This window comes from Vibrio sp. 2134-1 (assembly GCF_033339495.1).
On sequence record NZ_JAWOUS010000007.1, the window covers coordinates 57,672 to 115,342 of the forward strand.

53 protein-coding genes (2 of these 53 cut by a window edge) are annotated in these 57,671 nt (G+C 45.2%); 35 read left to right on the plus strand and 18 right to left on the minus strand.

Going from position 1 to position 57,671, the window contains the following annotated elements; genetic code table 11:
• The 3 genes from ftnA to R7R78_RS10285 all read left to right on the plus strand — a co-directional run.
• Window positions 1–335, plus strand: the 3' portion of a protein-coding gene (gene ftnA, locus R7R78_RS10275; RefSeq protein ID WP_005379167.1) for a non-heme ferritin. It extends 193 nt beyond the left edge of the window; 335 of the gene's 528 nt are visible here — the last part of the coding sequence; its start codon lies off the left edge, out of view; the stop codon is at window positions 333–335.
• Window positions 336–426: 91 nt separating this feature from the next.
• On the plus strand, window positions 427–750 hold the full coding sequence (gene uspB / locus R7R78_RS10280; protein ID WP_005379169.1) for a universal stress protein UspB: 324 nt from the start codon (window positions 427–429) through the stop codon (window positions 748–750).
• Window positions 751–930: 180 nt separating this feature from the next.
• Window positions 931–2,124 (plus strand): NAD(P)/FAD-dependent oxidoreductase, encoded by a 1,194-nt coding sequence (locus R7R78_RS10285; RefSeq protein WP_222712374.1) that lies wholly within the window; start codon window positions 931–933, stop codon window positions 2,122–2,124.
• A gap of 93 nt (window positions 2,125–2,217) precedes the next feature.
• Here R7R78_RS10285 and R7R78_RS10290 read toward each other — a convergent pair whose 3' ends face one another.
• A complete protein-coding gene (locus R7R78_RS10290) occupies window positions 2,218–3,561 on the minus strand; it encodes a sigma-54 interaction domain-containing protein (RefSeq protein WP_005382945.1) in 1,344 nt (447 codons plus the stop codon).
• Between the two features lie 436 nt (window positions 3,562–3,997).
• Here R7R78_RS10290 and R7R78_RS10295 point away from each other — a divergent pair, with 436 nt between their 5' ends.
• From R7R78_RS10295 to R7R78_RS10315, 5 genes are all read left to right on the plus strand, one after another.
• A complete protein-coding gene (locus R7R78_RS10295; RefSeq protein WP_005379174.1) occupies window positions 3,998–4,549 on the plus strand; it encodes a BON domain-containing protein in 552 nt (183 codons plus the stop codon).
• 45 nt (window positions 4,550–4,594) lie between these two features.
• The gene (locus R7R78_RS10300; RefSeq protein WP_005379177.1) at window positions 4,595–4,771 is read left to right on the plus strand and encodes a DUF1328 family protein; all 177 of its coding nucleotides are present in this window, start codon (window positions 4,595–4,597) and stop codon (window positions 4,769–4,771) included.
• Between the two features lie 8 nt (window positions 4,772–4,779).
• Window positions 4,780–4,977, plus strand: coding sequence for a hypothetical protein (locus tag R7R78_RS10305; RefSeq protein ID WP_017821108.1), 198 nt, complete (start codon window positions 4,780–4,782; stop codon window positions 4,975–4,977).
• A 104-nt stretch (window positions 4,978–5,081) separates the two neighbouring features.
• Entirely contained in the window at window positions 5,082–5,513 is a 432-nt protein-coding gene (locus R7R78_RS10310) for a hemerythrin domain-containing protein (protein WP_017821107.1), read from the plus strand.
• Window positions 5,514–5,657: 144 nt separating this feature from the next.
• Entirely contained in the window at window positions 5,658–7,322 is a 1,665-nt protein-coding gene (locus R7R78_RS10315; protein WP_213867098.1) for a diacylglycerol kinase family protein, read from the plus strand.
• Between the two features lie 201 nt (window positions 7,323–7,523).
• On the opposite strand, the gene R7R78_RS10320 is transcribed toward R7R78_RS10315, so the two are convergent.
• A complete protein-coding gene (locus R7R78_RS10320; protein WP_005379193.1) occupies window positions 7,524–7,922 on the minus strand; it encodes a hypothetical protein in 399 nt (132 codons plus the stop codon).
• A gap of 148 nt (window positions 7,923–8,070) precedes the next feature.
• A complete protein-coding gene (locus R7R78_RS10325; RefSeq protein WP_005379194.1) occupies window positions 8,071–8,508 on the minus strand; it encodes a DUF2383 domain-containing protein in 438 nt (145 codons plus the stop codon).
• A gap of 361 nt (window positions 8,509–8,869) precedes the next feature.
• Between R7R78_RS10325 and R7R78_RS10330 the strand changes: the two genes are divergently transcribed.
• The 4 genes from R7R78_RS10330 to R7R78_RS10345 are packed head-to-tail and all read left to right on the plus strand — an operon-like array spanning window position 8,870 to window position 11,111.
• Window positions 8,870–9,118, plus strand: coding sequence for a hypothetical protein (locus tag R7R78_RS10330; RefSeq protein WP_005379196.1), 249 nt, complete (start codon window positions 8,870–8,872; stop codon window positions 9,116–9,118).
• 48 nt (window positions 9,119–9,166) lie between these two features.
• A complete protein-coding gene (locus R7R78_RS10335; protein ID WP_167415589.1) occupies window positions 9,167–9,679 on the plus strand; it encodes a hypothetical protein in 513 nt (170 codons plus the stop codon).
• On the plus strand, window positions 9,669–9,995 hold the full coding sequence (locus R7R78_RS10340; RefSeq protein ID WP_086046426.1) for a hypothetical protein: 327 nt from the start codon (window positions 9,669–9,671) through the stop codon (window positions 9,993–9,995). The genes R7R78_RS10335 and R7R78_RS10340 overlap by 11 nt, the downstream gene beginning before the upstream one ends.
• A 45-nt stretch (window positions 9,996–10,040) precedes the next feature.
• Window positions 10,041–11,111 (plus strand): AI-2E family transporter, encoded by a 1,071-nt coding sequence (locus R7R78_RS10345; protein ID WP_064368889.1) that lies wholly within the window; start codon window positions 10,041–10,043, stop codon window positions 11,109–11,111.
• An 18-nt stretch (window positions 11,112–11,129) separates the two neighbouring features.
• On the opposite strand, the gene R7R78_RS10350 is transcribed toward R7R78_RS10345, so the two are convergent.
• Together R7R78_RS10350 and R7R78_RS10355 are read right to left on the minus strand one after the other, a co-directional pair.
• Window positions 11,130–13,577, minus strand: a complete 2,448-nt coding sequence (locus R7R78_RS10350; RefSeq protein ID WP_225473500.1) for an EAL domain-containing protein — start codon at window positions 13,575–13,577, stop codon at window positions 11,130–11,132.
• A gap of 194 nt (window positions 13,578–13,771) precedes the next feature.
• Complete coding sequence (locus R7R78_RS10355; RefSeq protein WP_225473502.1) at window positions 13,772–14,677, minus strand: DMT family transporter; 906 nt, start codon at window positions 14,675–14,677, stop codon at window positions 13,772–13,774.
• Between the two features lie 168 nt (window positions 14,678–14,845).
• Here R7R78_RS10355 and rmuC point away from each other — a divergent pair, with 168 nt between their 5' ends.
• From rmuC to tatC, 7 genes are all read left to right on the plus strand, one after another.
• Window positions 14,846–16,378 (plus strand): DNA recombination protein RmuC, encoded by a 1,533-nt coding sequence (rmuC, locus tag R7R78_RS10360; RefSeq protein ID WP_033905890.1) that lies wholly within the window; start codon window positions 14,846–14,848, stop codon window positions 16,376–16,378.
• A 77-nt stretch (window positions 16,379–16,455) separates the two neighbouring features.
• The gene (gene ubiE, locus R7R78_RS10365; protein ID WP_005379210.1) at window positions 16,456–17,235 is read left to right on the plus strand and encodes a bifunctional demethylmenaquinone methyltransferase/2-methoxy-6-polyprenyl-1,4-benzoquinol methylase UbiE; all 780 of its coding nucleotides are present in this window, start codon (window positions 16,456–16,458) and stop codon (window positions 17,233–17,235) included.
• An 11-nt stretch (window positions 17,236–17,246) separates the two neighbouring features.
• On the plus strand, window positions 17,247–17,882 hold the full coding sequence (locus R7R78_RS10370) for an SCP2 domain-containing protein (RefSeq protein ID WP_054702493.1): 636 nt from the start codon (window positions 17,247–17,249) through the stop codon (window positions 17,880–17,882).
• Window positions 17,879–19,513, plus strand: coding sequence for a ubiquinone biosynthesis regulatory protein kinase UbiB (ubiB, locus tag R7R78_RS10375; RefSeq protein WP_005379226.1), 1,635 nt, complete (start codon window positions 17,879–17,881; stop codon window positions 19,511–19,513). The genes R7R78_RS10370 and ubiB overlap by 4 nt, the downstream gene beginning before the upstream one ends.
• Window positions 19,514–19,565: 52 nt before the next feature.
• The gene (gene tatA / locus R7R78_RS10380) at window positions 19,566–19,811 is read left to right on the plus strand and encodes a Sec-independent protein translocase subunit TatA (protein WP_005382958.1); all 246 of its coding nucleotides are present in this window, start codon (window positions 19,566–19,568) and stop codon (window positions 19,809–19,811) included.
• Window positions 19,812–19,814: 3 nt separating this feature from the next.
• Window positions 19,815–20,213, plus strand: coding sequence for a Sec-independent protein translocase protein TatB (tatB, locus tag R7R78_RS10385; RefSeq protein WP_033905892.1), 399 nt, complete (start codon window positions 19,815–19,817; stop codon window positions 20,211–20,213).
• A 68-nt stretch (window positions 20,214–20,281) separates the two neighbouring features.
• A complete protein-coding gene (tatC, locus tag R7R78_RS10390) occupies window positions 20,282–21,034 on the plus strand; it encodes a twin-arginine translocase subunit TatC (RefSeq protein ID WP_005379234.1) in 753 nt (250 codons plus the stop codon).
• Window positions 21,035–21,496: 462 nt separating this feature from the next.
• Here tatC and R7R78_RS10395 read toward each other — a convergent pair whose 3' ends face one another.
• Window positions 21,497–22,258 (minus strand): TatD family hydrolase, encoded by a 762-nt coding sequence (locus R7R78_RS10395; protein WP_154204922.1) that lies wholly within the window; start codon window positions 22,256–22,258, stop codon window positions 21,497–21,499.
• A gap of 184 nt (window positions 22,259–22,442) precedes the next feature.
• On the opposite strand from R7R78_RS10395, the gene hemB reads away from it, so the two are divergent.
• From hemB to polA, 3 genes are all read left to right on the plus strand, one after another.
• Complete coding sequence (hemB, locus tag R7R78_RS10400; RefSeq protein WP_225473548.1) at window positions 22,443–23,504, plus strand: porphobilinogen synthase; 1,062 nt, start codon at window positions 22,443–22,445, stop codon at window positions 23,502–23,504.
• Window positions 23,505–23,631: 127 nt separating this feature from the next.
• Window positions 23,632–24,066: a GNAT family N-acetyltransferase gene (locus tag R7R78_RS10405; RefSeq protein ID WP_005379245.1), complete on the plus strand. Its 435-nt coding sequence runs from the start codon at window positions 23,632–23,634 to the stop codon at window positions 24,064–24,066.
• 619 nt (window positions 24,067–24,685) lie between these two features.
• A complete protein-coding gene (gene polA, locus R7R78_RS10410) occupies window positions 24,686–27,472 on the plus strand; it encodes a DNA polymerase I (protein ID WP_213964346.1) in 2,787 nt (928 codons plus the stop codon).
• A 747-nt stretch (window positions 27,473–28,219) separates the two neighbouring features.
• On the opposite strand, the gene yihA is transcribed toward polA, so the two are convergent.
• On the minus strand, window positions 28,220–28,879 hold the full coding sequence (yihA, locus tag R7R78_RS10415; protein WP_064353516.1) for a ribosome biogenesis GTP-binding protein YihA/YsxC: 660 nt from the start codon (window positions 28,877–28,879) through the stop codon (window positions 28,220–28,222).
• Window positions 28,880–29,038: 159 nt separating this feature from the next.
• On the opposite strand from yihA, the gene R7R78_RS10420 reads away from it, so the two are divergent.
• From R7R78_RS10420 to hemN, 5 genes are all read left to right on the plus strand, one after another.
• Entirely contained in the window at window positions 29,039–29,656 is a 618-nt protein-coding gene (locus R7R78_RS10420; protein WP_005379248.1) for a c-type cytochrome, read from the plus strand.
• Between the two features lie 838 nt (window positions 29,657–30,494).
• Window positions 30,495–31,133 carry a class I SAM-dependent methyltransferase gene (locus R7R78_RS10425; protein WP_225473505.1) on the plus strand — a complete coding sequence of 213 codons (639 nt, stop codon included), beginning with the start codon at window positions 30,495–30,497 and terminating at the stop codon, window positions 31,131–31,133.
• Window positions 31,133–31,675: a Der GTPase-activating protein YihI gene (gene yihI, locus R7R78_RS10430; RefSeq protein WP_005379252.1), complete on the plus strand. Its 543-nt coding sequence runs from the start codon at window positions 31,133–31,135 to the stop codon at window positions 31,673–31,675. The genes R7R78_RS10425 and yihI overlap by 1 nt, the downstream gene beginning before the upstream one ends.
• A 7-nt stretch (window positions 31,676–31,682) precedes the next feature.
• Window positions 31,683–32,171, plus strand: a complete 489-nt coding sequence (locus R7R78_RS10435; protein WP_005379254.1) for a DUF2489 domain-containing protein — start codon at window positions 31,683–31,685, stop codon at window positions 32,169–32,171.
• A 184-nt stretch (window positions 32,172–32,355) separates the two neighbouring features.
• Window positions 32,356–33,747, plus strand: a complete 1,392-nt coding sequence (gene hemN / locus R7R78_RS10440; protein WP_225473507.1) for an oxygen-independent coproporphyrinogen III oxidase — start codon at window positions 32,356–32,358, stop codon at window positions 33,745–33,747.
• A gap of 69 nt (window positions 33,748–33,816) precedes the next feature.
• Here the strand turns inward: hemN and add are convergent, their stop codons facing one another.
• The 6 genes from add to glnA form a co-directional block, all read right to left on the minus strand.
• Window positions 33,817–34,821: an adenosine deaminase gene (gene add / locus R7R78_RS10445; RefSeq protein WP_225473510.1), complete on the minus strand. Its 1,005-nt coding sequence runs from the start codon at window positions 34,819–34,821 to the stop codon at window positions 33,817–33,819.
• Window positions 34,822–34,968: 147 nt separating this feature from the next.
• Window positions 34,969–37,515, minus strand: a complete 2,547-nt coding sequence (locus tag R7R78_RS10450) for an EAL domain-containing protein (protein WP_145473365.1) — start codon at window positions 37,513–37,515, stop codon at window positions 34,969–34,971.
• A 102-nt stretch (window positions 37,516–37,617) separates the two neighbouring features.
• Window positions 37,618–39,021 (minus strand): nitrogen regulation protein NR(I), encoded by a 1,404-nt coding sequence (glnG, locus tag R7R78_RS10455; protein ID WP_005382967.1) that lies wholly within the window; start codon window positions 39,019–39,021, stop codon window positions 37,618–37,620.
• Between the two features lie 57 nt (window positions 39,022–39,078).
• The gene (glnL, locus tag R7R78_RS10460) at window positions 39,079–40,125 is read right to left on the minus strand and encodes a nitrogen regulation protein NR(II) (RefSeq protein ID WP_213960914.1); all 1,047 of its coding nucleotides are present in this window, start codon (window positions 40,123–40,125) and stop codon (window positions 39,079–39,081) included.
• Between the two features lie 132 nt (window positions 40,126–40,257).
• Window positions 40,258–40,839: a DUF4124 domain-containing protein gene (locus R7R78_RS10465; RefSeq protein WP_047103732.1), complete on the minus strand. Its 582-nt coding sequence runs from the start codon at window positions 40,837–40,839 to the stop codon at window positions 40,258–40,260.
• A 195-nt stretch (window positions 40,840–41,034) separates the two neighbouring features.
• Window positions 41,035–42,444 (minus strand): glutamate--ammonia ligase, encoded by a 1,410-nt coding sequence (gene glnA / locus R7R78_RS10470; RefSeq protein ID WP_225473511.1) that lies wholly within the window; start codon window positions 42,442–42,444, stop codon window positions 41,035–41,037.
• Between the two features lie 530 nt (window positions 42,445–42,974).
• Between glnA and typA the strand changes: the two genes are divergently transcribed.
• Together typA and R7R78_RS10480 are read left to right on the plus strand one after the other, a co-directional pair.
• A complete protein-coding gene (gene typA / locus R7R78_RS10475; RefSeq protein ID WP_005379276.1) occupies window positions 42,975–44,804 on the plus strand; it encodes a translational GTPase TypA in 1,830 nt (609 codons plus the stop codon).
• 72 nt (window positions 44,805–44,876) lie between these two features.
• Complete coding sequence (locus R7R78_RS10480) at window positions 44,877–45,419, plus strand: AAA family ATPase (protein WP_065275007.1); 543 nt, start codon at window positions 44,877–44,879, stop codon at window positions 45,417–45,419.
• Between the two features lie 31 nt (window positions 45,420–45,450).
• Here the strand turns inward: R7R78_RS10480 and R7R78_RS10485 are convergent, their stop codons facing one another.
• Window positions 45,451–46,092: a DUF2959 domain-containing protein gene (locus R7R78_RS10485; RefSeq protein WP_005382972.1), complete on the minus strand. Its 642-nt coding sequence runs from the start codon at window positions 46,090–46,092 to the stop codon at window positions 45,451–45,453.
• A 34-nt stretch (window positions 46,093–46,126) separates the two neighbouring features.
• Between R7R78_RS10485 and R7R78_RS10490 the strand changes: the two genes are divergently transcribed.
• The 3 genes from R7R78_RS10490 to R7R78_RS10500 all read left to right on the plus strand — a co-directional run bounded on the left by R7R78_RS10490 (window position 46,127) and on the right by R7R78_RS10500 (window position 48,501).
• A complete protein-coding gene (locus tag R7R78_RS10490) occupies window positions 46,127–47,071 on the plus strand; it encodes a virulence factor BrkB family protein (RefSeq protein WP_033905908.1) in 945 nt (314 codons plus the stop codon).
• Complete coding sequence (gene dtd / locus R7R78_RS10495; protein WP_005379282.1) at window positions 47,043–47,477, plus strand: D-aminoacyl-tRNA deacylase; 435 nt, start codon at window positions 47,043–47,045, stop codon at window positions 47,475–47,477. Before R7R78_RS10490 ends, dtd begins: the two co-directional genes overlap by 29 nt.
• A 106-nt stretch (window positions 47,478–47,583) precedes the next feature.
• Window positions 47,584–48,501, plus strand: coding sequence for a bifunctional GNAT family N-acetyltransferase/hotdog fold thioesterase (locus tag R7R78_RS10500; protein ID WP_005379283.1), 918 nt, complete (start codon window positions 47,584–47,586; stop codon window positions 48,499–48,501).
• On the opposite strand, the gene R7R78_RS10505 is transcribed toward R7R78_RS10500, so the two are convergent.
• The 4 genes from R7R78_RS10505 to hslR all read right to left on the minus strand — a co-directional run bounded on the left by R7R78_RS10505 (window position 48,487) and on the right by hslR (window position 54,053).
• The gene (locus tag R7R78_RS10505) at window positions 48,487–50,604 is read right to left on the minus strand and encodes an AsmA family protein (RefSeq protein WP_225473512.1); all 2,118 of its coding nucleotides are present in this window, start codon (window positions 50,602–50,604) and stop codon (window positions 48,487–48,489) included. The two genes, R7R78_RS10500 and R7R78_RS10505, sit on opposite strands and share 15 nt — an antisense overlap.
• Before the next feature lie 190 nt (window positions 50,605–50,794).
• Window positions 50,795–52,423, minus strand: a complete 1,629-nt coding sequence (gene pckA, locus R7R78_RS10510) for a phosphoenolpyruvate carboxykinase (ATP) (RefSeq protein WP_054576821.1) — start codon at window positions 52,421–52,423, stop codon at window positions 50,795–50,797.
• 336 nt (window positions 52,424–52,759) lie between these two features.
• Entirely contained in the window at window positions 52,760–53,635 is an 876-nt protein-coding gene (gene hslO / locus R7R78_RS10515; RefSeq protein WP_031780788.1) for an Hsp33 family molecular chaperone HslO, read from the minus strand.
• A gap of 31 nt (window positions 53,636–53,666) precedes the next feature.
• Window positions 53,667–54,053, minus strand: coding sequence for a ribosome-associated heat shock protein Hsp15 (gene hslR / locus R7R78_RS10520; protein ID WP_005379292.1), 387 nt, complete (start codon window positions 54,051–54,053; stop codon window positions 53,667–53,669).
• 253 nt (window positions 54,054–54,306) lie between these two features.
• Here hslR and gspC point away from each other — a divergent pair, with 253 nt between their 5' ends.
• The 3 genes in view from gspC to gspE are tightly spaced (at most 36 nt apart) and all read left to right on the plus strand, a layout consistent with a single transcriptional unit that may run on beyond the window.
• Entirely contained in the window at window positions 54,307–55,233 is a 927-nt protein-coding gene (gene gspC / locus R7R78_RS10525) for a type II secretion system protein GspC (RefSeq protein WP_115385654.1), read from the plus strand.
• Between the two features lie 36 nt (window positions 55,234–55,269).
• Entirely contained in the window at window positions 55,270–57,288 is a 2,019-nt protein-coding gene (gene gspD, locus R7R78_RS10530) for a type II secretion system secretin GspD (RefSeq protein ID WP_005379295.1), read from the plus strand.
• A protein-coding gene (gene gspE / locus R7R78_RS10535; protein WP_005379296.1) for a type II secretion system ATPase GspE crosses the window boundary here: on the plus strand, window positions 57,288–57,671 show its beginning. The gene runs 1,119 nt beyond the window's last position; only the first 384 of its 1,503 coding nucleotides appear in the window; the start codon lies at window positions 57,288–57,290; its stop codon lies beyond the right edge, outside the window. Before gspD ends, gspE begins: the two co-directional genes overlap by 1 nt.

Consider the following 57,671-nt stretch of genomic DNA (forward strand, 5'->3'; position numbering starts at 1 on the left):
GCTCAATGCCAATCTTAGGCGCTATTGATGCGCCTAAGCATGACTTTGCGAGCCTAGGTGACGTTTTCCGCGAGACATTTGAACATGAGCAAATGATCACGGAAAAAATCAACAAACTGGCGCACGTTGCATTTACTAGCCAAGACTACTCAACGTTTAACTTCCTACAGTGGTACGTGTCAGAACAGCACGAAGAAGAGAAGTTGTTTAAAGGGATTTTAGATAAGATCGAACTGGTAGGTGAAGACGGTAAAGCGTTGTTCTTCATCGACAAAGATCTAGCACAAATGGCGAAAGAAGGTTCATCTTCAATCATGGATGCTCCAGCTGCGTAAACGCGTTTTGGGACGTTGTAAGTAGCGGGTAAAGACGAAGTCTTGGTCGTCTTTTTCTCTTGAGCATTGTTGAAGATGTAGGGAGGAAAAGATGATCAGTGGAGACACAATCTTATTTGCGCTAATGGTGGTAACTGGAGTTAATATGGTCCGGTATCTCACCGCTCTTCGTTCTCTAATTTATATCATGCGTGAAGCGCACCCGCTGTTATATCAGCAAGTTGATGGTAATGGTTTTTTTACCACTCATGGAAATGTCACCAAGCAGGTGCGGTTGTATCACTACATTAAAAGTAAAGAATATCATCATCACCACGATGAAATTTTTACTGGTAAGTGTGAAAGAGTGCGTGAACTGTTTGTTCTATCGACCGCGTTGCTCGGCGTGACGCTACTTGCAGCCTTCATTCTCTAAGAGTCAATAATCTAGATAGTTGTTCTGTCTGAGATTTTACGGACATACAGAGCGCTTAGAGTTTAAGCGCTTTTCCCTTTCGGTATTTGTCGGTAGAATGTCGCGCCTAGAAAGCAAGGATGTGCAATGTGCACATCCTTTTTTATTTTGATTCGATACCAATCAGTCTAAGAGCTACCGATGAGTAAGAAATTTGATGTTGTTGTAATTGGCGCAGGCGCAGCAGGTTTAATGTGTGCTGCAGAAGCAGGCAAGCGAGGCCGCCGTGTTTTGGTGCTCGACCATGCTAAAAAGCCAGGACGTAAAATCCTTATCTCGGGCGGTGGTCGTTGTAACTTCACTAACTACGACGTTTCAGCTAATCACTATTTGTGTCAAAACCCGCACTTTGTTAAGTCGGCGCTCTCCCAATACACTAACTGGGATTTCATCTCGATGGTGTGTAAACATGGCATTGAGTTCGAAGAGCGTGATCACGGCCAGTTGTTTTGTGTCGATGCATTTACGGCCAAAGATATCGTGAAGATGTTGTTAGCTGAGTGTGACATGCCGAACATCGAGCAGCGTTACCAATGCGATGTTCATTCGATTGAAAAAATTGATGAAGGCTTTCGTTTGCATGCTGGCACTGAGATTGTCGAATGTGAGTCTTTAGTTATCGCAACAGGTGGCTTGTCGATGCCAAAACTGGGAGCGACACCATTTGGTTATAAAGTCGCGGAACAATTTGGTCTTCGAGTTATCCCAACCACGGCAGGGCTTGTACCATTTACTCTGCATAAAGAAGACAAAGAAGACTTTGCTGAGTTATCTGGTATCGCGGTACCTGCGGAAATTGCGGCTGAAGATGGCACCATGTTCAAAGAAGCCCTGTTGTTCACACATCGTGGGTTATCTGGTCCAGCAGTGTTACAGATTTCTTCATTCTGGCGGGCCGGACAAAAGGTGTTGATCAATCTTGTGCCAAACGATGATGTTGCTGAGTTATTAGAACGCAGTCGTGAGAAGCATCCAAATCAGTCACTCAAGAATACGCTTGCCAAAGTGCTGCCTAAGCGTCTGGTTGAAGTCTTAATTGAACGTAAAGAGCTAGTCGATAAACCGCTAAAACAGTTCAATCAAAAGGAGCTTGCGGCGATTGTGGAGCGCCTAGAGCATTGGGATATCGCCCCGAATGGCACTGAAGGCTACCGAACTGCGGAAGTGACACTCGGCGGTGTCGATACTGATCACTTATCCTCGAAAACCATGGAATGCAAAGACATTAAAGGGCTTTATTTTATTGGTGAGGTGATGGATGTGACTGGTTGGCTAGGGGGCTACAATTTTCAGTGGTGCTGGTCGAGCGGTTTTGTTGCGGGGCAGTGGGTTTAATCAAACACCAAACGCAGCCTAACTGCATAAAAGATAAGATACAAAAAGAGCACTGAGTTTTATTCAGTACTCTTTTTGTATTCCCATAGCGAGTTACTCGTCTTGATACTTTTCGAGTTTGTTATAGAGCGTTTTCACGCTAATGCCTAACTCCTGCGCTGATTCCGTTTTATTGCCTTGATTCTCTTCAAGGGTATTGAGAATGGCGGCTTTTTCTAGCTCTTCTAGTGAAACGCCCGCCGGAACAAGGTCTTCGATGCTGGTGCCTGTTTCCAATGGTGGTGTGTCGAAGATCAGGTGTTCATCTCGGATGGTGTCATCAGCCAAAATAAATGCACGCTCGATCGTGTGTTTGAGCTCACGGACATTACCTGGCCAGTCGTGTGCAGCGATTTTTTGGATCGCAGAGTCAAGAATCGTTTTGGTTTTTGCCTCATTGGCGTTGCGGTGTGCAATAAAGTGCTTGGCCAGACCGACGATATCACCGCCTCGTTCTCGCAGTGGCGGTATCGTTAATGGGAAATGCGATAACCGGAAAAACAGATCTTCACGCAGGAACTGCTCCTCAATGGCGATTTTAGGATCACGGTTTGTAGCAGCAATGATGCGAGTATTAGCGATATGAACCGTATTACTGCCAACTGGGCGATACTCTCCGGTTTCTAGCACCCGTAATAGCTTCACTTGATGCTCGATAGGCATCTCGGTGATTTCATCTAAAAATAGGGTGCCGCCCTCTGCCTGCTTAAATACACCTTGGTGAGTTTTATTTGCTCCGGTAAAAGCGCCTTTCTCATGGCCAAACAGTTCACTATCAACCAATTCAGGGCTAATGGCACCACAGTTAATCGCTATAAAGGGCTGTTGTTTACGCTCACTCGCTAAGTGGATGGTCTGCGCCACCAGTTCTTTGCCTGATCCACTTTCACCGACAATAAGGACGTTGGCTTCTGTTTTAGCAACGCGCCTGATCATACGATAGAGCTGATGCATCGGAGAGGAAGAGCCGACCAAAAGACCAAATTGGTCAAGATCGCTGGTGGACACTTTACGCCCTTGATCTTGTTTGTGTTGATAGTACTGGCTGACTTCGCTCAGGGTGTCCGTCAGAATGGCAATATCAACGGGCTTTCTGTAGTGAAAAATAGCACCCAAGTTCATCAGCTTATCCAAGTTCTCGTTTGGAGCGCCTGAGCTAATGATGATCAAGTCCATATCGTAGATGTCTTCGATATTAGAAAGACGTTGATAATCTGCACTAGTAAAGTGGGCGACTTCAACAATCGCAACTTCCGGTTTGAGTTGTAGGAAATCTTCAATCCATTGGTCTGCGGCATCGATGTCATGCAGACGAAATTTGTTCAGTTCCTGGCAAGAAGCGATGGCATTTTTAAGTGATGGATCTTGTATTCTTAGAAACAGGCTTGGCATCGACATAGAAATGTCCTCTTTACTATGACAGAAACAATGTACGTGGATTATTCTCACTTCACAAGACAAAATATTGTCAGCATAGATTTAAGGATTTGTTCGGTATTTTTATGTTGTTAGCCCCTTTTTGATATATATCGGTGAGAGCCATCAGTAGATATTTCCTTTTGTTCAGATTTTTATTTTTTAAATAATAATTTTGCTATTAATTGATTCTGGAGAAATAGCCTTTCTGTTTTATCAGGTTATTTAGGCACAAGTGACGGAGGCTTTATCACCGATTAAAAATTACATTTTTTACGTGTAAATAATTCATGCTTATACTTTATTGCTCATCTCATTTTTACCTCTTTCCTTTATTAGTCAATTAAAAACAATGAGTTATAAAGTTGGCACATGGTTTGCTCCTAGGGAAGTGCAACGTCAATAAAGGAGAATTACCATGAATAACATCGCAGCTAAAATTGTACTTACGTCAGTTCTTGCTACTTCATCTACAGCAGTCTTAGCGAGTGATAAATGGGAAAAAGAATCCATGGACGCTTGGCTAGATGGTAAAGCTGAAACCACACTACTGCTAAACAGCAATCTCAACTCTTTTGATATCAATACCGATGTAGAGAATCAGGTCGTTACCCTTTCTGGTTCGGTAAACAATGATCTTGAAAAATCACTTGCCGAAGAGCTTGTTACTGGTCTTGATGGTGTGAAAAAAGTAAACAACGAATTGTCAGTAGTGAATGAAGGCAAGAAAGAAACTGATTCAGAAGCTTTAGCTACACTGACCGATTCTAAAATCACGACTATAGTTAAAACGCGCCTACTAATGGATACCAATGTGAGTGGTACGGATATTGATGTAACGACAGAACGCAAAACGGTAACGTTGGCAGGTAAAGTTAATTCAGATGCGGAGCATGATCTTGCAATTTCAATTGCAAATAACACCAATGACGTAAATAAGGTGATTGATAAGCTAGAAGTGGTTCAATAATAGCGAGCCGAGTGATTTAACCCACTTTTATTAGGAGGTAACACTATGGTTCGTTGGATGTTTATTTTTCTGGCACTGGCACTAATTTCTGCACTATTAGGCTTTACCGGTATTGCAGGAGCTGCTGCCTCTATCGCGCAAGTGATATTTTACCTATTCCTATTGTCATTAATTGTATCAATAGTGATTGTTCTGCTGGGAAGAAAAAACGTAAATAGATAGGAGATTCCATGCGACTTACGTCATTTGTTTACCGTATCGCCGCAGTATTCGGTTTGGTGTTTGCGTTGGCAGCTTGTAGTGAAGAAGGGCCAATGGAACAGGCCGGCAAAAAGATAGATGAAGCCGCCGAAGAAACCCAAAATGCGATTGAAGATGAATGTGAAAACATTAAAGAAAATCTAAACGCTGAAGACCAAGACTGTTAGCCGAATCAGGTTAGGTTTTTTACGCATAGCTATGTAAGAGAGGGGCGGTCAATAACCGCCCTTCCTTTTGTCCCAATTGTTTACAATCAGATAAGGAGTCAAAGATGAAAAACATATTTGATGTACTGAAAGAGAGTCATGAAAAGCAACGCCTTTTACTCGATGCTCTGATGGAAACGTCTGGAGATTCCCCCGCTCGTGAAGAGTTTTATCACAACCTTAAAGAGGAACTCGAACAGCACGCAGCGGCAGAAGAGCGGTTTTTCTACGCGCCTTTAATAGATAGTGATAAGACCATTGATCTCACTCGCCATGGCATCGCAGAGCATCATGAAATTGATAAAGTGATTGCACAGCTTGATGCAACCGATATGAGCTCGCCAGCGTGGCTCAACCTAATGAAAACCTTGCGTCACAAAGTGTTGCACCATCTTGAGGAAGAAGAGCAGCGTTTCTTCCAGTTAGCCGGTAAGGTAATGACCGATAAGCAGAAAATGAAACTAGCGGATGGTTATGTTGAAGAGATGGTAAGCTAGGTAGAGTGTTGGACCTTTTCGTGCCATTTCGGCACGGGAAGGCACTCAATCAAGGCGTTTACTAAAGTTCATGTATCCAAGCTCAATCCCCCGCGTATTCTAACTTCCACTAAAAAGTGCACTCGCTGAAGGCAAGGAGAGCGAATGTTTATCATCAAATATTATATTCTTGGCGCTCTGATCAGTTTATTGGCCGCTATCTATACGCCTCAAATTATCGTTAGTTTGCTGTTCTTATGGATATCGCTTTCTTTAGCGTTGGTCAGCGTAGCCTACGTATTCGACATTCCCTCTATTTTTAGAAAAAACCAAGATGGCAAGATTGTCAGGTGGATTCGCTGGGCATTCATCCCATTTCTATTGGGGGCTAGAGCGTATAACGCCTGGGAAAGACGGCGTGATACAGTGCCTCCAATCCAAAAAGTCAGCGACAATTTATACCTATCTCGCCGTTTGTTTCAGAGTGACTTAGATTTTCTCGAATCCAATGAAATCTCTTGTATTGTCGATGTCACCGCAGAATTTGCAGGCCTTGAAAGTGCGATGACCGACAAGCAGTTTCATTACCTTTCGATTCCGGTACTCGACCACAAAGCCCCAACGCTAGAGCGCCTTCGCCATGCGATTAACTGGATTGATACTCAAATCTCGTGCTCGCGGGCAGTGGTTGTGCATTGTGCGTTAGGGCGTGGTCGTTCAGTGTTTGTTGTGGCGGCGTATTTACTGAGCAAAGACCCGTCACTGACGGTTGAATCCGTGATGAAAAAAATCAATGACGTACGCAGTACCGCGAGATTGAATAAATTACAGATTAGAACGTTACGAGCGATCAGTGAAAAAGGCGTACTAGGGCTGGATCAATCCACTTGGATGGTGGTTAACCCTGTTGCAGGTGGCGGAAAATGGGAGGAAAACGAACAGCACCTGATTCGTGAACTAACCAAAAAATATCGCTTGAGTATTCATCAAACCACCACAAACCTCAGCGCCGAGCAGCTAACACAACAGGCAAAAGAAAGTGGAGCTAAGCAAATCATCGTAGCTGGTGGCGATGGCACAGTAACAGAGGTGGCGAGCCAATTGGTGGATAACGACCTAAAACTCGGTATTGTTCCGCTCGGAACTGCCAATGCGTTATGTCATGTGCTCTATGGCGTTGGCGCAAAATTCTCACCGGTCGAAAAAGCGTGTGAAGCGTTGCTTGGCGGACACTGCCAACGTATTGATACTGCGGAATGTAATCAGCGGCTTATTTTATTGGTCTTAGGCATTGGGCTAGAACAGAAAATGATCGAGCACGCTCAGCGAGAAGAGAAAAATGTTTTTGGACAACTCGCTTACCTCACCGGCTTTTTTAATGCTGTAGTGGCGGAAGAAACGCAAGCTTTAACCGTATCGTTAGACGCTCCAACTGAAGATGGAAACCACGACAATAATACACAAACGCTTGAAGTCCATAGTTTTGTCGTTGCGAATATCGCTCCATTTAGTACGTTGCTTGCCCAAGGTGGTGATGCGCCGCAGCCTGATGATGGCAAGCTGCATATCACATATTTAGATAACACCGAGTCTTTAGGCGGACGTCTTATCGCCTTGTCGGATCTGACATTAACGAGCGTAGGTGCACAGGAAGAATCGACACATTTTCAATACGCGACGGCTCAGAGCGTCACTATTTCTGCGAATAAACCGATTGAGTATGTGATTGATGGTGAACTGTATTCTGATGAGCAACTAGCAATCAAGCTGCGTCCAAAGTCATTGAACGTATTTGTTCCAAGCCAGAGACGTAAATCAGCTTCGCTTTAACACTGTAATCCGCGGATAACGCGCCATTTGCTTCGTATTCTACATGGCGCTTTTTCTGTGTTGTTTGATGATTTGGTGTGCGTCGTAAAAAGGCTATTAAGGTCGCTGCGTAGATGCAGCGGCTTTTGTCTATCTGCACCTTTTTATTAGGTTGATTGGGGATGAGGGTTAAACAAAGTGAAGAAAGAAGGGCGAGTATAATTACTCACCCTGAGGTAAGTGCTTTTCAATTTCATCGTTTTCAACTTGTAAAGCAGCTAACCAATAAGAAACAAGTGCGGTTAAGTTGGTGTCGTCAATGGCTCTAAGCAGGGCTTTTAAATCATCTAACAGTAATTTATTCATAAAATGCATTTCTTTGTAATTACCTAGCTCGGCAACGCCGTATTCGGTGGCATTTTCTGCAATGAACTGTTCACCATCTTGGTCGAAAAACAGCTTCGCCATCTTTTTGATCATCACTTTTTCTATTTTCACGAATCGATATGCCGCTCTTGCGAGTGTCATATGTGATTGCGGGTTAACGAGAGGCAAACACGTTTGGCGATGGTGTGTCATTTTTACGAGTAGCTCCCTTACTCGATTGTTATCCAATGTCATAGTGACCTCTTTATTTATGACTATTGTCGTGGGACATTTCTCGTGATGGTTATGTTAATGCGCCTGTGGGCTTGTCAGAAATGGCCAAAGCAAGTTGGCCATTTCTTTGATCAATACCGAGCTTTATTGCAAAGGCGACCACCAAGTTTTAGCTAATAAGGCTGATGCTGCTGAGTTTTTCTTTGCAGCTTTTTATATCGCTACGAACTTTCAGCAGAACCGAGTTATCCGCCTGCTCTGGGTGGGAAGTAATCAAATTCTCAATCTCTTTGAGTACCTTGCTTTCGACACCTTCAAGCTGTTCTAAATACATTGACTCTTTGTCAGAGGACACTTCCTTCATCACGTCGCTGTAAACCTCACGCGCCTTGATGGTGTAGGAAACCGGAGTGTCGTCGGCAGATTCTTCATTGTTACTTGCTAGAGAGTAGGGAGTGAGCTCAATGACTGCACGCTCACGTACTCTGAGCAGTTCTACCAACACATTATTCAAAGAAGTGTTGTCGATGTTCTCGATGGCCTTGTTGTAAATTTCATTTCCGCTTTCGATAAGCTCAATGATTGAGGCGATGTTTTCATTTTTCATATGCCACTCCTTATTTACTGGTGATAGGGGTGTTTGAGCGTATGGAATACAAACACGATGTTTCGTCTTCAGTTGCAGGTTGTATGCCAATGAACTTTAAGTCTTATTAATCAGTGGCTTAATGTCTTGTTTTGCAATAACTTGCTAACAGTCGGTAAGGCGCTAAGAAAAAATTACAAGAATGGCGGGGAAAGCCTGGAAAGAATTACACGTACAGATACGGCTTTTTATCGAAACAAAAATAAAACCAATAAAAAACAATACCTTAAAATTCTGGCATGGATATGGCTTTGTAGGCAGTAAGTGAGGTCAAACATTGTTTCACTTGATTCACTACTCAACTCATTAATGGAGGCTAGTTATGGCTACTACAAAAGAAAGCACAGTAAAACCTCAAGAGCAGTTAGAAGAAGCATATCACTTAGCGGAGCAAGCCACGACGGAAGCTGTTGGCGCGATGAAAGACCAAGCCAAAGAGAAGCTGGATGTCGGTGCACAGCAAGTTCAGCAGGCGACCAAGTCGGCAGAAAATGTAATCAAGGAGCGCCCATTGCTGAGCATAGGCTGTGCCTTCCTTGCTGGTTGGGCGGTTTCGAAGCTGATCAAATAATAGTGGTCACCAAGGATTAAGCCACACAACAGAAAGGCGAGGCTTCACATGAATAACTCAGGGCAAGTTACCAATCAGCAACCAGGCTCGGCGGCTTCAGACAGCGGCCGAGCCCCTGATGGGGCAGAAGAACAGGATATCCAACAAACCATTAATGGTTTGAGCAGCATTCTTGCGCAATTGGACCAACTGACGAAATCGCTAAAAGTATGGTCAGGTTCAACGTTGGATTTGTTCCTCTTGGAGATGAAAGTTAACGTGTCCGCAGTGCGTCAGATTTTGCTGTGTACCGTTGTTTTTACTCTATTGTCGGTATTGTTCGTATTCAGTTTGTGCCTTGCCTCTGGGGTGGTGGCTTATCAGTTAACTGCCAACGTGTATGTTGCCGTGGGTGTATTTATCACATCATTAGGCTTGGCATTATTTGCTTTAGCCTGGTGGCAGAAGCGTTTAGTTGGATTTCTTGGATTCAAAAATACGACAGAACAATTACAGGAGGGGTGGGATGCGCTCGCTACAAAAGCTCAATCGAGCCATGCGGATCAAGCGGATGGAAGGTAAAGCGTCTCTAGAGCAATGCTGTTTGTCGATGGAAATGTTCACGTTTACCACCAAGAAGTTTGTGAGAGAAAACCCTTGGACGACATTAGGCATTAGTGCTGTCGTTGCCGTTACCGCAGCAAAAGCAGGTCGATTGTCTCGACTGACTTCTTCTATTTCGTCAATGGGGCTATTGGTTAGCAGCGTGTCTGATATTACCGATTCGCTCACAAAGCCGGTCGCGGCAGCTTCTCTGGATGAGTCAGGTGCGGAGCAAAATGGAAATGCAGCAACACAAGTAAGCAACGCTGCGACGACAGAGGGCGAACCACTCTAATAGCGGATTTCACCGCAAAATTTTCTTACCGATTCTGAGCTTATTATGACAGCGAAATTGAACATTCCTGCCAACACTGCGATTGGTGCAACGCTTCTCGTCCTGTTACTCGTCCCAGGGCTGTATTTTGCCAAGCCAATATTGTTACCTATTGTGCTTAGCACCTTTATTTCTCTGCTGTGCAGCCCTTTCATTAATTATCTTGAAGACAAAGGTTTACCACGTGCTATTACCGTCGTGTTGACGCTGTCATTCCTCGTTGGCGCCTCAATTATTGGTCTTGCCGCCATGTCGGAGCCCGCCAAGCAATGGTGGTCTGAGCTGCCCAGTATCGTGAAAAATGTGTCGCAAGAAGTGAGTGAAGTGACTAAAGCTTCGGCTGATCACCTTAATACTCCATTGAATATCGCCAACGATATGAGCATGGATGAGGTCGGGAACAACACCGTATTTTCTTTGGTAAAAACGCTCGCGACCACTACGCCGACGATTTTGACACAAGCGATGATCGTGCTGTTTATGGTTTACTTTATGCTCAATCATGGACGAAGCTTATTTCGAAAGTCAGTGTCTTACTTACATGGGTTCGCCAAACAGCGCCAAGCGATTGAGTTGGTCAAAGCGCTACAGAAAGACCTATCTCGATACATTGGCACCATCACTTTAGTGAATGCGGGGTTGGGGTTGAGTGTCGGGGCCGTGTTTTTTGTTCTAGGCCTTGAAGATCCATTTCTATGGGGCGCATTTGCAGGCGTGATGAATTTTGCGCCGTACCTCGGCCCTGTCATATCCATGGTGAGCTTTGGCTTTGTTGCTTATCTTCAGTTGGAGTCGGTCAGTTTTATGCTGACGGTGGTGTCTATCTATTTACTGCTCAATTTGATTGAAAGTCAGTTTGTTACACCAACACTATTGGGGAAAAGGTTTAACTTAAACCCGTTAGTGATTTTTGTTTGGCTTGTTTTTTGGGGCTGGCTTTGGGGCGGAATGGGACTATTGATCGGTGTGCCGTTGCTGGTTTGTATCAATATTTTGGTTGATCGCCTAGAGCTGTGCCAATCAGCCCAAAATCAAGCAAAGCAAATCACCTCCGCGGACGTGGCACCGCGAGAGTGACTTGAGGAGCAAGCTGGTTCAATGAAACAGTTTTTCAGCGCTCACTGGCTGACTAAATAAATATCCCTGACCATAAATACAGCCTTTTTCGAATAAATAATCGGCTTGTTCCCGAGTTTCTATCCCTTCCGCGACGACTTTCAACGACAGCGTTTTTCCCATGGCAATAATGGCATTCACAATCGCGTTGCTGTCGCTATTACTTGGGACATCACTGACAAATGAGCGGTCAATTTTCAGTTTGTTGATTGGCAAACCTTTCAAGTAAGACAAAGACGAATAGCCAGTTCCAAAGTCATCCAGAGAAATCTCAATACCCAGTTCTCGTAATTGATTTAACGATGCAATGGCTTGTTGAGGGTCGATCAGTAAAAAGCTCTCTGTGATCTCCAAATCTAACCGTTGGGCAGGGTATCCGGTGTTATCGAGGATAGTACTTAATCGCTGAATGAAATTTGACTGCTGAAGCTGCAACGCAGAAACATTGACGGCGATTTTGCCAAACTCGATGCCTTGGTCCAGCCAAGCATTACCTTGCAAACAAGCTTGTTGTAACACCCACTCACCAATACTTTGAATCAGCCCTGTTTTTTCTGCAATTGGAATAAAGTCTGCTGGTGGTACAAGGCCAAACTCTGGATGCTGCCAGCGTAATAAAGCTTCCACGCCGACAATCGAATTTTGTTCCAAGTTGTATTGCGGTTGGAATTCTAACCGGAGTTGTTGTTTTTCTATTGCTTGATGCAAAGCGGATTGAATGCGTACATGGGATACGGATTTATCGGTCAAATCCGGTGAGTAAAACGCGTAGCCGTTGCGTCCATTTTTCTTCGCTAAGTACATCGCGGTGTCTGCGTTTTTCAGTAAGGTTTCACTGTCTTGACCGTCTCTTGGGTACAAGGCAATACCAATACTGGTCGAGACACGAAGTGAGTCGTGGTTTGCCAAGTCGAATGGTTGCTGGAATACGCTTAGAATATCGCCGACGGTTTCCAGTAAGGCAACATCACTATGGATGTCTGGCAAAATAATCACAAATTCATCGCCGCCAATGCGAGCCACATGCGCATTGAGGTGAAGCACATCTTGCAGACGAATCGCTAACTTAGACAGCAATTGGTCACCACAGAAGTGGCCCATACTATCGTTGATGTGTTTGAAATGGTCGATATCTAAGAATAGGGTGGCAAACGTCTGCTGGTTTTTGTGTCCGGTTTCGATGTGTTGCTCGAGTAAGCTGAGTAAATGGGTGCGATTAGGTAGATTGGTTAATGGATCGTAAAAAGCCATGCGCTGCAGCTTTTCTTCGTGTGCCTTACGCACAGAGATATCTTCAAACACACAAATGTAGTTAATAAGGTGGTTTTTATCGTCCATTACGGCGCTAATGGTCGCTAATTGCGGATAAATGCTGCCATCTTTCTTTCTGTTGATGAATTCGCCTTTCCATTGGCCTTTGTTTTCGAGTTGATGCCACAACTGTTGATAGAAACCTTGATCATGATGACCTGAGCGCAGAATTCGTGGGTTTTTTCCTATCACCTCTTCAGAGCGGTAACCTGTAATTTGGGTAAAAGCCGTGTTTACATCAATGATGTTGGCATTGCGGTCTGTAATGACCATGCCTTCTTGCGAATTGTTGAAAATTTGGGACGCTAAGGAGAGCTGCGTTTCTACCATTTTTCGGCGGGTGATGTTACGTGTCATCCCCAGAATGCCGATTAAGTTTCCCGCATGATCACGGACAGGAGACTTAATGGTTTCTAGCCAAGTGGGGTTATTGTTTTCATCAATTTGACGGCATTCTTCAACAATATTTTGCGTGCCCGTGGCTACCACCAATTTATCGGCATCAATGAATTTTTCCGCACGTTCATGGCTAAACAGAGCAAAATCGTCTTTTCCAATGATTTCACTGTTGGTTTTTTGCCACGCATTTTCTACGCTTCGGTTGGTCATCGAATAAAGACCATCCATGCCTTTTATCCATACGTGGTCTTCAAGGCAGTCGATAAACTCTTGTAGTGTTGGTGTTGGCTTTATTTCCGCGCTTTGATGTCGCGTTTGTTCTTGCGGACAGTGCAAGTTGATATCAAAGCTGATCCGCCCCGCCATTGCGCTTAGCCATGCCGAAACAACTGTTGATTGATCATTAGGGTGAGTCAGTGTCAGTACGGCAAGCAATTCGCCATTTGGTAGCCAAATCGGTCCTATGCTCAAGGTTTGCTCTTCAAAGGGGGTATGGCTAACTGTAAAATCTGTCGGCGTAAAGTGATCGACAACTTGCGTTATCACATCGACGATAGCACGATGATTTTGGGTTGAGGTGGACACCTCAGTCGATAGCCACTGCTGAGTATCGCTCAGAGTATAAAGCTGTCCCTGAGCTTGAGTTACATCACAGCATTGTCGCAGAACGTGTTGCCAGTCTGCCATCAAAGGCGAAGGAATAGCGAAGCGAAACATAATTAATAACGAGTCCTAAATCGCCCAAAGGTAATTATATTAGAATCTAGCGTAAGCTATTGGGCTTTGTGAGTATCGTATCCAACGCGTAGCTAAATCCTAGCAGCGTAAAGTGCTTTCTATCATTAAAATGTTATCTATATCTCTTTTTTATCCAACTTATTGCATCGTTTTTTAGGGCTTTTGATAGGTGATTAAGAAGCGTTTACCGCTTTGGTTTTCTTGCCCCATGAGACTTGCTGAATGACTAAGCCACTGATGATCAATACCAGGCCAATCAAGGTTGAAGGATGAATTTCTTCGCCGATGATGGTAGCTAACAACATGAGTGAGATAAATGGAGAAGCAAAGATCAGATTACTGATACGCGCGGTGTTTTGCGTTGATTTGAGTGCGCTCAGCCACAAAACGAAAGTGATCCCCATTTCAAACAATCCGACATACGTCACCGCTGCCCAGCCTTTAATTGAGATTGCCTGCAAGCTCGCACCTTCATAAAGACTTAAACCAATGGCGAATGGAATAGCGACCAAAAAGCCGAGCAGAACGCCAACCACAGGGTCGGCCTTATTTTTGGTATTTAAAATCCAGTAACCGGCCCACAGCAGCGTTGATAGCAGCGCAAGACCAACACCCAACGGGCTCTCAAATTCCATGCCTAAAAGATTGCCTTGTGTGGCAATCACTATCACGCCGACATAACTAAAACCACAAGCTAGCCAGTCCTTACCACGGATCTTTTGTCCTAAGAAAACAGCAGCCATTAGCGTTAAGGTGATGGCCCAGCTGTAGTTGATCGCTTGAGCCTGAGATGCGGGCAGCAAGTCATATGCTTTGAACAGAATAACGTAATACGCCAAAGGGTTAATCAACCCAAGCAGTAGGTAATACCAAGGGTTTGAGAAAAATGTAGCGCTTAGCTGGCCCAGTTTACCTTGCACACCACAGATTACTGTTAGCGCAATCGCAGAGATGATGCTGGCAATACATAGCATTTGAATCGGCGTAAATTCTGCCAACGTGAGTTTAAATGCGGTTGCAACGGTAGACCAAAGTAATACTGCTGAGAGCCCAAATCCTAGGGCGCGACGCTCGTTCATGATGCCTCTGCGTGATGATGTGCCGCTCGGTTTGGATAATTTGAGCGGAAGAAAGAATATTATAGGAAGGCCTAGTGTATGCGAGGATTTTTCATCCAACAAACTGGACATTTATCCAGTGTCTAAATACCATTGTTATAGATACAAAACACAGGCTAACTCGCTATTATGCAATGGATTCTTGAGTACCAATCTCTCATTCTCTCTTCTCTTTGTGCTGCCACGCTTAGTGGTGTCGCTGCCGGTTGGTGGGTGAAACAGCGTTTTATCACCCAAACTCAGCTTCTCGAGCAACAACTTTTTTCAGAAAAACAGCTTCATCAACAGCAACTTGAACAGGTCAAGCAAAGCCTTGCCGATGCCCAGCAAGAGTTGGATGAATTAGATGATGAGCGCGATAAAGCCGCGTTTGAAGTACGCCAAACACATGGAAAGCTGATGGCAGCAATGGAAAAACTGCGTTACTTCGAGGCTGTAAAGCAAGAGCGCCAGCAATACTTTGATGAGCTTGGTCAGATGCGTGAACACAAATCACGTCTAGAAACGCAGCTGCGTGAACAGCAAGCTCGCCATGAGCAAATTAACCAAGCTAATGCCGAAAAACTGCAAATTTTAGAACAAGCGGAAGCACGCTTGAAACAACAATTTGAGCACTTGGCCAACCAATTGTTTGAAGAAAAAACCGCGAAGGTCGATTTGCAAAACCGTCAGAGTTTAGAAGGCTTGTTGTCACCGCTTAGAGAACAGTTAGAAGGGTTCAAAAAGCACGTTAATGACAGCTTTAGCCAAGAAGCTAAAGAGCGCCATACCCTAGTGCATGAGCTGAAAAACCTGCAACGTTTGAACGAGCAAATGACGCGCGAAGCGGTTAATTTGACCCAAGCGTTGAAAGGGGACAACAAACAGCAAGGTAACTGGGGCGAAGTGGTGCTCGCTAGGGTACTTGCCGAATCTGGCTTGCGTGAAGGGCACGAATATCAGACTCAGGTGAACTTACAAAATGAAGCAGGCAAGCGTTACCAACCTGATGTCATTGTTCATCTCCCACAAAACAAACAAGTGGTTGTGGATTCTAAAATGGCGCTGGTTGCCTATGAGCGCTACTTCAACGCCGAAACTGATGCTGAGCGCGATCAGGCTTTGAATGCGCACTTAGCTGCTCTACGTGCACATATCAAAGGGTTAAGCATGAAGGACTACCACAAACTCAAAGGTATTCAGAGTTTGGACTATGTACTTATGTTTATTCCGGTTGAGCCGGCGTTCCAAGTCGCGATTCAAGCCGATCCGAGCTTGATTAAAGACGCGATGGAGCAAAACATCATTTTGGTGAGCCCAACAACGTTGCTGGTGGCATTGCGCACCATTGATAATCTATGGCGCAATGAACGCCAAAATGAAAACGCCAAAATGATTGCGCAGCGCGCGACAAAACTCTACGACAAATTACGATTGTTTGTGGACGACATGGAGGGGCTCGGCGGTGCGCTGGATAAGGCGAATCAAAGCTATCAAGGTGCGATGAACAAGCTTGCCACAGGGCGCGGAAATGTGATTCGCCAAGCCGAAAGCTTTAAACACTTGGGAGTTGAAATTAAACGACCGATTTCTTCCGACCTCGCGCAGTTAGCGCAGAGTGATGCATTTTCAGAAAATGACCCGTTAGTAGAAAGACATCCGGCTGAGGATAAAGTAAACTAATCGCCCGCAGTGCAGTGGGCGATTTTATTTGTCAACAAACGCCCCGTAGAGGAAAGCGCTGCCTAAGAGGAATTAGAATGACGGACACAAGTTTGCAATCCAATACAGCGTTAGAGAATGAAACCACTCACTTTGGTTTCTCTACAGTGGCAAAAGACGAAAAAGTGACTAAGGTTGCCGAAGTATTCCACTCCGTGGCAACAAAATACGACATCATGAATGACCTGATGTCAGGTGGTATTCACCGCCTTTGGAAGCGCTTCACTATCGATTGTAGTGGCGCTCGCCCTGGCCAACGTATTCTTGACCTAGGTGGTGGTACGGGGGATTTGACGGCGAAATTCTCGCGCATTGTTGGCGATGAAGGCCATGTCATCCTTGCCGATATCAATAACTCAATGCTTAACGTTGGTCGCGATAAACTGCGTGACAACGGTATTGTGGGTAACGTGCATTACGTTCAAGCCAACGCAGAAGAACTGCCGTTCCCAGATGATTATTTTGATGTCATCACCATCAGTTTTTGTTTGCGTAATGTGACTGACAAAGACAAAGCGCTTCGTTCAATGTTCCGCGTACTGAAGCCTGGCGGCCGTCTATTGGTGTTGGAATTTTCAAAACCAGTGCTAGAGCCGTTATCGAAAGTATACGACGCATATTCATTCCACTTGTTGCCGAGAATCGGTGAGCTAGTTGCGAATGACTCAGAGAGTTACCGCTACCTAGCGGAGTCAATCCGTATGCATCCAGACCAAGAAACGCTGGAAGGCATGATGCAAGACGCAGGTTTTGAAAACACCAAATACTACAACTTAACTGGTGGTATTGTGGCTTTGCATCGCGGTTATAAATTCTAAGGGTTAACGGCATGCCATTTGAACCACTTATCACCGCTGTGATTGAAACGTCACTGAATACTCTGATCAAAGACGACCCTGAATTGGGCCGTCGTTTAGCACGTCTAAAAGGTCAAGTTATTCAAGTTCACCTGAAAGAGATCAATAAAACACTGACGTTCGTTTTTAGTCAGCAAATTGATGTGCTCGGTCATTACGAAGGACAGCCAAACTGCTACTTATCGCTCAACTTGAGCGTGTTGCCAGAGCTGCGTGACCAGGCCAACATCACTCGCCTTATTAAACAAGATAAACTTGAGCTTGAAGGCGATATTCAATTGGCGCAGAAATTCTCTCAGTTGATGGTGGATTGCAAGCCAGATGTTGAAGAGTGGTTGTCTCGCGTAACTGGCGATGTCGCCGCACATACCTTTGTACAAGGTTCAAAAAACATCGGCAACTTTCTTGCGTCTCAAGCAGAAAAACACCAGCGTCATCTTGCGCAAGTAGTGACTGAAGAATGGAAACTGGCTCCCGCTCCGTTAGAAGTGGCCTATTTCTGCGACCAAGTTGATGAGGTTCGCAGCCAGGCTTCTCGCATTGAAGCTCGTTTAACGGCTTTGCTGAATAAGCTGGATGCAGATAAGCCTGCATTGGAGAAACCATGACGCCAGCAGAACTAAAGCGCTTATACCACATCGCCAAAGTACAACTGGAATACGGCTTAGATGAGCTGCTTCCCGATCACCAACTGACCAAAGCGCCGCTTTTACTGCGCAAAAGCTTGTTTTGGATTAAGAACAAGCACCCAGAAAAACCACTCGGTGAACGTCTGCGTTTAGCACTGCAAGAGCTGGGGCCGGTTTGGATTAAGTTCGGTCAGATGATGTCGACGCGCCGTGACTTATTTCCTCCGCATATCGCTGATCCCCTAGCTTTACTTCAAGACCAAGTCGCGCCTTTTGATGGCGAGTTGGCAAAAAAGCAGATGGAGCAAGCATTAGGTGGTCCGTTAGAAAAATGGTTTACCGAGTTTGATATCAAACCACTGGCGTCTGCGTCGATTGCTCAGGTACATACTGCGCGCATAAAAGACACTAACCAAGAAGTGGTATTAAAGGTTATCCGCCCAGATATTCGCCCAGTCATTGATTCAGATCTAAAACTGATGCACCGAATGGCGCGTATAGTCGCCGGAGCGATGCCTGAAGCACGTCGTTTAAAACCAGTTGAAGTCGTGCGTGAGTACGAGAAAACCCTGCTTGATGAACTCGACTTGCGACGTGAGGCGGCGAATGCCATTCAGTTGCGCCGCAACTTTGAGGGCAGCGAAGAATTGTATGTTCCTGAAGTTTTTCCCGACTTCAGTAATGAAACTGTCATGGTTTCTGAGCGAATATATGGCATTCAAGTCTCTGATATTGAAGGCTTGAAAGCAAATGGCACCAATATGAAATTGCTCGCGGAACGCGGTGTGAGTGTGTTCTTCACTCAGGTGTTCCGAGACAGCTTTTTCCATGCCGATATGCATCCGGGTAATGTGTTCGTCAAACCCGAACATCCAGAAAACCCAATGTGGATAGGGCTAGATTGCGGAATCGTTGGTACACTTAATAGCGAAGACAAGCGTTATCTGGCGGAAAACTTCCTGGCGTTTTTCAATCGTGACTACCGCCGAGTGGCTGAGTTACATGTGGATTCAGGGTGGGTGCCTGCGGATACCAATGTCGATGAGTTTGAGTTCGCGATTCGCATTGTGTGTGAGCCTATTTTTGCTAAGCCATTGTGCGAAATCTCCTTTGGTCATGTGTTGTTGAATTTGTTCAATACGGCACGTCGATTCAATATGGAGGTTCAGCCACAGCTTGTACTGTTGCAAAAAACGCTGTTGTACGTGGAAGGGCTTGGTAGGCAGCTATATCCTCAACTTGATTTGTGGGAGACCGCAAAACCATTCCTGGAGGAATGGATGATGAATCAAGTTGGGCCACAAGCTCTAGTGAATGCGATTAAAGACCGCGCACCATTTTGGGCAGAGAAATTACCTGAACTTCCAGAGCTACTTTACGATAGCCTGAAACAAGGTAAAGCGATGAATCAACGTATGGATCAGCTTTATCAAGGGTATCGCCAGAGCAAGCGCCAGCAGGCGACAGGAAAGTTTTTGTTTGGCGTTGGCGCGACTTTAGTCGTATGCTCGGCAATATTGGTGAACGATGCTTTTGAGCAGCTTTCGTTGGCCTGCGGTATCGCAGGTGTCACATTTTGGCTGCTTAGTTGGCGAGCTTATCGTCAATAGACGTTAAACTCTTGAAATATTTTTGTTTGTTTAAAGACCCGAGGTAAAGAGAATGGGTGGTATCAGTGTTTGGCAACTTCTAATCATTGCTGTAATTGTTGTATTGCTATTCGGAACAAAGAAACTACGCGGTATCGGTGGCGATCTGGGTGGTGCCGTTAAGGGCTTCAAAAAAGCGATGAGCGAAGATGAACCTGCAAAAAATGACAAAGACGCAGACTTCGAACCAAAAAGTCTAGAAGAGCAGCAGAAAAAAGAAGCTGCTCCTGAAACGAAAAAAGACAAAGAGCAGGCGTAAAACGTGTTTGATATCGGTTTTTGGGAACTGGTATTAATATCTGTTGTTGGTCTGGTCGTTCTTGGGCCGGAGCGTTTGCCTCATGCTATTCGCAGCGTGTCTCGCTTTATCGGTGCCGCTAAGAGTATGGCAAATAGCGTCAAAGACGAATTGTCACACGAGCTGAAAGTCCAAGAGCTGCAAGAAAACTTGCGCAAAGCAGAACAAATGGGGATGGATGATTTGTCCCCTGAGTTGAAATCTTCAGTTGAAGAGTTGAAGAAGGCAGCGCAATCTGTAAATCGTCCTTACGCAAAGAACACCGATTCAGAGGCTGAGCCTGTAAAAACAGAGCCAGCAGCAGAAAAGGTAGAGAAAGCGCAAGAGAGCAAGGTTACAGCGGCAGATAAGAAAGCCGAATAGTCTCATTAGGAGGAGCTACTAGTGATTGGTAGCTCCTTTTTGATCTGGTTTTTAATAAGAGGTTTGCCATGTCTACCGTCGAGCAGACACAACCTTTAATTAGTCATTTGTTGGAGCTTCGCAACCGACTACTGCGCTCAATCCTCGCAGTGTTGGTCGTGTTTGTCGGACTAATTTATTTCTCTAACCACATTTACGAGTTTGTTTCCGCACCTTTAGTAGAACGTCTACCTGAAGGCGCGACCATGATTGCTACGGATGTAGCGTCACCTTTTTTTACGCCACTTAAGCTGACGTTAATTGCTTCGGTATTTATTGCGGTACCGTTTATCTTGTATCAAGTGTGGGCATTTGTAGCGCCAGGTTTGTACAAGCATGAACGTCGATTGATTATGCCGTTGCTGTTTTCCAGCTCACTGCTGTTTTATTGCGGTGTGGCATTTGCGTATTTTGTGGTGTTTCCACTAGTGTTTGGCTTCTTTACTGCTATCTCATTGGGTGGTGTAGAGTTTGCGACCGACATTTCTAGCTATCTCGACTTTGTGCTGGCGCTATTTATGGCGTTTGGTATCGCATTTGAGGTGCCTGTTGCGATTATTTTGTTGTGTTGGACTGGGGCCACTACACCAGAAGATTTAAGACAGAAACGTCCTTATATTATAGTGGCTGCGTTTGTCGTAGGTATGGTGTTAACGCCACCAGACATGATCTCGCAAACCTTACTCGCTATTCCGATGTGTTTACTGTTTGAAGTCGGTTTGTTCTTCGCGCGTTTTTATACTCGTCGAAGCGAAGAAGTAGAAGCGGAAACCGAAGAATAAGGCTAATCTAGATGTGAAAAGCGGCTCAATTGAGCCGCTTTTTTTTTTGCGGTTGGTTTTTTCTTGGGCTAATTACTTAACTTTCATGACGTAACCACATTTTGTGCATACGTATACTTCCTTGATGCCCAGCAGCTTTTGAAAAAAACTGCGCGGTACGCGTTGTAAGTAAGCACCATGTGTACACACTTCAACTTCCATATTCATGCTGTTTTACATTTGTGCTAATTAATGGGCGTAAATCAGTATAGAAAAATAATGTGTCGAGTTGTCGACAGTTTTGCAAAGCGGACGAAGTAAAGTGACGATATGAGAAGTAAGTAGAGTTGCTAGTTAATTATTATGTTTATCAATAATTTTGTATGGATTGTTCTACTATTTCAACGGGTTGAATCGTTCATTCAATAGTTTAGGTGATAAAAAAGCGACGTTGATTTCGTCGCTTTTTTCAATTCTCGTGAATTAAATATTAAACAGCGTTTTGGCATTCTCAGTCGTTATGGCATCGATGGTTGCGATGTCGACATCACGCAAGTCGGCAACACGTTGTGCAACGAGAGAAGTGTAGGCTGGTTCATTACGTTTACCACGGTGTGGCACCGGCGCTAAATATGGACAGTCGGTTTCTAAAATGACCCACTGCATATCCAAATGTGGAATGACTTTATCCATCCCGCCATTCTTAAAGGTTGATACGCCACCTAAGCCTAAGTGGAAGCCTAGCTCATTGATTGCTTGCGCTTCTTCTAAGCTGCCTCCAAAACAGTGGAATACACCACGCAGACGACCATCTTGCTCTTGTCGCAGCAAAGTGAGTGTTTCTTCAATCGAATCACGAGTGTGGATAACGACCGGTAAATCCATCTCTTTTGCCCAGTTAAGTTGAGCTACGAACGCCATTTCTTGCTCAGCGCGATAGGTTTTGTCCCAATACAGGTCGATACCAATTTCGCCCACCGCAATAAACTTGTGTTTCTCAAACCAGCCGCGGATGACTTCCAATGTTTGCTCAACGTTGTTATCCACATAGCAAGGATGGAGTCCCATCATTGAGTGGCACACGTCTGGATACGCCGCTTCGGTTTGTAGCATGGGCTCAATCGAGTCCAGATCGATGTTTGGCAACAGGATTTTATTAATGCCTTGCGTTAAGGCGCGTTGTACTACTTCATCGCGGTCGTTATCAAATTCGCTAGCATAGATGTGCGCGTGGGTATCGATCATCGTTACTCTCTGTGCTTCATGGTTGGTTTCGTATTCGAAGTATACTTGAGTGTGAGTGCTGGGTCATTTTCAGTTTTTTTCATTACCTTTTTCCAGATTGTCACTCGCAACATGCATCAAGAGTGATATGATTTTGTTCACCAGATGATTTGATCATCATAACCGTCCAGACAAGGAGAAAATGGTGTCTGTATCAATTCAAGGTCCATTCCCTGCACGCCGTATGCGTCGTTTACGTAAGCACGATTTTAGTCGTCGTTTGATGGCTGAGAACCAACTTTCTGTTAATGATCTGATTTACCCAATGTTCATTCTTATGGGTAAAGATCGTCGTGAGAGCGTGGAGTCCATGCCGGGTGTAGAGCGTTTGTCGATTGATTTAATGCTAGAAGAAGCACAATACCTTGCAAATCTAGGCGTTCCAGCAATCGCGCTTTTCCCTGTCGTAAACCAAGACGCTAAAAGCTTATGTGCTACTGAAGCCTACAACCCAGAAGGTTTGGTTCAGCGAGCAGTACGAGCGCTTAAAGAACACATTCCTCAAATTGGTGTAATCACAGACGTGGCACTTGACCCATTCACGACACATGGCCAAGACGGCATCATCGATGAAGATGGCTACGTAATGAATGATGAAACCACAGAAGTATTGGTTAAGCAGGCTTTGTCTCATGCAGAAGCGGGAGCTGACGTAGTCGCGCCTTCAGACATGATGGATGGCCGAATTGGTAAGATCCGCGAAGCATTAGAAAGCGCGGGCTACATTCATACTCAAATCATGGCTTACTCGGCTAAGTACGCATCGAACTACTACGGACCATTCCGTGATGCGGTTGGCTCTTCTTCAAATCTAAAAGGCGGCAACAAGAAAAACTACCAAATGGACCCAGCAAACATTGATGAAGCGATTCACGAAGTGGCGCTAGACATCAATGAAGGTGCGGACATGGTGATGGTTAAACCTGGTATGCCATACTTAGATGTAGTTCGCCGAGTAAAAACTGAACTTCAAGTACCGACATTTGCTTATCAAGTCTCTGGCGAGTACGCGATGCATAAAGCGGCGATCATGAATGGCTGGCTCAAAGAGCGTGAAATTGTGATGGAATCACTATTGTGCTTCAAACGTGCAGGTGCAGATGGCATCTTAACGTACTTTGCGAAAGACGTTGCTGAGTGGTTGGCAGAAGAGAATGCACAAACTGCTCAACACCTAAATCGTACTCCGGAAGCGACAGAAGAGTAATTATCGCTCAGTGAGAAATACCAGACCAACAAGAGTTGTTCGTCTGTATATACCCAAGTAACCTCAGGCGGATTACAACAGTAACAATCCAAGGTGCTTGGGTATTTTTATTTTGGAGAAGAGAACAATGACAATGCTGATTCGTGAAGGCACATTGGAAGAAGCACTTCAAGTTGTGGCGCGTGTTACCGAGTTTTCGAAAGGAGAAACGGTAGACTCCATGACTCAACGTTTAGAAGAGAAAAACAGTTTAATCCTCGTTGCAGAAAAAAATGGCACGATTGTCGGCTTCAAAATAGGTTACGAATTAGAGGATGGTGTTTTCTATAGCTGGTTAGGTGGTGTTGTCCCTGAAGCTCGAAATGAAGGCGTGGCACAACTGCTTTTGGAAGCTCAAGAGGATTGGGTGGCAGAACAAGGCTACAACACATTAAAAGTGAAATCTCGAAACCAGTTTCCGGCTATGCTTCGCTTGTTATTAAGAAATGGCTATATAATTGAAAAGTTTGAAGAAAAAGTAAATCTTCGAGAATCTCGAGTGCATTTCATTAAAGCAATGTGAAAATAAATGAGATTTTTTCTCATTTAACTGTTGACTACGAAATGAGAATCATTATTATTAAACCTGTCTTAGGGAATGAGGAAAGTTCACAAGGACGTTGAGTGACTTATTAACAGAAGTTAATTAACTGAAAGTTGAGAAGTGATGAAACATTTTTCCGAGAACTTGCACGAATTCTTTTTGACACGACATTGCTCACATTGCTTCCAGTGTAATTTATAGCTTCTTGGTTAAGCTGCTCTATTTACAGAATTTGCTTTACCACTTCTGCTAGGCGACCCCATTCGGGTCGCTTTTTTCTTTTCTACGATTTCTATTTGACGTCACTATTAATATCTTTTCCACATGCGATGATCATTTTAGGATCGTTGATCTTCTCGCCGTTGTGCGAATTTGTTATTATAAATCAATGGTTTGAGTCGATGTTTTCTTGTGTTTTTTGTTATTGGATAACCAGTGGATAATTTCTATAAACAGAGTTATCCACAGGGGTTGGTGTTTTCGTGAATAAAGTCGGAAAAATTTACGCGACCTAGATCGAGCGAACAAGATAGATTCGGATCAGCAGTCATGGCATCCTAGGCAGATCTCTCAAGTACTGAATTGGATACAGACAATTATGGCAAGTATTCCTGAAAATCCGTTGATCCTTATCGACGGCTCTTCTTACCTATATCGCGCTTTTCACGCCTACCCGGGCACCATGAGCAATGGTGAAATTCCAACTAATGCCGTTTACGGCGTCGTGAACATGTTACGCAGCATGATGCGTCAGTTTGCGTCTGAGCGCATCGCGGTGGTTTTCGATGCAAAGGGAAAAACCTTTCGTGATGATATGTATGCAGAATACAAAGCGAATCGTCCGCCAATGCCGGATGACCTGCGTTGTCAAATTGAACCATTACACAATGTTATTCGTGCAATGGGTTTGCCGCTGATCTGTGTTCCTGGCGTCGAGGCGGATGACGTCATCGGTACGTTAGCATACCAAGCATCACAAAAGGGCATGCCTGTATTGATCAGTACTGGTGATAAAGACATGGCGCAGCTAGTGGATGATAACATTACCTTGATCAACACCATGACGAACGTCGTAATGGATCGTGAAGGTGTGGTTGAAAAGTTTGGCATTCCACCTGAGTTGATCATCGACTACTTAGCACTGATGGGCGATAAAGTAGATAACATTCCTGGTGTACCGGGTGTCGGTGATAAAACAGCGACCGCACTACTGCAAGGTATTGGTGGTCTGACGAAGTTGTATGAAAACCTCGATGATATTGCAGGGCTTGGTTTCCGTGGTTCTAAAACCATGGCGAAAAAGCTCATCGACAACAAAGAAAATGCCATGCTTTCGTATGAGCTCGCGACCATCAAATTGGATGTTGAGCTTGAGGAAACGCCAGAATCATTGCTGAAAGCGGAACCAAATAAAGACGAATTAGTGAAGCTGTATGGCCAACTGACGTTTAAATCTTGGTTGAATGAACTACTTGAAGGCGGTTCTGGATCTGTGGAGGCCGTAGAGCTTGCAGGATCTTCACAAGCTTCTTCTTCTCAAGCCGAGATGGAAACTTCTGCGGTAACAATCGATCGCAGCCAATATGAAACAATTCTGGATAAAGAAACCTTCAATGCTTGGCTAGATAAACTTCAAACGGCTGAGCTGTTTGCATTTGATACGGAGACCGATAACCTAGATTACATGCTAGCGAATCTAGTTGGTTTGTCATTCGCTGTCGATGAAGGTATTGCGGCTTATGTGCCAGTTGCACATGACTATTTAGATGCGCCTGAACAGCTTGATCGTGATTGGGTACTAGAACAGCTGAAGCCAATTCTTGAAGATGCAGCGAAAGCAAAAGTCGGTCAAAACTTAAAGTATGATGCGTCTGTACTCGCTCGTTACGACATTGAGCTAAAAGGTATCAAGCACGACACGATGTTGGAATCGTATATCTACAACAGTGTCGGCGGTAAACACGATATGGACAGCTTGGCGCTTCGCTTCCTACAGCACAGCTGCATTTCTTTTGAGCAAATTGCAGGTAAAGGCAAAAATCAGCTTATGTTTAACCAAATCGAACTGGAACAAGCATCGCCATACGCGGCAGAAGATGCGGATGTGACCCTTCGTCTGCACAATCGCTTGTTTGCTAATATCGAGCAGGATGAAAGCCTGAAGACAGTTTACGAAGAGATTGAAATGCCGTTAGTGCCAGTTCTTTCGCGCATTGAACGCACTGGGGTCTTTATTGATGAAATGAAGCTAAGTGCGCAGTCGGTCGAGATTACCGCTCGCCTTGATGAGCTTGAAAAGAAAGCGTACGAAATTGCTGAGCAAGAGTTTAATATGAACTCTCCAAAGCAATTACAAGCCATCCTATTTGAAAAAATGGGTTTACCGGTTGTGAAGAAAACGCCATCAGGCACACCATCGACGAATGAAGAAGTTCTGCAAGAACTCGCGCTAGACTACCCGCTACCAAAACTGATTTTGGAATACCGTGGTTTGGCGAAGCTAAAATCAACTTACACCGACAAACTGCCGAAGATGATCAACCCATCGACGGGACGTGTGCATACTTCTTACCACCAAGCAGTGACTGCAACGGGTCGTCTATCTTCTACTGATCCGAACTTACAGAACATTCCAATTCGTAACGAAGCTGGCCGTCGTATTCGTCAAGCGTTTGTCGCGCCATCAGGGCATAAAATCTTAGCGGTCGACTACTCGCAAATCGAACTACGCATCATGGCGCACCTTTCTGGCGACCAAGCGTTGTTGGATGCATTCCGTGATGGCAAAGATATCCACGCGGCAACCGCAGCAGAAATCATGGGTGTTTCTATTGAAGACGTTTCAAGTGAGCAACGTCGTCGTGCGAAAGCGGTTAATTTCGGTCTTATTTACGGCATGAGTGCGTTTGGTTTGGCGAAGCAATTAGGCATTCCTCGTGGTGAGGCTCAAGCGTACATGGATACATACTTTGAACGTTACCCAGGCGTGATGCAGTACATGGAAGACACACGCAGCACGGCAGCAGATAAAGGGTATGTTGAAACGATTTTTGGTCGACGTTTGCATTTACCAGAAATCAAATCGCGCAACGGGATGCGTCGTAAAGCTGCTGAACGTGCGGCAATCAACGCACCAATGCAAGGTACGGCTGCGGACATCATTAAGAAAGCGATGCTGTTGGTTGATCAGTGGATTCAGGAAGAAGGCAATGGTCGTGTGAAGTTATTAATGCAAGTACACGATGAATTGGTCTTTGAAGTTGAAGAGTCATCATTGTCCGAAATTGAAAGTAAAGTACAGAAATTGATGGAATCTGCAGCAGAGCTAAAAGTACCGTTGGTTGCAGAAGCAGGTCATGGTGATAACTGGGATCAAGCTCATTAGTCATTTTTAGACCAAAATAACCAATTAATTATGAGCCAGCGCACAAACGCTGGCTTTTTTTTGAGATTAAAAAAGCTAGCGCAAAGTTAACTTTGATGTTGCTTAATAAAAGTTTCATGAAAAAAAACTACAAAAATTCTTTGCAATTCTGACCAATTGTTGTACATTAATACTCGTAGGGTACAGAGGTAAGATGTTCTATCTTTCAGACCTTTTGTTTCACGTTATTGGATTAGGCTGATTCAGCCGCCCCAGTCAGTTTTTGACTGGGGCGTTTTTTATTGGGCGAAAGAAAATTATTCTTTTGGATCAGTAGCTTAAAGTAAGCCTTCAAAAACCTTCTTTTTTGACCTTTCTAAGTCACTGCAAAATCTCGATTTTTCCTTCAAATTTATTGCGTTATTCATCCTGTAAATTTACGCCAGTCACACTATTATTTTTTCTTGAAGGAAACTAAGTTACATCTTTTTGAAGCTTTGCTTGGCTTAACTGTCTGAATTGTAATGCTATTGGGTGTTTTTGGAGTGAATGTTTGGTGATAAACAGGAAACAAGAGCGCTTTTTAACCTATTGAAATCGAATCTCAGTTCAGCAATGCTTCGTCACATAACAATAATTACCAATTTTTCTCTCCCGTTATCCCTGCCAGGAAGGTGGGGATTTTTATTGCCTGTTATTTAGTTCAGATAAACAAAAGCCCCACCAAATGGCAGGGCCGTGTCGAAGAAATTTAACAAATATTGTTAATTATTCTTCATCGCTCGCTGGTGTCTCTTGTTCGTCTTCTTCTATCAGGTGCGCTAGTGCTGGTGCAAACCAGGTATCCAGTTTTGCACGTAGCTGATCGACACCTAATCCTTTAAGTGAGGAGAACACATCAACAGAAACGTCACCACCGAAAGTTTCTACTTGCTTACGAACTTTCAGTAGAGTTTGTTTGCGTGCACCACTTTTTAGTTTATCTGCTTTGGTTAGCAAAACTTGCACAGGAATGTGGCTATCGATGGCCCAGAAAATCATTTGTTGGTCGAGATCTTTCATTGGATGACGAATGTCCATTAGAACCACTAAGCCTTTTAGGCACTCGCGTTTCTGTAGGTATTCACCCAAAGATTTCTGCCATTTGTTTTTCATTTCTACCGGTACTTGAGCAAAACCGTATCCAGGTAGATCGACAATGTGACAACCTTCTTCTACTTTGAAAAGGTTGATTAATTGCGTACGACCAGGTGTCTTTGATGTCTTGGCTAAGCTTTTTTGATTAGTTAGACGGTTAAGTGCACTCGATTTACCAGCGTTTGAGCGTCCTGCAAACGCAATTTCGACACCTTCGTCTTCCGGCAGGTGACGAATATCGGGTGCGCTGGTGATGAAATGCGTATTTTGGTAATGAATTTTTACGCTCACTGTTAACTCCATCTCGACTTTGTGTAGTCGATTGATTACTTTTTTGTGAAAATGTGTAAAATAACCGTGCTCGGCATAAGGTCGCCTATTGTACCATGAGTGTACGCGGTATGTTCACATTCCGTGGTACTGGAAGCTTGATAATTATAATGGAATGTCATGAAGAAATTAGCGCTAATTTTGAGTCTTTTAGCCAGTTGCTCAGTATGGGCCCAAGGTAATATTGAGGCTGGTAAAGCAAAATCACAAACCTGTGTCGCCTGTCACGGAGCAGATGGCAACAGTGCAATAACAACGTACCCGAAACTCGCAGGCCAACACGCTAAGTATCTTGAGAAGCAGTTAAAAGAACTTAAGCTAGGCATGACAAGTGGTGGTAAACAAGGTCGTTACGATCCTGTAATGAGTGGTATGGCAATGCCACTGAGCGATGAAGATATCGCAGACCTATCTGCTTACTACGCTTCGCTACCAGTTTCAGAAAACTCAACACCTGAAGATGTAGTAGCAAAAGGCAAAACGCTTTATACCGCTGGTGATGCCGAGCGTGGCCTAACCGCATGTATTGCATGTCATGGTCCTCGTGGCAATGGTACTGAGCTTTCAGGTTTCCCGAAAATTTCTGGTCAGCATGCTGACTACATCAAAGCTCAGCTAGAAAAATTCCGTGATGGCGACCGTGGTAATGATATGAATGCCATGATGCGCGACATCGCGAAGAAAATGACAGACGAAGATATCGAAGTGCTGTCTAAATACGTTGGCGGTCTGCACTAATATACCTAAATCGCTCAAGATCCTGCATCTTGAGCTGGTTGGGTAGATGTCCCTACATCGTTCGAGCAACTTGTACAAAAATGCCCTAGTGAATCCACTAGGGCATTTTTGTTCGTGACAGATATCACAGTCGAGTTTGGATGCGAAAGCGATAGTTGGCTCGGCAGTTTGTGAGACATTTGCCATACTTGATGTTGGCTTTTTCTTGTTAGTGTTTTTAAGTTTTTGATTAAATGATAATTTTGATTTTTTAGAAAAATAGGCGGATTATTTTTTCAACCCATTACTTGTGAGCATAACGGGATGGCGTAAAGTACAAGTCGTTCACAGGGAGTGAATGTAAGGATTTAAGACCACGGTTTAGGTCTCCAAGGATGTAGCTCGGATGCTTGGTGATTTAGAAAGGGATTTAGATAGGTAGGGAGCCTATCAGATAAGGATGGTCATCTCGTCTGACGGTTAAGACAGTGAAACGGATCAGGCACAGGAAGTTGCTCAGTAGACAGGAAGTAAACGGATAGCCAAAACTCATCAGGAAGATGAAAAACAACTCTTTTTGGCAGGGAAAGCTCTAAAAACAAAGGGATCATTGGTGCACCAAATGTGTGCAACACAGTTTCGCCAATTGATGGCACTTAGAAAGCGACAGTCTGACTGTCGCTTTTTTTATATCCGTTGACTTGCTCAGTCGTAACTTGAATTGAGATTACTGCACTTATTTAGCTTTATAGGTTGTAAACAAAGTTTTTTAACAAAAATTGCTGAAAAAATACTCAACAACACTCCAATCCGAGTTCACTTTCTGGTATGTTTCGCATCCCTGTTTGAGGAAGTCAGCATGCATACCTGTCCTTTATGCCAAAATCAGCGCACTCACCATTATTTTGAAGATAAGCGTCGTGAATATCTTCAATGTGAGCAGTGCAGCTTGGTATTCGTAAATCCAGACCAACGTTTGGATGCGGAAAGCGAAAAAGCTCACTATGATTTGCATGAGAACAACCCCGATGATTTGGGTTACCGACGCTTTTTGTCGCGTATTGCTGACCCGATCACAGAGCGAATTTCTCCACAATCAAATGGTATCGACTTTGGTTGTGGTCCTGGCCCAACGCTCTCCTTGATGCTGGAAGAGGCTGGGCACAACATGGCGTTGTACGATCTCTATTACCACTCTGATACGTCGGTTTTAGAAAAAACGTACGACTTCATGACAGCAACAGAGGTGATAGAGCACCTCTACCACCCAGATTTGGTGTGGAAGCAATGGTTGAATTTAGTTAAGCCAGGGGGCTGGATAGGCCTGATGACGAAAATGGTCATCGACGTGGAGGCTTTCAAATCATGGCATTATAAGAACGATCTCACTCACGTAGTGTTCTTTAGTCGTGACACGTTCCAGTTCCTAGCAGAGCGGGATAAGCTCGAACTCGAATTTATTGGTAATGATGTAATTTTACTGAGGAAACCCCAGTAATGAGCCGTAGTAAAAAATCTAGAAAACCGGGTGCCGCTGGTGCACCTGAGTTTGTTGTAACTCGTAACCGTACAGAATCTGATGTGGAAGGCCGCTTACGCAAGCGTGCTAAAAAGCGTAAAGGTCTGAAAACGGGTAACCGTAACTCAGAAGTTAACGAGCAGAAAAAGCAAGCTGCTGCACAAAATCGCGACCCGCGCTTAGGCAGCAAAAAGAAAATACCTCTGATTGTTGAACCTGCGAAGAAAATGACGAAGCAAGAGCGTCGTTTGTCGGCAGAGCAAGAACTAGAGATGCTAGAAAATGACGCGCAATTGAACGTGTTGCTAGACCGTATTGAAGCGGGTGAAAACCTGGGCACAGGTCTACAGAAATTCGTCGATGAGAAACTCGATCGCATTGAGAAGCTAATGGACCAACTAGGCTTGTTGGAACCTGAAGAAGAGGAAGACTTCACTGCACCTGCTGAGAAAAGCACGCGCAACGATGATGACTTGCTGGCAGATTTCGACGACATTAATTTCGACGACTATAAAGGATAATTAAGCTATGAATGTAACCTTATTAGCTATTGCTGGTGTTGTGATTATCATCGCACTCGCTTCTTATGCAGGTTACCTTCTGCTTCAATTGAAAAAGCAAAAGGAATTGCAGCTGAAGCATCAAAAATTGGCGATAGACAAACGTAACGCCAACATTTTTGAGAATGTGCATACCTTGTGTCAGGCGGGCATTCAAGGCCAGTGCGATTTATCTGAAATCAGTATCCGTGTGTATAACATCATGGATTATGTACAAGGTGAAGACCGCGTTGATTTCGATAAAACGTACCCTGCGATTTCTGAGCTTTACCACATCGTGAAAGATATGGCGCGTGGCGAAGAACGCCAACAACTTGCCAAGAAAGAGCGTATGCAACAGAACTTGACGCGTCATAAAGCGGAAAGCCGCCTCACTGATGCGATTATTGAGGAGCTCAAAGTGTTGCAGAAAAACGTCCAGCCACTGAATAATCAAATCAATATTCAGATGATTTAAGCGCGACCCCCAATAGTCTCCTTATGGCTAATGGGGGTATCGTGATCACGCTAGCACTTCTTTAGTTTTATACTTAAAAAGCCAGTCGGTGTTGCCACGCTTGTCATCGTCGTATGGCAAAATAGCGGCTCTGAATATCGGGTGACGGCTTTCGTTGCCCTAGCATTTAACGGAAAGTACCACCATGTCGAATCAACACACTGAATTGAAACAGCAAATAGTCTGGGATCAAGCGGTATTGGATAAGTACAACTATTCCGGGCCTCGTTATACGTCGTACCCAACGGCGCTGGAGTTTCATGAAGCGTTCACCATTTCTGATTATGATATGGCATGCACTCAATACCCAGAACGCCCATTATCGCTGTACGTACACATTCCGTTCTGTCACAAGCTTTGTTACTACTGTGGATGTAATAAAGTCATTACGCGCCACTCGCACAAAGCGGATGAATACCTCGACGTGCTTGAACACGAAATTCGTCAACGTGCTGCATTACTTGTTGGTCGCACCGTGACGCAATTGCATTTTGGTGGTGGTACACCGACGTTTCTCTCTGAAAAGCAAATCACGCGTGTAATGAGCCTGCTACGCCAAGAGTTTACTTTTAGTAGCGATGCTGAAATCAGTATCGAGGTTGACCCGCGTGAAATCGAGCTGATCATGCTGGATCATCTGCGTAGTGAAGGCTTCAATCGCTTGAGCATCGGTGTTCAGGACTTCAACAAAGAAGTGCAAAAACTGGTGAATCGTGAGCAAGATGAAGAGTTCATCGTTGCGATGGTTGCGCGCGCAAAAGAGTTAGGCTTTCGTTCGACGAACCTAGATTTGATTTACGGTTTACCGAAGCAGACCAAAGAATCTTTTGCCAAGACTCTAGAACAAGTGCTAGAGATGCAGCCGGGCCGTCTATCCGTGTTTAACTACGCGCACATGCCACAGCTATTTGCAGCGCAGCGTAAGATTAAAGACGAAGACCTGCCAAAGGCAGAAGAGAAGATGGCGATTCTGCAAGACACCATCGCGACACTGACCGGTGCTGGCTACCAATTTATCGGTATGGACCACTTTGCTTTGCCGGACGATGAACTTGCTGTTGCCCAGCGCGAAGGTATTTTGCATCGCAATTTCCAAGGCTACACCACACAAGGTGAATGTGACTTGGTTGGCTTTGGTGTTTCTGCAATCTCGATGATCGGCGATGCGTACGCGCAAAACCAGAAAGAGCTGAAGAAATACTACGCTCAAGTCAACGAACTTCGTCACGCTCTATGGAAAGGGGTCTCGCTGGACTCTGATGATTTGCTCCGTCGCGAAGTGATTAAGCAGCTGATTTGTAACTTCAAATTAGACAAGAAAGCCATTGAGTCTGAGTTTAAAGTGAGGTTTGAACAGTACTTTAAAGAAGATTTGCAGCTACTTCAGACCTTTATTAACGATGAGCTGGTGGAAGTGGATGATAATGAAATTCGTGTGACGCTGCGAGGTCGTTTGTTGATCCGTAATATTTGTATGAGCTTCGATAAATACCTACGAGCAAAGGCACGTCAGCAACAGTTCTCTCGTGTGATTTAATCAGAGATACAGATTCAAGATATAAAAAATGCCAGCAGATGCTGGCATTTTTTTATGTTTTCGCTGGATTTAAGCGCGATCTTTTACTTTTTCTCTCAGTTCCGATTTTTCTGCTTCTGAAAGGAACGCAATCTCAAGGCCATTGATTTGCGCTTGGCGAATCTGGTCTTGGCTCAGGCCAGCGGCTGGTGCCGCTACTTCGTATTCGTATGGCAGTTCGATGCCTTCAACCGCTGGATCGTCAGTGTTCAGACACGCAAGAACGCCATGCTCTAGGAACTGCTTGAGAGGGTGGTTTTCTAGCGTTTCTACCGTACTTGTTTGGTAGTTTGACGTCAGGCAAGATTCAATACCAATGCGGTTTTCTGCTAGGTAATCCATCAGTTTTGGATCGTGAATCGCTTTTACACCGTGACCGATACGAGTTGCGCCCAGCTCATTAATTGCTTGCCACATGCTCTCTGCACCTGCTGCTTCACCAGCATGGATCGTTACCCCAAGGCCAGCATCGCGTACTTGCTTGAAGTGAGACACAAAGCGATCACCCGGTTGGCCTAGCTCGTCACCCGCAAGGTCGACGGCAACGATGTGATCTTTCTGGCTCAGAATGCCGTCCAGTTCTTGTTGACATGCGTCAGTACCAAATGTACGACTCATGATACCGATCAGGTTGGCTTTCACGCCAAAATCGCGCATACCCGCTTGCACACCGTCCACGACGGCTTCAACAACCCCCGCTACTGGTAGTTTGTGTTTCATCGCCATGTAGTAAGGAGAGAAACGCAGCTCTGCGTAATCGATTTGTGCGTTTAGCGCGTCTTCTACGTTTTCGTACGCGACACGACGACACGCATCTAGATCGCCCAGTACAGCAACACCCCAGTCGAGCTTAGAAAGGAAAGCAACAAGAGAGGGTTCCGCTTCGACAATTTGAACGTGAGGAGTGAGAGACTCAATATCGTACGCTGGTAGGGCAATGCCAAACTTTTGGCCTAGCTCAAGAATCGTTTTAGTACGAATGTTACCGTCGAGGTGACGGTGCAAATCAGTAAGAGGAAGGTTCTTCGTTATCATTTTGTCGATCCGGATAGTTATGAACTGGAACAGGGCCCAAACATCATCTGTGACAATACATGGGTAAGATTTGCAGTTAAGTATAAATAACAGTTGGGTAGATTGTCAGTAGAGGATGACTAGGAAATCAACGATTCTCGCTCTTTTCTACTTCATGTTCACCAAATGTGTTGGCCATTCTTCTAGTGGCATAGGGCGGCTGTAGTAGAAGCCTTGCACCTGATTACAGCCTAAAGAGCGCAGTAATTGTGCTTGATTGCTATCCTCGACACCTTCCGCGACGACATTAGTTTTGAGACCTGCTGTGATATTGATGACGGCAGCGACGACTGAACTGTTTAAGTTTTCTTGTGTGAGTTGATTGATGAAGGTGCGATCAATCTTCAAGCAGGTAAACGGCAGAGAGTGGAGGTAACCCAGTGATGAGTAGCCGGTGCCAAAGTCATCTATCGCGATACCAATACCCATTTCACGCAGTTTAGTCATATTTTCTAGTGTGGTCGGTGCGCTATCAATGATACGTGATTCTGTGATCTCTAGTGTGAGGTTACTTGCTGGTAATTTCGTGATATCCAATACGCTTGTCACCGTATCAACAAAACTTGGGCAGGATAGTTGATTAACGGAGATATTCACATGCAGTTGGAAGTCCGACGGCCACTGTTTGCTTTCGATCGCTTGGTAAGTGTCGCGACAAGCTTGTAACAGAATCTGTTGGCCGATGGCTTTGATCATGCCGCTTTCTTCCGCGATTGGGATAAAATCTAATGGTGACACCATACCTGAGTCGCTATGCCAACGCGCAAGTGCTTCGGCGCCACACACTGTGCCACTGACGAGATCCACAATCGGTTGGTAATGAGGAATAAACTCTCGGTTTTCAATGCCAGTTTGGATCTTGGTCAGCATTTGTGTACGAAACTTTGAAGCGCTCGCTAGTTCTGGGCTGTAGTGACAAACACCAGTCAGTGAGTCTTGTTTAGCGTAACTTAATGCGATGCTGGCGTTGCGTAACCATAAAGGCATGGTTTCGTTTGGCTGGGTTTGTACAATACCAAGTGAAATCTTCATCACTACATTTTCGCCTTCCACCATAAATGGGGTGGAAAAGAGTTGCTGTAATCGACGCTCGGTTTGTTTAATTTTGGTTTCCGTGTCGACATTTGAGAGAAACACCGCGAATTCGTCACCACCAATCCGAGCCAATAATGCGTTGTCACGAAACTGCTGTTTTAACCTTTCAGCGATGCTGACCAACAGCTGGTCGCCGTTGTGATGACCCACACTGTCGTTGATATCTCTAAATTTGTTGATACCAAGTAAAAATAAACTGCCGTGACAAAGATCAGACTGATTTTCACAGATTTCGACCAAACCCTGACGGCTATATAAGCGTGTTAGAGAGTCATAAACCAACTGTTCACGCAATGCTTTGAATGAAGCTCTTAGATTGTTCGCCATTTCATTAAAAGCATGAACCAGTACGGTTGTCTCATACACATAACCAGGCTTTGGCATGCCGCTATCCCAATCCCCATTTGCCAGGTGCTGAGCGGCGGCGGCCGTCGCGTTAATTGGTCTAGTAACTCGGTTGAAAATGATCCAACTGATGGCGATCCCAAATAGGCTTACAATAATGCCAACGAGCCAACTCTCTTGCTGGCTTTTCGGTAACAGGCCGAGAAGCTCGGACTCCGAAATGGAGGTGCCAATAAACCATGTTAAGCCATCTTGGTCTCGATACGGGGTTAGCCGACTGAAAATACGTTGGCCATCATGTTCAAATGAAAAAGTATAAGGTTGCTTGGTGTTGTTGAGATCGAAAGACCGGACGCGGCTCGCACTGATTTTGATGATCGGGTCTGCGTTTTCAGCGGCAAGCAAACGCTGCCCTTTATCCGAAAATTTTGTGCCCCATGAGATGACGCTTCCCGGGCCTGAGTGAGCGATTAAACGATGATCTGGGTCCATGATGTAGACCGACGCTTTAGTGTTGTATTTTAACTCGCGCAGGAACTCGTTGAATGTATTGATACGAATGTCTGTCACCAAAACACCAGCAAATTGGTCGTGTTTGTACACCGGCGTCATGGCTGATAGCGTAATATCCTGGCGTTCATCAGCGTTGGTATAAATTTCAGACCAAGTGGCGTCTTGGCTATCTGCAACGGGCTTATACCATGGGCGAGTGCGAGGATCGTATTGGGAGATAACCGTTCGAATGTTGTTACTCACATGGTTGGTTCCATAAATAACCAGATCACCATCGGTGTGGCGATCTTGCACCATTAAGGTGTAATCGTCGGAAAGCTCGCGGCGAAAGCCTGCAAAGTCGCCGTTTTCTGAACCAAATGCGATTACATCCAACTGCGGTATCGATTGGTAAAGATTTTTGAATGCACTCAGCAGGTAGTTTTGAATGTCTGAGGTATCGTGAGGGCGATAAAGGTTGTGATAGCTGACGTTGTGCGCGAGAGCCATAACCGCAGTAAAAGGCTTACGTAGATAGCTATTGAGGTGGTCGTGGACGCTTTCGGTTAACACGGAAAGTTGCTTGTCACTGATATCCGTGACCACTTCTTCGTAACTTTGTTTTTGGACGTAGACAATGACACCGATCGCCAGTAAGAAGATCATGACAAATGGAATCAGAACAGCAGTACGCAGTGTAATTTGAGTCGTAGCAGTAGACATCGCCTAATCACATAGATGGTGGTGCGCCACAATTGTACTGATGTTTTTATTAATATCGAGTGACAAACGACGCTCGTTGTTAACGCACCACGTAAGTGATTGTCAGTACAATTCTTTTAATTTTCTGGTGAGTGTATTTCGCCCCCAGCCTAATACTTTAGCGGCATCTTGCTTATGACCTTTAGTGTGCTCTAAGGCTGCTTCTAATAAAATGCGTTCAAATTCTGGTAAAGCGTAAGAAAGTAGTTCTTTATCTCCTGCTGCGAGTGAATGCCGTGCCCAATCCGCCAATTGTTCTTGCCAACTACCATGTGCAGAGTCTGAAATGGATTTTTTCTCTTCGAGTAGTTCGCTTGGCAAGTCATTTGGTAACACTTCGCTACCACTGGCCATAACGGTTAACCAACGGCAAATATTCTCTAATTGACGAACGTTGCCAGGCCAATCAAGGCGGTTAAGAATCTCCACGGTCGACGGGTGGAGAGTTTTTGTTTCCACACCAAGCTCATCAGCCGCACGGATAAGAAAATGCTGTGTAAGCTTTTCAATGTCTTGCTTACGCTCACGCAGTGCCGGGATCTGAACGCGAATCACGTTTAAGCGATGAAATAGGTCCTCACGGAAGTCACCTTCGTGCACCAGCTTTTCTAAGTTCTGGTGTGTTGCCGCGACAATTCGTACATCGACACTGATCGGAGAGTGACCGCCCACTCGATAAAACTGCCCGTCAGCTAGAACGCGTAGTAAACGAGTTTGAATGTCCAATGGCATGTCGCCGATTTCGTCTAAAAATAGAGTGCCGCCATTGGCTTGTTCGAATCGTCCTTGACGAACATTGTTTGCCCCCGTAAACGCGCCTTTTTCGTGGCCAAACAGTTCCGATTCAATCAAGTCTTTGGGAATCGCCGCCATATTGAGCGCAATGAAAGGTTTGTTAGCACGTGGACTGTGACGGTGCAGTGCATGAGCAACGAGTTCTTTACCCGTGCCCGATTCACCGTTAATCAAGACTGAAATAGAGGAGCGAGAAAGACGACCAATGGCGCGAAACACCTCTTGCATCGCTGGTGCTTCACCGATAATTTCAGGCGTTTCTGCTGGAATGTCTTCTGGAGAGAGCTGCTCGCGTTTGTGTTCGTGGCTGTGTGCAATGGCTCGTTCAACCAGAGTTAAAGTTTCATCAATATCAAAAGGTTTTGGTAAATATTCAAAAGCACCTTTTTGGTACGCATTCACTGCCGCATCTAAATCTGAGTGTGCGGTCATGATAATCACGGGAAGGTCTGGGTAATCGCGCTGTACTTGTTTTAGTAGCTCCAACCCATCAATACCTGGCATGCGAATGTCTGATACTAGAACATCCGGCACTTCGCGTTCGAGCGCCATTAACACGCTTTCTCCATCGGCATAGGTTTCACATTTGATGTTGGCAGAGGAGAGCGTTTTCTCCATTACCCAGCGAATTGAACTGTCGTCATCAACGACCCAAACATATCCTTTACTCATGTAGTAATCCTTGCAGCAAACCGAAAAACTGACGCGACTTGAAGTCCATTAGCGCAATCAGATCGGCAGATAAATAGTAAATGTTGTGTGACCAGGCCAGCTTTCTACGTCTATTTTTCCATTGTGCTGGTCGATCAAATTTTGCGAAATAGATAGCCCTAATCCAGTTCCTCCCTCGCGGCCACTGACCATGGGATAGAACAGCGTGTCTTGTAGTTCCGGTTGAATACCTGGGCCGTTGTCTGTGATTTCGACACGAGCAGCGAGTTTACAGCGTTTGCCGTGAATATTGGCTTGATGCACCGTTCTGGTGCGAATGGTTATTTTCCCGTGTTCTTGATGGCTAAGAATTTGTGCGGCGTTGCTGACGATATTAAGCATTGCCTGTTCGATTTGGTCTGTATCCATCAAAATCTCTGGCAAGCTTGGGTCATAATCTCGTTCAATGATGATTGAGCGTTGTGACTCTAATTCAACCAGTTGGCGAACCTTTTCAAGAATTTGGTGCAGATTCTCTTGTGTCTTCTTACCTGGCTTTTGCGGTCCTAGTAATCGATCCACGAGCGCCCTTAAACGGTCTGCTTGCTCAATGATGATGTGTGTATATTCGGTGAGAGAGGGCTCTGGCAGCATTTTTTCTAGCAATTGCGCCGCACCGCGTAAGCCGCCAAGCGGATTTTTAATCTCATGTGCAAGCCCTCGGACTAACAGCTTCGCTGCTTGTTGTTGGGCGTGTTGGTTCAGTTCTTGAGAGAGTCGGCGCTGCTGATCAATTTTGCGCATCTCGACCAGAAGCATCAACTGCTTTTGCCAAGTGATAGGGCTAACCGTCACCTCTAGCATTAAAGGGCGGCCATCAACAACGAAAGTGACGTCACTGTCGGTGATGCTTTGGCCACTTTGCAACGGTTGAGTGAGCAGCGCGAGATCCAGCGACGCATGCTGAATCAATTGAGAAAGTGATTGTTCAATAATTCGTTTGGCGCTTTGAGAAAACAGCAATTCGGCAGCCGGATTGGCATAACGGATGGCCAATCCATCATCAAGAATCAGCGTTGCTGTCACCATATTGTTGAGAATGGCACTAGGAAGACTGGTATCCACATTACGTCCTTGTTTTGCTTTAAGATTGTGCGATGCACAATAATGGTGCAATTGAACGTTAAGTATGGCGAATAAATCTTAGAAGAAAAAGTGAAAAGCATCGCTGTGATGTGATTTTTTTCACCAGATATTCTATTTTGCCCCTTTTACGGTCGGCTTAACACTTGCTCTATGTAAATGCACCGTTATAGGGCTAGTAGATGCAATAAGCTTGCCGCTTCTTTTCGCGTGCACAGCAAGTGTGTGAGTGCCTCGGTCAATATTGTTTAACTGCCACACTATATGGTTTTGTGGTGCACCATAAGGTTTTCCATCGAGTAACAATTGCAATTGCTCACCGATACCAAGCTTGCGATTGGTTTCTAATTGAATATTGATGATGCCTCGATTGCTGCGGATGGTCTCGTTGTGCTTGGGAGTCAGCATCGAGAGTTCTAATGGAAGAGGCTTCTCGGTTGTTTTCTCTGGCTTGTTTTGTGATGCAGTAGATGGCGTAGTCTGAGGTGCGAGCGATTCAGTACTTTCTACCTCAGGAGCTGGTGCGCTGGCTTCAAGGTTTGGCAGTGCGATCGCTTTTGCTCCTTTGTTTGGCGTATCACTAAAGTGAACCACGCCATTTTCATCTACCCACGTATACGCGACCTGCGCGAAGGCGATAGAGGCGATTAACAATCCGCTGAGTGCACACAGTGATGGAATAAGCTGAACTTTCATTGCTCACCTTCTCTTGTTCGATGATTTCACGTTTCAATGGCTTAGCTCTTTGACCTGTAAGGAAAAATTCTAAGCGTATTTTTATTATCCCCTCATGTTAAACGTCGAAGCTTGAGTGGCGAATACAAAAAAGGCCCGCCTGCGAGGCGAGCCTAATATTTTATTGCTGTGTTTACATTTTACACAGTGTCGACCTTACACAGAGTAGTAAAGTTCGAACTCAACAGGGTGAGTTGTCATGTTTACACGCTCTACGTCCTGAGACTTAAGGTCGATGTATGAATCGATGAAGTCGTCAGAGAATACGCCGCCCGCTGTTAAGAACTCACGATCAGCATCTAGCTCTGCTAGCGCGTCTTTTAGTGAGTATGCAACAGTTGGGATTTCTGCTGCTTCTTCAGCTGGAAGATCGTAAAGGTCTTTATCCATCGCTTCGCCTGGGTGGATCTTATTCTTGATACCGTCAAGACCAGCCATAAGCATTGCTGCGAAACATAGGTATGGGTTCGCCGCTGGGTCACCGAAACGAACTTCGATACGACGTGCTTTCGGGCTTGGTACCACTGGGATACGGATTGAAGCAGAGCGGTTACGCGCTGAGTAAGCTAGCATTACTGGTGCTTCGAAGCCTGGTACAAGACGTTTGTACGAGTTTGTTGATGGGTTAGCGAATGCGTTGATTGCACGAGCGTGTTTGATGATACCACCGATGTAGTAAAGCGCCATTTCAGATAGACCGCCGTACTTGTCACCAGCAAATAGGTTTACGCCATCTTTTGCTAGAGACTGGTGAACGTGCATACCGCTGCCGTTGTCGCCAACAAGTGGTTTAGGCATAAACGTCGCTGTTTTACCAAACGCGTGAGCAACGTTGTGTACAACGTACTTGTAGATTTGGATTTCGTCAGCTTTGGTTGTTAGCGTGTTGAAACGAGTTGCGATTTCGTTTTGACCCGCCGTTGCCACTTCGTGGTGGTGCGCTTCAACAACAAGACCCATTTCTTCCATTACTAGACACATAGCAGAACGGATGTCTTGAGATGAATCTACTGGAGCTACTGGGAAGTAACCACCTTTAACGCCTGGACGGTGACCTTTGTTACCTTCTTCGTAGTCAGAACCTGTGTTCCATGCCGCTTCTACGTCGTCGATCTTGAAGAAAGAGCCTGACATGTCCGTCGAGAACTTCACGTCATCAAATAGGAAGAATTCTGGCTCAGGACCGACAAGTACAGTATCTGCAACACCTGTAGAACGCATGAAGTCTTCAGCGCGTTTTGCGATAGAGCGTGGGTCACGGTCATAGCCTTGCATTGTTGCAGGCTCTAAGATGTCACAACGGATATTTAGTGTTGCGTCTTCCGTGAATGGGTCAAGCACAGCAGAAGATGCGTCAGGCATCATTACCATGTCTGATTCGTTGATACCTTTCCAGCCAGCAACTGATGAACCATCGAACATTTTACCTTCTTCGAAGAAGTCTGCGTCGATTTGGTGAGCAGGGATCGAAATGTGCTGCTCTTTACCTTTTGTATCAGTGAAGCGTAGGTCAACAAACTTAACTTCGTTTTCTTGGATCAGCGATAGAACGTTTTCTACTGACATCTTGGATAACCTCCAGTGTTAATAAGCGGTAAAAGCTCGATTTATGAATTATTCATGAAACCTGGCATTGATTAATCAATTTGACTTTTCATTAATCGATGCTGTTTTAACTAAAGCCAAAACCGTGCCAAAAAAAATATTCCATTAATTTCAAGCAATTGTGTTTTTGAATGCTAGTTTGGTGCACTTGCTTGCACCAAAATGATCTTTGCTTGCACTATTATGGTGCCAAAAATCATTGTTGCACCATAATGTGACAGGTACATTGCGTATTCAGCCCATTTTTTGAGCAAGAGTCAATTTGAATTATGCATCGATTAGAATAAAGTTGCGTTTAATCAATTCGTTCTGAGGAAGAAAATGGGCATTAAGCGTAAAAATCGCAGAAATGCTCGGGAGTAGATCACATATTTCTAGGCTTTTTGCTAAAATCTGGTACATTATGGCCGTTTTTTTAATCAGCAAATGTCGCCAGAGAGCACCCGTTCTCAGCGTGGGGGCATTTCATCTATCTAAGTGAATCAATATCCATGGCTACTCCACAGATTGATAAATTAAGAAATATCGCGATCATCGCGCACGTTGACCACGGTAAAACGACGTTGGTTGACAAGCTGCTACAACAATCAGGCACGCTTGAGTCTCGCGGTGAAGCTGAAGAGCGAGTCATGGACTCGAACGACATCGAGAAAGAGCGCGGTATTACCATTCTTGCTAAAAACACAGCAATCGACTGGAACGATTACCGTATCAACATCGTAGATACTCCGGGACACGCGGACTTCGGTGGTGAAGTTGAGCGTATCATGTCGATGGTAGACTCTGTACTACTTATCGTTGACGCTGTTGATGGTCCAATGCCTCAAACGCGTTTCGTAACACAAAAAGCGTTTGCTCACGGTCTAAAACCAATCGTTGTAATCAACAAGATTGACCGCCCTGGTGCACGTCCTGATTGGGTTATGGACCAAGTGTTCGATCTATTCGACAACCTAGGTGCAACTGATGACCAGCTAGACTTTAAAGTAGTTTACGCATCAGCACTTAACGGTTGGGCTTCTCTAGAAGAAGGCGAAACTGGCGAGAACATGGAACCATTATTCCAAACTATCGTTGATGTTGTTGACGCGCCAAATGTTGACCTTGATGGTCCACTACAGATGCAAGTTTCTCAGCTAGACTACAGCTCTTACGTTGGTGTTATCGGCGTGGCTCGCGTAACTCGTGGTAGCGTTAAACCAAACCAGCAGGTAACCATTATTGGTGCTGACGGTAAAACTCGCAACGGTAAAGTGGGTACAGTAATGGGCTACCTTGGCCTAGAGCGTCACGAAGTGGAACAAGCTAACGCGGGTGATATCATCGCAATCACTGGTCTTGGCGAGCTGAAAATTTCTGACACTATCTGTGCACAAAACGCAGTAGAAGCATTACCACCATTGTCTGTTGATGAACCAACAGTAACGATGACGTTCCAAGTAAACACGTCTCCATTCGCGGGTAAAGAAGGTAAGTTCGTAACGTCACGTAACATCCTTGAGCGTCTTGAGAAGGAATTGGTACACAACGTTGCACTACGCGTTGAGCAAACAGACGATCCAGATAAATTCCGCGTATCAGGTCGTGGTGAACTTCACCTTTCTATCCTGATCGAAAACATGCGTCGTGAAGGCTTCGAGCTTGCGGTATCTCGTCCAGAAGTAATCATCAAAGAAGAAGATGGTCAGTTGATGGAACCGTTCGAAACGGTAACTATCGACGTAATGGAAGAGCACCAAGGCGGCATCATGGAGAACATCGGCCTACGTAAAGGTGAGCTGAAAGACATGTCTCCAGACGGTAAAGGTCGTGTACGTATGGACTTCGTTATGCCATCACGTGGTCTGATCGGTTTCCAAACGGAATTCATGACACTGACTTCAGGTTCAGGTCTTCTTTACCATACGTTTGATCACTACGGCCCTCACAAAGGCGGTAACATCGGTCAACGTGTAAACGGTGTACTAATCGCGAACGCGATGGGTAAAGCGCTAACTAACGCACTGTTCAACCTTCAAGAGCGTGGTCGTCTATTTATCGGTCACGGTGTTGAAGTTTACGAAGGTATGGTTATCGGTATTCACAGCCGTGACAACGACCTAACGGTAAACGCACTGAAAGGTAAGCAGCTAACCAACGTTCGTGCATCAGGTACAGATGACGCACAGGTTCTTACTCCGCCAATCAAGATGACTCTTGAGCAAGCACTAGAATTCATCGATGACGACGAGCTAGTAGAAGTAACGCCTGAAAGCATCCGTATCCGTAAGAAGTTCCTAACGGAAAGCGACCGTAAGCGTGCTTCTCGTGGCGCGAAATAATTTTCGTTAAGCGATTCAATTAAGAAGAAGCCTCGAGTTATGCTCGGGGCTTTTTGTTTTCTGGAGTTGAATATGAACCCGATTATTATCACCGGTGGGCCTGGTGCGGGAAAAACAACACTGCTGAATGCGCTAGACGCGTGTGGTTACGCCACGTTTCCTGAAGGGTCTCGCGACTTGATTGAGCAGCAAAGCCAGTTAGAAAATGGTATTTTGCCGTGGACGAATTTACCTGAGTTTGCCAAGTTATGCCTTGGGTTGATGGACAAACAAAAGAGTGATGCGCGTTGTCATGATGTTGCGTTTGTTGATCGCGCCATCCCCGACATCATTGCATACCTACAAGTGGGCGGCTGTAAGGTTGACCAAGCTTTCTTAACCGAAAGCGCTGGGTACCATAGTCAGGTGTTTACTTGTCGACCTGAAGCATCCATTTACGTACAAGATGAAGTGCGTCCGCACAGCTTTGAAGAAGCATTGGAGATTCATCAGTCGTTAGTGAGTGTCTATACTGAGTTGGGTTATGAAGTGGTAGAAGTGCCATGGGGAACTGTGCCAGAGAGGGTAGGCTTTGTTCGAAGAGTCATCGGTTTACTCGGTAAGGTCGCCGACTAAAACCTCCTCGCTAGGAGGAGGTCTGAATCATTTACTTTTGATTGAGCTTTTGTAGGAATTTATCGGACTCTGCAATCGCTTCGTTCATTTGTTTGATCGCAAACTGAATGTCCTTCTCTAAGCTAGAGAACTCACCTTGCAAAGAACCAATCGCACTGGCGTTAAGGTTGTGTTTTAAGTACAACGTGTTGTCACGCAGCGTGTCCAGTACCGGTGTCATCTTTTTCTCTGCACGCTTCATAGCGCTAAGCATGGTTTTGTACGAGGCTTTGGTTTCACGTAGCTTTTGCTCGCTTGAACGACGCAGTTTCGCACTCGAGTACAGCTCTAGCTCATCTTGCCACTCATCAAACAGTGCGCCGGATACGTCTTCAATCGCAGCAATACGGTCACGTACGTCTTGAGCCGCTTTTTCGCTATCTTCGTATTTGTCATTGATGTTGTTGTAGACATTTTCTAGCTCACCACCATCAAAGTTGGTGATCGCAGATAAGGCTTCAAGTGCACTGGTGAATTCTTCTTGTGCATCTTGTTGAGATTCTTTGGCATCTTCGACGCGGTCGACCATAATATCTCGTTTATGATACCCAACCTGCTCCATTGCTGAGTAATAAGCAGATTGACACCCTGTTAAAGTGAAAATTGATAGTACAATTGCTAATAAATAAGGCATTCTTATGTCCTCGGCGCTAATTATGGGATGAACTATGAACCAGTTATCAGAGAGTTACAAGGCGAGATTAATCAATCTACTGCCAAGTTGCGTCGCGTTTTTTACGTACCTTCTTAAGCGATTAACGCATGACCGTGTGAATGTGAACGCGGGCTATCTTGCCTACATTACCTTGTTATCCATCGTGCCAATGCTGACGGTATTGTTATCAATATTGTCGAAATTTCCCGTTTTTGCGAACGTTGGTGAGGTGCTGCAAGGCTACATTATTGAGAATTTTGTGCCAGCTTCTGGAGAAGCTGTACATACGGCATTACAGGAATTTGTGGCGAATACGGGCAAAATGAGCGCGGTTGGCGGTGGGTTTTTATTCATCGCAGCGGTCATGCTGATTTCCAACATTGATAAGAACTTAAACTACATTTGGCGAGTTAAAGACAAGCGCCGTTTAGTCTTTTCATTCTCTATGTATTGGATGGTACTCACGTTAGGGCCGATCATGGTCGGTGCGAGTATTGCGGCGACGTCGTACGTGACTTCGCTGCAAATTTTAGAGAACGAGACATTATCTGGTGCGTTTAATTTATTTCTGCGTTGGCTACCGTTGTTGCTGTCCTTTTTTGCTTTTCTTGGCTTGTATATTCTAGTGCCGAATAAAAAAGTACACCTCGCTCATGGTGCCATGGGGGCAGCAGTCGCCGCGATACTGTTCGAGTTGAGTAAAAAAGGCTTTGCACTCTACATCACTCAGTTTCCGTCTTATCAGCTCATCTACGGCGCGTTAGCGGCGATTCCTATCTTATTTGTTTGGGTGTATTTATGCTGGATGATCGTGTTATTGGGGGCGGAAGTTACGGCTGCGCTTGGTGAGCGAGAGCACTGGAGTGAAGATTTAGACATGATACACTCGACCGCTGAATCTCAGTTAACAGATGAAGGAAGCGAGAGTAGTGATAGCGCTAATTCAACGAGTCAGTGAAGCAGCCGTCCGTGTGGATGGTGAAGTCGTAGGAGAAATTGATCGTGGTCTGCTGGTCTTATTGGGCGTAGAGAAGGACGACGATGAAGCTAAAGCAAAGCGTTTAATGGAGCGTGTTACAACCTACCGTGTGTTCGAAGATGACGAAGGCAAGATGAACCTGAACGTTAAACAGGTGGAAGGTAAAGTGCTGGTGGTTTCTCAATTTACGCTGCCTGCGGATACAAAAAAAGGCACGCGAGCTGGTTTTTCTCGCGGTGCGCATCCTGTGGATGCAGAGCGCTTGTATGATTACTTTTCTGACTTGTGTGAAGAAGTTTTACCCACACAGCGTGGCCGCTTCGCTGCCGATATGAAAGTGTCCTTGGTGAATGACGGTCCAGTGACGTTTTGGTTGCAGGTCTAATCTGGTAACACAGGCGCCATAGTCTAAGCTTTAACTCCAAGCTCATGGAATTGGCTTGGAGTAATTTTTCCGACACTGATTAGTGTTGTGCTTTCAAAGGATTGATATGTTCAAACTCATTACTCCCAAAACCGATAATCAGATAAACAAGTATTATCAGTTTCGCTGGCAACTGCTTCGTGAGCCATGGCGTATGCCGATTGGCTCAGAGCGCGATGAATACGACGAAATGAGCCATCACCGCATGATTGTTGATGGTCGAGGTCGTCCTATGGCGATTGGCCGTTTATACATTACGCCGGACAATGATGGCCAGATCCGCTATATGGCGGTTAAAAATAATCGCCGTAGCAAGGGGATGGGTTCGCTGGTTTTGGTTGCACTAGAGTCGTTAGCGCGCCAAGAAGGAGCGAAACGCTTGGTGTGTAATGCCCGTGAAGATGCCATCGCCTTTTATGAAAAAAATGGCTTTGAGCGTCGAGGCGAGCTGACCGATGAGCGTGGCCCTGTGCGCCATCAGCAAATGGTGAAGCAACTGGATCCGATGGCCAATGTGTTACGTCGCCCTGAATGGTGTACTGAGCTTCAACAGCGCTGGGAGCAACAAATCCCAATTAGCGACAAAATGGGGATCAAAATTAACCAGTACACGGGTTACCAGTTTGAATGCTGTGCGCAGCTTAATCCTAACCTTAATCCGCATAATACCATGTTCGCTGGGTCAGCTTTTACCTTAGCAACCCTGACTGGGTGGGGGATGACGTGGTTGCTGCTTAAAGAGCGTGGGTTGCACGGTGATATTGTGTTGGCCGACAGCTCTATTCGTTATCGTCAACCAGTCGAACAAAACCCCGTGGCGAGTACTTCGTTGGATGGGATCAGTGGTGACCTAGACCGATTGGAGTCGGGACGCAAAGCACGCATCGTTATTCACGTAGTGATTTATAGTGGTGACACGCCAGCTGTGGATTTTGTCGGTACCTATATGTTGATACCGAACTACTCGCAGTTACTCAGTTGCTGATGGGGTAAGCGCCGACTGATCTGCTGGGCGCTTATCTGTTTCACCTTCTTGCTCTGTCGGTGAGAGGGTTTGTTCTGCTGCGGAATTCGTGTCGGGTACTTCATCTTCTTCGATAACTTCTTCGTAAAGCTCTTCCTCTTGAGTCTCCAAATTGATGTTATCAATCACGATAGGTTGCTCGATGGAAGGCTCATTTTTCTGTGGAGTCTCAATATCAGTAGGCTCGGCCAGTTTTGATGCGTTCACGCACTCATTACGGTGGGTTTCACCACTTAGTAGATCGCCTTCAATGTTTCCGCACGACTCTTCCAATTGATAAGTAATGCCACTTAGCGGGTTGTTGGCCATATCAAATGTTCCCCAAACCTTACCACTTATGGCTTTTCCTGAAATTGTGACCGGCTTTATGGCAACTTCCCCTCGTTGCGCGCTTAAACGCAGTGGACTTAAGGTAATGGCTTTGAGCGAATGATCCGCTTGGGACTTCAAGCGGGTATCTCGGAGATTGGCTTCCACTTCACCCGATAAGCTGTAGGCTAGCATGTTGCGATCACCTGATAACCCTTGTAGATCAAGGCTAAGATCGGAAAAACCATCAATAGCCAGTGTGTCGGGTAAAAAATAATCGTGGAAGAGCGATAAGGGAATACCATCAGCATTGACGTTGAGCGCCCAAGGTTGGCTCGGGGTACTCAAATCTATCTGTCCGATGCCTTCTACGTAGCCTTGCTCGAGTGGCGCAAAAAGGCGAGTCAATTGCCAAAAGCCATCTTTGCTTTGCATGGCAAGTGCTGCGTGAGACGTGAGTACTTGGTCATAGCTGGCGTTGACAACGCTGACTTCCAATTCGCCTTGCCAAAGGCCCCAACGTTGAGCCGACTGTTTAATATCAAGCTGTTGCCCTTCGATATTTAAACCGGAAAGTTGCCAATAAGGTTCGTGAGATAGCTGGATAATTTGGCTGCGCTCAATGTCGAGTCGTTCGATTGCAACATGCTCTAACTCGCTGGTGGCGGCGTGCCACCAATTTAGGTTGTCTTCTGGCTGTGTTGCCCACTTGAGGCCTTGAATAGAGGCTTCTTTGAGCTTCCATTGTGTTGGCGTGAACAATCCAGAAACTTGCACTCGACCTTGCTGCCAATCTAAGCTGAGCTCGTTGAGCTGGATTACTCCTGGCTCGATAGCGGCACTCAAACGTGGCTCTATTGCGGTTTGCTGCTGGAATCGAACGCTATCCGCCTGCAATGACACTTGAGCTTTTGTCTTCCAGAGAGACAGTGGCAGTGTGGCGTTTTCCACAGAAAGATCCAAGTTCTGCCAGTGCCAGTCGCCCCATTCAATATCGGCGTTAAGCAAATCTAAGCTATTAATATGATTAATGTTAAATGGTAGATCGTGCCAAGGTTTTGCAAGCAGTGATTGACGCTGCGTATTACTCAGTTTCAGCTTGTTGATGGTCACATTTACTAAAGACCAGCCTTGAGGATACTGCTCCCCTTGCCCAGATATTTGACTGTTACGCCAGTTAAAAGAGGTGCCATAAAGCGTACTGTCTTGCGGTTTGTAGTCTATATCGACTAAGACTTGATTAAAGGCTTCGCCATTCCAATAGAGTTGGTCAGCTGCAAGTTGAACTTCGCCATATGGTATTAATTGACCATTCCATTGTGGTGATTGAATTTGAAGGTCAATGCCATTGGCAGAGAACTGCTCGTCGGCGTAATCAATATTTTTGAGCGCGATTTGATGGAATAAAACGTTGTCTAAAGGTGGGAGCTTTGGTGCGCCATACTGCAAGCTCATACCATCAATCAATAAACTATCAACGATCCATTTACCATCGCGATAAACATCGGGATTCATCCATAAATCGACTTGCTCGATGTAAGACGCATCGTCTCCGCTGGTGTTCACGCGTTGTAAAGTTAGGTGATAGGGAAAGCCATAACGCACGCTTCCGGCCCGGAAGGGAAGAGAAAAGGTGTTTGACAGCAAGCGCCAGGTTGCGTCCGCGTAAGATGTTGTTAGCAGCGCAATCGTAGCGGCTGGAATGGCAACTAAGATAACCAGTAACAGAAGTAGAACTCGACGCGCTGTTTTCATCTTTGCTAGAACCTACGTGTGTTATGAAATAAAACTAGATAGGCTTTAGCTTGTATCAATATTCTGTGGTATTCAATAAAAAGCCCCTCAAAAGAGGGGCTTGAAGCAATTTTTGTAACTTGGCCTACGTAAAGGTGATAAGTTAATGCCAACTTTTCACTGCGTTTACGCGACGTCGCTGTTACTCGATTTAATCAATCTGAGGACCAGCCGCAACCAGGGATTTACCTTCAGCGTTGTCTGTGTATTTATCAAAGTTATTGATAAAGCGCTCTGCTAAATCTTTCGCTTTGCTTTCCCACTGAAGTGGGTCAACGTACGTGTCGCGAGGGTCTAGAATGCTAGGATCCACACCTGGTAGTGACGTTGGTACTTCAAGGTTGAAGATTGGAATGTGCTTAGTTGGTGCTTCTTCAATCGAACCATCAAGAATGGCATCAATAATTCCGCGTGTATCTTGAATAGAGATACGTTTGCCAGTGCCGTTCCAACCAGTATTCACTAGGTAAGCCTCAGCGCCCGCTGCTTCCATGCGTTTTACCAGTACTTCCGCGTATTTTGTTGGGTGGAGCGTTAAGAACGCCGCGCCGAAACAAGCAGAGAAAGTTGGTGTTGGCTCAGTAATACCGCGCTCTGTTCCCGCTAGTTTGGCGGTAAAGCCAGACAGGAAGTGGTACTTAGTTTGCTCAGGTGTCAATTTAGATACTGGAGGCAGTACGCCAAATGCATCGGCTGATAGGAAGATCACTTTATTCGCGTGACCGCCTTTTGATACTGGCTTAACGATATTATCGATATGGTAGATAGGGTAAGAAACACGTGTGTTTTCTGTTTTCGAACCATCATCAAAGTCGATAGAGCCATCGCCACGTACTGTTACGTTTTCTAGCAGTGCATCACGACGAATTGCGTTGTAGATGTCCGGCTCCGCTTCTTTCGAAAGTTTGATGGTTTTTGCGTAACAACCACCTTCGAAGTTGAAGACACCGTCATCATCCCAGCCGTGCTCATCATCACCAATTAGCGCACGTTTAGGATCAGTCGACAGGGTCGTTTTACCCGTACCAGATAGGCCGAAGAATACCGCTACATCGCCATCTTTGCCCATGTTAGCGCTACAGTGCATTGATGCGATGTCTTTTAGTGGAAGGAAGTAGTTCATCATGGCGAACATACCTTTCTTCATTTCACCGCCGTACCAAGTACCACCGATAAGTTGCATGCGCTCAGTTAGGTTAAATACGGTGAAGTTTTCTGAGTTCAGGCCTTGCTCTTCCCATTTTGGATTAGTGCATTTTGCGCCATTCATTACTACGAAGTCTGGTTCAAATGTCGCTAACTCTTCTTCTGTCGGGCGAATAAACATGTTTTTAACGAAGTGCGCTTGCCATGCGACTTCTGTTATAACACGAATGCTCAAACGTGTATCTGGGTTTGCACCACAGTAACCGTCAACAACAAACAAGCGTTTGTTAGAAAGCTGGTTTGTGACCAGTTCTTTTAGCTCGTCCCACACTTCAGGAGTGATTGGCTTGTTATCATTTTTCACTTGATCAGACGTCCACCACATATGTTCTTCTGTCGTAGCGTCTTTGACGATGTATTTATCTTTTGGTGAGCGACCAGTAAAGATGCCAGTGTCAACGGCAACCGCACCTAGTTCAGTAACCACGCCGCGCTCATAACCGGTTAGGTCTTCACGCGTTTCTTCCTCAAACAACATTTCGTAGCTTGGGTTGCGAATAACCTCTTTTACGTTATGCAGTCCGTGCTTGGTTAGATCAAGTGTTGCAGCCTTAGTATGTTCCATAACGGTCATAGGTGCTCCTTATAAGGATTTTGTAGGGATTTTGTAAGAATGTTTTAATTTTAATCTGCTCACCATGCTAGCAACGGGGCGGGGAGAAAACAGGGAGATAGCTCAAAATTTACCCATGATTTCAATAAGGTTTTAGGTAACCCGTCACATATTGGTGGGAATAGTCTATCGTGCACGCAATCCTTTGCGCTAGGGCAAAATCATTATTAATTGTTTAAAATTAAGCAGTTGTTTTATTACGCTTGAGGCTAGTTATTACGAGGGGTTGATCACAAAAAGACCAGCATTAAGCTGGCCTTTTGTAGGGTAAATTACGTGCTTGATAAGCTATGTAAATTAATGCAGGGTTTTCTTGTCCGTAGAAGCTTGTGCATACAGTTCAGTGACTTCAGATTCGTCAAACGTATAAGTTGTGCCACAGTAATCACAATGTAAAGAAACTGATCCAACTTCTGCCAAAATGTCATAAATTTCAGCTTTCTCAACGGTGATGATTGCGGCACCGCTACGCTCACGAGAACAGCCACAATGGAACTCGACAGGTTGCGGCTCGTACAGACGTACTTTGTCTTGGTTATATAGTCGATACAATAACTCGTTCGCTTCTAAACCAAACAATTCTTCATCTTTTACTGTATCAGTGAGCTGCTCTAGATGTTCGAAATCATCTGGAGAGCCAGTGCCGTCAGGGATCACTTGAATCAGCATACCTGCTGCGTGTGCTTTGCCCTCATGCTCACCAGTGCGGATCCATAGGCGCGTTTTTAACTGCTCTGAGTTTGCAAAGTAGCCTTCTAGCACTTCTGCTAAAGTGTCACCTTCTAATCCAACGACACCTTGGTAACGCTCGCCGTTTTTCGGTTCGATAGTGATCACAAGGTAGCCCTTACCCATTAGATCGTGAATGTTTGCGTCATCGGCAATATCGCCTTCCCAGCGAGCTACACCACGAACACGTTGGTTATGGTCACCGTTGATAACGGCAAGAGACACAGGACCGTCGCCTTGTAGCTGGATGGTGATTGAACCTTCGAACTTAAGAGTGGCAGTTAAAAGAGTAGTTGAAACGAGTAGCTCACCCAGCAGTTTCTCTATTGCTGCCGGATATTCCTTGCTGGAGATAACACGTTGGTACGCTTCATCCAATTGTACCAACTCGCCACGTACTGAAAGATCTTCGAATAGGTAGCGGTTTAAAACATTATTTGCCATGGAGTGCTTTCCTCGTTGGTAATTCCGGCTTTTATTGGTGTTTGAACTTAATGATGTCTCGGCGCTGCTTTTTGTCTGGGCGGCGTTCCGGACTTGGGTTGTGGGCATTAAGCTTACGTTGAGTCGCGTGTTCCTCACGTTTCGCTATACTTTCATTAGTTTCGCGATATAAGGTTTGTGCGATGGGAGCGCCTCGGCGTTGATCTGAGATTTGTTCGATGATCACGATTTTTTCTTCGTTGCCTTGACGAAGTCTTACTTCAGCGCCCACTTCAACGATTTTACTCGGCTTGCTTCGTTGGCCATTATAGTGGACTTTACCGCCATCGACCATGTTACGCGCGATGGAGCGGGTTTTGTAAAATCTTGCGGCCCATAGCCATTTATCTAGCCTAACGGCTTCATTTAGGGAACTCATAGAACACTACGCTATCTAATCACTGCCCGAATACGGCAATGAGTGATGGATTATTCACCTACAGATGGAGTCAAGGCGTATTTTTTTCAAGGGAGTTGGCAAAAACTGCATAAGAAAAAGGTATGAAAGACAACTTGTGATATAGTTCACTGCTCTTTGTTGAGTAATAATTTTATTGCAAATTTAGCAATTTAAAGTCGATAGCTATCGTTATAGCTTAAATGACGGACGTTAGAATAAAGGAATCCATTCAGTGAAACGTTTAGAGCTAAGTGCAGGATTATCAAGCAGACCGCTACTGGCTCAGATCAAGTCCAATCATTATACCATTCAAGCCAAACTTAGCTTGTTGCTTACCTGTCTGTTTATTGCGATAACCGGATGGATACTTGGCAAAATTGTGTGGTTAGCCATACCTCAATCGTCGGAAGTGCCGCAATGGCGTCCATCGGCGAGTAGCGTTACTGCGAGTAATAAAGGCGACGCGATAGATTTTAATGCCCTTCAGAATGCCAACCTATTCGGTAAATTCACTGAGCAAAAAGCGGCAGTTGTAGAGCAGCCTATTGTTAAAGACGCCCCTAAGACGCGCCTTAACCTCACCCTAGTCGGTGCGGTTGCCAGCAGTGATGCCAATACCAGCCTTGCTGTTATTGCTAACCGAGGTAAGCAAGCTACGTACGGTTTGGGTGAAGAAATCGAAGGGACACGTGCGACGCTAAAAGCGGTATTGGTGGATCGCGTCATCATTGATAACCAAGGTCGAGACGAGACCTTAATGATGCAAGGTATAGAATATAAGAAGCTATCTGAATCGCCGCAGGTAGCTAGGGCGCAAGCTCAGCGAGCAGAAGCAGCGACGTCTGACGTTGGAGAGAAATTAGAGCAAATCCGCGAGGAAATTGCGAAAGATCCACAAAGCGTTTTTAAATACATCACCATTTCACCCGTCAAAAAAGACGGAGACATTGTTGGTTATCGAGTATCACCTGGTCGTGATGCCGCATTATTTAATGATGTAGGGCTACAACCTGGTGATATTGCGGTTCAACTGAACGGGATCGATTTAAGTGATCCGTCTTCTTCAGTACAACTGATGCAAGTGATGAGCGATCCGCAAGAATTAAATTTAACTGTTGAGCGAGACGGCCAACAGTACGATATCTATATCCAATTGTAAGACTTAGGCAACCGGCGTAAGTTCAGGGAGACATACGTGAAACATTGGTTCAGCAAAAGTGCTTGGCTACTAGCAGGAAGTTTACTCTGCGTACCAGGTGCAATGGCAAACGAATTTAGTGCGAGCTTTAAAGGCACTGATATTCAAGAATTCATCAACATAGTGGGTCGTAACCTCGAAAAGACCATCATTGTTGATCCTTCAGTACGCGGTAAGATCGATGTCCGCAGCTATGACGTACTTAACGAAGAGCAATATTACAGCTTTTTCCTTAATGTCCTTGAAGTATACGGTTACGCAGTCGTAGAGATGGACAATGGGGTACTTAAGGTTATCAAAGCAAAAGACTCAAAAACCTCAGCAATCCCTGTGTTAGGTGATGGCAGCGCGCAAGGCGATAGTGTTATCACTCGAGTTGTCGCGGTGCGTAATGTGTCGGTCCGTGAGTTGTCTCCTCTACTTCGTCAGCTGATTGATAACGCCGGTGCCGGTAACGTGGTTCATTATGATCCAGCGAATATTATCTTGATTACTGGTCGTGCGGCAGTAGTGAATCGCTTAGCAGAGATCATCAAGCGTGTTGACCAAGCCGGTGATAAAGAAATTGAATTGGTGGAGCTGCGTAATGCATCTGCTGCTGAAATGGTACGCATTGTCGAAGCACTGAATAAAAGTGCGAATCAGAAAAGCACGCCAGAGTTCCTTGAACCTAAAATTGTGGCCGATGAACGTACTAACGCGATTTTAATTTCTGGTGATCCAAAAGTAAGAGCCCGCTTGAAACGTTTGATTCGTCAACTTGATGTTGAAATGGCGACAAAAGGTAACAACCGAGTTGTGTACCTGAAAAATGCGAAAGCTGAAGACTTGGTGGATGTATTGAAAGGTGTTTCCGATAACCTGCAAGCTGAAAAACAAGCCGGTCAGAAAACATCAGGTGCATCGCGTGGTGAGGTCGTCATTGCTGCTCACGCTGCAACTAACTCGTTAGTTTTAACAGCGCCACCAGATATTATGATGGCATTACAAGACGTCATTTCTCAACTCGATATTCGTCGTGCTCAGGTTCTTATTGAAGCGTTAATTGTCGAAATGTCTGAAGGTGATGGTATTAACCTAGGTGTTCAGTGGGGTTCATTAGAAACGGGTGCTGTAATTCAGTACGGTAACTCAGGAGCCCCGATTGGTCAGGTGATGGTTGGGCTAGAAGAAGCAAAAGATCAAACCCGAACTGAATACTATACCAACTCTAATGGCGAACGAACGCCATATGATGTTACTGAATCAGGTGACTACTCTACGCTAGCGTCAGCACTTAGCGGAGTAAATGGTGCGGCAATGAGTATTGTCATGGGTGACTGGACAGCGCTAATTAGTGCTGTTGCTTCTGACTCCAACTCAAACATTCTATCTTCTCCGAGTATTACCGTAATGGATAATGGCGAAGCATCATTTATTGTGGGTGAAGAGGTTCCGGTTATTACGGGCTCTACGGCTGGCTCAAACAACGACAACCCATTCCAAACGGTTGACCGTAAAGAAGTCGGTATCAAACTCAAAGTAGTGCCACAAATTAACGAAGGTGACTCTGTACAGTTAAACATTGAACAAGAAGTTTCCAACGTATTAGGCGCGAACGGTGCGGTTGACGTTCGCTTTGCTAAACGACAGTTAAACACCTCTGTCATGATCCAAGATGGTCAGATGTTGGTTCTTGGTGGTTTGGTCGATGAACGCGCACTTGAAAGTGAGTCTAAAGTGCCGCTATTGGGTGACATTCCGGTACTGGGTCACCTGTTCAAGTCAACTAGCACGCAAACAGAAAAACGTAACTTGATGGTGTTCATCAAGCCGACGATTATTCGCGATGGTGTGACGGCTGACGGTATTACGCAGCGTAAATACAACTTTATTCGCGCAGAACAGCTATATAAAGCGGATCAAGGGTTGAAATTGATGGCAGACGAGAAGATCCCGGTTATGCCAGCCTTTGGCCAGGAGCGTCAGCACCCAACAGAGATCCAAGCGTTTATTGATCAAATGGAAAACAACTAATGGTTGATATGTTAGACACAGCGCCAAGTATGCGTCGTCTGCCATTCAGTTTTGCCAACCGCTTTAAACTGGTGCTGGAGACAGAGCATCCTGAGCGTCCACCTATTCTTTACTATGTCGAGCCGCTTAACCCTGCGGCTCTGGTTGAAGTCCGTCGTGTATTAAAGAAAAGCTTCGTACCGCAACCTATCGATAAAGAAGCCTTTGATAAAAAGCTGACCGAAGCATATCAACGCGACTCGTCTGAAGCGCGTCAGTTGATGGAAGATATTGGTGCTGATAGCGATGATTTCTTCTCTTTGGCTGAAGAACTGCCGCACGATGAAGACTTATTAGAATCGGAAGACGATGCGCCAATCATCAAATTGATCAACGCCATGTTG

Excerpts from the sequence above, each read along its gene's own strand:
- uspB (WP_005379169.1), top strand. The coding sequence starts at position 427 with ATGATCAGTGGAGACACAATCTTATTTGCGCTAATGGTGGTAACTGGA.
- R7R78_RS10285 (WP_222712374.1), top strand. The coding sequence starts at position 931 with ATGAGTAAGAAATTTGATGTTGTTGTAATTGGCGCAGGCGCAGCAGGT.
- R7R78_RS10290 (WP_005382945.1), bottom strand. The coding sequence starts at position 3,561 with ATGTCGATGCCAAGCCTGTTTCTAAGAATACAAGATCCATCACTTAAA.
- R7R78_RS10295 (WP_005379174.1), top strand. The coding sequence starts at position 3,998 with ATGAATAACATCGCAGCTAAAATTGTACTTACGTCAGTTCTTGCTACT.
- R7R78_RS10300 (WP_005379177.1), top strand. The coding sequence starts at position 4,595 with ATGGTTCGTTGGATGTTTATTTTTCTGGCACTGGCACTAATTTCTGCA.
- R7R78_RS10305 (WP_017821108.1), top strand. The coding sequence starts at position 4,780 with ATGCGACTTACGTCATTTGTTTACCGTATCGCCGCAGTATTCGGTTTG.
- R7R78_RS10310 (WP_017821107.1), top strand. The coding sequence starts at position 5,082 with ATGAAAAACATATTTGATGTACTGAAAGAGAGTCATGAAAAGCAACGC.
- R7R78_RS10315 (WP_213867098.1), top strand. The coding sequence starts at position 5,658 with ATGTTTATCATCAAATATTATATTCTTGGCGCTCTGATCAGTTTATTG.
- R7R78_RS10320 (WP_005379193.1), bottom strand. The coding sequence starts at position 7,922 with ATGACATTGGATAACAATCGAGTAAGGGAGCTACTCGTAAAAATGACA.
- R7R78_RS10325 (WP_005379194.1), bottom strand. The coding sequence starts at position 8,508 with ATGAAAAATGAAAACATCGCCTCAATCATTGAGCTTATCGAAAGCGGA.
- R7R78_RS10330 (WP_005379196.1), top strand. The coding sequence starts at position 8,870 with ATGGCTACTACAAAAGAAAGCACAGTAAAACCTCAAGAGCAGTTAGAA.
- R7R78_RS10335 (WP_167415589.1), top strand. The coding sequence starts at position 9,167 with ATGAATAACTCAGGGCAAGTTACCAATCAGCAACCAGGCTCGGCGGCT.
- R7R78_RS10340 (WP_086046426.1), top strand. The coding sequence starts at position 9,669 with ATGGAAGGTAAAGCGTCTCTAGAGCAATGCTGTTTGTCGATGGAAATG.
- R7R78_RS10345 (WP_064368889.1), top strand. The coding sequence starts at position 10,041 with ATGACAGCGAAATTGAACATTCCTGCCAACACTGCGATTGGTGCAACG.
- R7R78_RS10350 (WP_225473500.1), bottom strand. The coding sequence starts at position 13,577 with ATGTTTCGCTTCGCTATTCCTTCGCCTTTGATGGCAGACTGGCAACAC.
- R7R78_RS10355 (WP_225473502.1), bottom strand. The coding sequence starts at position 14,677 with ATGAACGAGCGTCGCGCCCTAGGATTTGGGCTCTCAGCAGTATTACTT.
- rmuC (WP_033905890.1), top strand. The coding sequence starts at position 14,846 with ATGCAATGGATTCTTGAGTACCAATCTCTCATTCTCTCTTCTCTTTGT.
- ubiE (WP_005379210.1), top strand. The coding sequence starts at position 16,456 with ATGACGGACACAAGTTTGCAATCCAATACAGCGTTAGAGAATGAAACC.
- R7R78_RS10370 (WP_054702493.1), top strand. The coding sequence starts at position 17,247 with ATGCCATTTGAACCACTTATCACCGCTGTGATTGAAACGTCACTGAAT.
- ubiB (WP_005379226.1), top strand. The coding sequence starts at position 17,879 with ATGACGCCAGCAGAACTAAAGCGCTTATACCACATCGCCAAAGTACAA.
- tatA (WP_005382958.1), top strand. The coding sequence starts at position 19,566 with ATGGGTGGTATCAGTGTTTGGCAACTTCTAATCATTGCTGTAATTGTT.
- tatC (WP_005379234.1), top strand. The coding sequence starts at position 20,282 with ATGTCTACCGTCGAGCAGACACAACCTTTAATTAGTCATTTGTTGGAG.
- R7R78_RS10395 (WP_154204922.1), bottom strand. The coding sequence starts at position 22,258 with ATGATCGATACCCACGCGCACATCTATGCTAGCGAATTTGATAACGAC.
- R7R78_RS10405 (WP_005379245.1), top strand. The coding sequence starts at position 23,632 with ATGACAATGCTGATTCGTGAAGGCACATTGGAAGAAGCACTTCAAGTT.
- polA (WP_213964346.1), top strand. The coding sequence starts at position 24,686 with ATGGCAAGTATTCCTGAAAATCCGTTGATCCTTATCGACGGCTCTTCT.
- R7R78_RS10420 (WP_005379248.1), top strand. The coding sequence starts at position 29,039 with ATGAAGAAATTAGCGCTAATTTTGAGTCTTTTAGCCAGTTGCTCAGTA.
- R7R78_RS10425 (WP_225473505.1), top strand. The coding sequence starts at position 30,495 with ATGCATACCTGTCCTTTATGCCAAAATCAGCGCACTCACCATTATTTT.
- yihI (WP_005379252.1), top strand. The coding sequence starts at position 31,133 with ATGAGCCGTAGTAAAAAATCTAGAAAACCGGGTGCCGCTGGTGCACCT.
- R7R78_RS10435 (WP_005379254.1), top strand. The coding sequence starts at position 31,683 with ATGAATGTAACCTTATTAGCTATTGCTGGTGTTGTGATTATCATCGCA.
- hemN (WP_225473507.1), top strand. The coding sequence starts at position 32,356 with ATGTCGAATCAACACACTGAATTGAAACAGCAAATAGTCTGGGATCAA.
- add (WP_225473510.1), bottom strand. The coding sequence starts at position 34,821 with ATGATAACGAAGAACCTTCCTCTTACTGATTTGCACCGTCACCTCGAC.
- R7R78_RS10450 (WP_145473365.1), bottom strand. The coding sequence starts at position 37,515 with ATGTCTACTGCTACGACTCAAATTACACTGCGTACTGCTGTTCTGATT.
- glnG (WP_005382967.1), bottom strand. The coding sequence starts at position 39,021 with ATGAGTAAAGGATATGTTTGGGTCGTTGATGACGACAGTTCAATTCGC.
- R7R78_RS10465 (WP_047103732.1), bottom strand. The coding sequence starts at position 40,839 with ATGAAAGTTCAGCTTATTCCATCACTGTGTGCACTCAGCGGATTGTTA.
- glnA (WP_225473511.1), bottom strand. The coding sequence starts at position 42,444 with ATGTCAGTAGAAAACGTTCTATCGCTGATCCAAGAAAACGAAGTTAAG.
- typA (WP_005379276.1), top strand. The coding sequence starts at position 42,975 with ATGGCTACTCCACAGATTGATAAATTAAGAAATATCGCGATCATCGCG.
- R7R78_RS10480 (WP_065275007.1), top strand. The coding sequence starts at position 44,877 with ATGAACCCGATTATTATCACCGGTGGGCCTGGTGCGGGAAAAACAACA.
- R7R78_RS10485 (WP_005382972.1), bottom strand. The coding sequence starts at position 46,092 with ATGCCTTATTTATTAGCAATTGTACTATCAATTTTCACTTTAACAGGG.
- R7R78_RS10490 (WP_033905908.1), top strand. The coding sequence starts at position 46,127 with ATGAACCAGTTATCAGAGAGTTACAAGGCGAGATTAATCAATCTACTG.
- R7R78_RS10500 (WP_005379283.1), top strand. The coding sequence starts at position 47,584 with ATGTTCAAACTCATTACTCCCAAAACCGATAATCAGATAAACAAGTAT.
- R7R78_RS10505 (WP_225473512.1), bottom strand. The coding sequence starts at position 50,604 with ATGAAAACAGCGCGTCGAGTTCTACTTCTGTTACTGGTTATCTTAGTT.
- pckA (WP_054576821.1), bottom strand. The coding sequence starts at position 52,423 with ATGACCGTTATGGAACATACTAAGGCTGCAACACTTGATCTAACCAAG.
- hslO (WP_031780788.1), bottom strand. The coding sequence starts at position 53,635 with ATGGCAAATAATGTTTTAAACCGCTACCTATTCGAAGATCTTTCAGTA.
- hslR (WP_005379292.1), bottom strand. The coding sequence starts at position 54,053 with ATGAGTTCCCTAAATGAAGCCGTTAGGCTAGATAAATGGCTATGGGCC.